Below are 57671 nucleotides of genomic sequence, written 5' to 3'. Positions count from 1 at the left end.
TCTCCATTATACTTTGGGGGTTAAAATAGCGGGGCTTCCGGTAGAAGAATGGCTGTTTTTTTACTGCATTCCTTTCGCCTGTGTTTTTACTTATTATTGCCTGGAAAAATTCTTTACTCTGGAATGGATTAGTGTTTTGAATAATCTCATTGTGTTTACGTCTGTTATTGTTCTTGGTGTCATAGGTCTTCTATATTATGAACGAATATATACTTTACTGACAGTAATTGTAACGATACTTACGCTTTTCTATCTGCATTTTATCGCTCAAAAAGAATGGTTGGGAAAAGCCAGTTTTGTGTATCTTATTTTAATGCCCGGTTTTTTTGCTGTAAATGGAATTCTTACAGGTTCTTTTATTCCTTCGCCGGTTGTTAATTATAATCCTGATGACTTTTTAGGGATTAGAATGGGGACTATCCCTGTTGAAGATGCTGTTTACGGTTACAGCCAATTTTTACTCAATATTTATTTCTTTAAAAAAATAACTAAAAATGAAAAATAGAATAATTTTTACAGTATTGTTAAGCTTTGTATTGTTGAATAGTATAATATCCTGTTCGTCTATGCCGGAAAAAGCGCAGCCTGTCAGCCGGTTTGATGTCAACCGATACTTAGGTACATGGTATGAAATAGCAAGATTCGATTACCGTTTTGAAAAAGATCTTGATAATGCAATGGCACAATACAGTCTTAATCCGGATGAAAGTGTAAATGTAATCAATAGCGGATATAATTTTAAAAAGAACAAATGGGTGTCTGTTAATGGTACCGCTAAATTCGGGGGAGATAAGAATACGGCGGCACTGAAAGTAAGTTTTTTCGGACCTTTCTATGCCGGATATAACGTCGTTGCGCTGGAAGATTATAAGTATGCATTGGTTGCAGGTAAAAACTTAGATTATTTGTGGATTCTGTCCCGCGAAAAGACAGTTCCGGAGCATATAAAACAAAATTTTATCACCAAAGCTCAGGAGATCGGTTATGATACATCAAAACTTATCTGGGTAAAGCAGGATAAAAAAAGCCCGTTCGATAAATAACTATATCAACTTAAAAAGAGAAAAAAATGCTCAAAATACAAGCACAATCAAAAATACCTACAGATTATGGCATATTCACTGTATATGCATTTTCAGAAAGTGAAGAAGACTGGAGTCCTCATTTGGTTTGGGTGGCAGAGAATACAGATTTTACAGCAGCTGTGAATGTACGTTTCCACTCAGAATGTATTACAGGAGAGGTTTTTCATTCCAAAAAATGTGAATGCGGGCAACAGTTGGATGCTGCAATGAAATACATGTATGAAAATGGAGGAGTAATTATCTATCTCCGTCAGGAAGGAAGAAATATCGGGATTATCAACAAGTTGCGGGCTTACGGACTTCAGGAAAAAGGATTGGATACCGTTGAAGCCAATTTGAAGCTTGGGCTCCCGGCGGATGGAAGAAACTTTGATGTAGCCGTGGAGATGCTGAATATTCTAAAGGTAAAAGAGGTTAATTTACTAACTAATAATCCAGACAAAATCAAATCTGTTGAGAACAGTGATATCATTCTCAATAGCAGAATTCCTCTGGAAATAGACTCTAATGAGATGAATCAAAGTTATCTCATTAAGAAAAAGGATTATTTTGGTCATCTTTTAGAGAAGATATAATGTCTTATTCTAAGGCATGATGTTTTTTATGATACATTTAAATTCAGAACCTCATGGAAAAAATTCTGCTTACCGGGGCTACCGGATATATTGGTAAAAGAATGATCAGTGTCATTGCTGCGCAGGGCTATAAAGTGGTATGCTGCTGCAGAGATGTCAAGCGGTTTGAGCCAAGTATGGATATTGATGTTAATCATGTTGAAGTAATTGAAGTTGACTTTCTGAAACCGGAAACATTAAAGAATATTCCTGAAGATATTACAGGAGCGTATTATCTGATGCATTCCATGAGTGCTGCTGAGGATTATGAAGATACAGAAAAGAAATGTGCCTATAATTTTTCTCAATACATAGAAAAGACACAATGTAAACATATCGTGTATCTATCGGGTCTGGTGAATGAAAAACAATTGTCAAAGCATTTGAGCTCTCGGTATCAGGTTGAGAAAATTCTTATGAGCGGTAAAGTTCCTGTTACTGTTCTTCGGGCAGGCATTATTATTGGTTCAGGAAGTGCTTCTTTTGAAATTATAAGAGATCTCGTTGAAAAACTCCCTGTGATGATCGCTCCTAAGTGGTTGTATACAAAATGTCAGCCAATAGGAATCGCAAATGTTCTGGATTTTCTGATTTTTGTTTTGTTTAAAGAACAGGCTTACCATAAAGACTTTGATATAGGATGTGATGATATTCTCACCTACAAGGATATGTTACTGAAGTTTGCGGAGGTAAGAGGTTTAAAAAGGACTATTTTTACCCTACCAGTGATGACTCCAAAGCTTTCTTCCTATTGGCTTTATTTTATTACTTCAACCTCTTATAATCTGGCAAAGGCCCTTGTGGGGAGCATGAAAATAGAAGTGGTGTGCAGGCCTGAAAGTCTGGCTCAGATTAAATCCATTACAAAGATACAGCCGTTTTCTTATGAAACCGCGCTCAAAAGGACGTTGGCAAAAATTCAGTCCAATGAAATCATCTCAAGCTGGAAAGACAGTTTTATCAGCAGCCGGAACGATTCTACATTAAAAGAATATCAGGATGTACCCAAGTATGGATGTTTTACAGATCTCAGAACAGAAGAGTATGATAACAGGGAAGCTTGTGTGAACCGGGTTTTTCAGTTGGGTGGTAAGAATGGATGGTATGGGCAGGAGTTATGGAAAATGAGAGGCTTTATCGATAAATTTTTTGGCGGGCCTGGACTCAGACGGGGAAGAAGGCATCCTTCTGATCTTAAAGAAGGAGATGCTTTGGATTTCTGGAGGGTGCTATATGCTGATCGTAAAGAAGGCAGGCTGATTTTGCTGGCTGAAATGAAACTTCCGGGAGAAGCCTGGCTGATGTTTAAAGTGTATAAAAATAAGATATGGCAGAAAGCTGTATTTCGTCCAAAAGGCCTGTGGGGAAGAATATATTGGTTGATGGTTCTTCCGTTTCATGGAATTATTTTTAAAGGAATGATTAAAAACCTTGCCAAGGATAAATAGACTTTTGTTAATAGTGAGAATAGGATTGAAAGGTATTACTTTGAATATGAGATGAATAGTTTGGTATATAATAAGCGGCTAAATGGTAATTTGATATTTTAAGAAATTTTAACATTGTAAATATTCTTTTAGGCACAAACATTGTTTATTTATATACCAATTACTAAAATATTATATTATGAACAATTCAGATTACAACAAAGCGGAAAATGCAGTAGATCAAACAAAAAATTCTCTAAAAAATGCAGCGGATGAAGCAAAATGGAAGATCAGTGATTTAGCAGATAAGGCTAAAGATTATATCAATGAAAAAAGAGAAAATGATCAGGAAGCTACTCAGGAAGACTGGTTAGACAGAGTGAAGTCGAACGTTTCCGATGCTTGGGAAGATATTAAAGACAAAGCTGATGAAGCATGGGAAAAGACCAAAGATGCCGCTGAAGATGTAAAGGCAGAATGGAGAAAGAAAACCAATTAATGGATTAAGTTAGTTTAACAATAATGACCGGTGCCGGAAGGCATCGGTCATTATTGTTTTTTGTTTTAATAGTTTATTTGTATTCTATTTTTGTTTAGCCACTTAGTCTTCCATAAAATAATAGGAGATAAGTACATTCAATCTTTAATATAAAATTCTTCGGCCTTCCATTTTTATTATTTCCTGATTAACCATCTTTTTAACGGTTCTGATTACCGTTTCAACTCTCAAACCGGTAAGGTCAGCAATTTGCTGGCGGGTAAGTTCTACAGGAAAGCATTGTTGGCAGTCCCCATCATGATAACTTTTTAGATAGTCCAATAGCCCTTTAAGGCGCTGGATGGGATCTGCTGAAGCCATATTGCGCACCATTAAACTGTTATAATATAGCCTTTGTGACAAGCACATATTCATCTCCAGAGAAAGATCAGGATGAGTTTTAAGCATTTCTATGAAATTATTTTTAGGCATCCTCACCAATTCTGTCGCTTGTAAACTTACAGCATTGGTGGGATAAAGTTTTTCGATGAACAGTAATGGATCTCCAAAACTTTGATTTTTGCCCAGGATATTATGAATAAATTCTTTCCCGTTTTCAGTAAACGTGTTTAGCTTAACTTTGCCACTGATAATCTGAAAATAATATTGCGAATGCTCACCTTCTTTGAAAATGAACTCCTTAGGCTTGTGTATCACGGTTTCACCTCCGAATGAATAAAGAATATTTACGTCAATATTCATGCAGCTTATTGTCTTTTTCATAGTTTGTTTTTTTTCTGAAATTAGAGCTTTTTTCTTAAAATATTATAAACAGTTTCAATCCCTGTGCCATTGATTTTTTTTCATGTGAAATGTGGTATGGAATTCTTAAGGATTATCCTTTAAAAATTACTGTTTTTCGAAATATTGTGAGTATTTTTGAAGCTAAAGTATCCGTAACTAATTATTGATTTTAACTTCTATGATTTTAATTGTTGATGACAACCAAAGTAACCTTTATTCACTTCAGAAATTACTTGAATCTAAGGATTTTCAGGTCGAAACGGCCAGCTCAGGTGAAGAGGCTCTTGGTAAAGCGCTGAAAAAAGACTATGCCTTAATTATTTTAGATGTTCAGATGCCGGATATGGACGGCTTTGAAGTGGCCGAAACCCTTTCGGATTACAGCAAAACGAAAGACGTACCTATCATATTTTTATCAGCTGTCAATACAGAAAAAAAATTTATTACACAAGGTTATGCTTCTGGTGCTAAAGATTATGTCACCAAACCTGTAGATCCCGAAATACTTTTGCTTAAAGTAAAAACATTTTATAACCTTCAGGAACAGAATCTTGCCATGAAAAAAACACAGCAGAATCTTGAACTTGAAGTGAAGGGGAGAAGAGAATCCCAGGTTACTATGAAATCCCAGATAGATCACTTTCATCTGATGCTGGAGTCCCTTCCTCAGATTGCATTTACCCTTAATGGGGACGGAATTGTGGATTTTGTGAATGGTAAATGGTATCAATATTCCGAGACAGAACAGAATTTCCCGGAAACACATCCTGATGATCGAGATATAAAAGAAGAATTGGAGAGATGCAGGAAGAAAGGAATAGCACTGGAATTAGAAATCAGGATTAAAAATATTATTTCAGATAAATACCGTTACCATTTACTAAGAATAACGCCTGTATACGATGAAAACCGTATTAAAAACTGGGTAGGAACATTTACTGATATTGACGATCAGAAAAAAGTAGAAAAGGAAAAAGATGAGTTTTTAAGTATTGCGAGCCATGAATTAAAAACCCCATTAACCAGTATTAAAGCATATGTTCAGCTATTGGAAAGAAAGCTGAAATTAGATAAAGAAACTCCTGAAGCAGGATTTGTTACTAAAGTTCAGGGACAGATTGAAAAACTAAATACCCTGATAACAGATCTTCTGGATGTGTCAAAAATTGAAAATGGCAAACTTAAAATTAATAAAAAGCCCGTTAATCTGGAAAGCGTCATCAGTAATGCCGTTGAAACAATATTACAGACCCATGATGAACAACTGGTAAGAATTGAACGCCACGGAACAAAACCTGATATTTTAATCCCATTAGATGAGATTCGTATAGAGCAGGTACTCATTAATTTTCTTACAAATGCTATAAAGTATTCACCTGACAATAACCAGGTAATTGTGACAACATTTGTAGATAAAGAAGCCCAGGAAGTCAGAGTAAATGTGACTGACTTTGGAATTGGAATTCCTGATTTTAAACAGGACGCCGTATTTAAAAAATTCTATCGTGTAGAAGAATCGTCATTGCAGTTCCAGGGAATGGGAATCGGACTGTTTATATGTGCTGAAATTATCAAACAGCATCATGGAAGTGTTGGTGTTTCCAGTATTGTAGATGAAGGGTCTACATTTTATTTTACTCTACCTTTAAATTAATTTTCATGCCGAAAAAAATTATACGAAACCTTCAGTTTGGGATAGGACTTTCTCTTCTGATTTTAATAGCGAGTTCAGTGGCCTCATACTGGAGTATCCAAAATCAGATGAACCACCGTGAAAGTCTTTCCCAAAGCAGACGTTCGGTGACAGCAGTGAAAGATGTTTTGGTGGCTCTGCTGGATGCAGAAACGGGGAACAGAGGCTATCAGCTTACCGGAAGGGAAGATTTTCTGGAGCCCTATAAACGTGGTGTAAGAGAATATTCTAAAGCTTTGGTACAGGCAGAATCATTAGGAGTACAGGATAAAAACCAACAGGAAAGACTGGCTGGATTAAAACTCGCAGTAGATCAGGTGATGAATAATCTGAAAAACCTGGTGGAAAACAGACGAAGAGGAGTTGTGATGACTCAGCAGCAGATTGTAACGGGTAAAGCTTATATGGATGAATGCCGCAAAATTGTAAAAGATTTTGTACAATATGAGGAGAGCCAGGTTGAAATTAAAAATAAAGACTTAACACGTTCCTCAGAAACAACGGTTGTATTTATTGTTTTTTCTGCGCTGGCTGCAGTAGTAGTAACTGCATTTTTCTATTTTAAAATGCGTGCCGATCTTATCAGAAGAGATGAGCTGGAGAAAATGCTTAGAGATAAAGATCAGGAAATGACACGCCGTGTAAGTGCTATTCAGAAAATTGCAAACAGAGTAGCCAATGGTGATTACAGTGAGAAAGCAGTGGATAACGCAGAGGATGATCTTGGAGGCCTTGTAGAATCCTTGAATCATATGACCGAATCCCTGAAAACATCTTTTGATAAAATTAATAAAAGCGACTGGCGTCAGAAAGGCCTTGCTTTACTGAATGAATCCCTGGTGGGTAATAAATCAGTACAGGAAGTCTCCGACAAGGCTTTACATCAGTTGATTGAATATGGAAACTGCATCAACGGTTCATTATATCTTTTTGACGAAGGTATTCTAAAGCTTAATAAAGCATTTGGATTAGAAACCAATATGAAAAGAACTTTTGAACCTGGAGAAGGAATGGTGGGGCAGTCTTTCCTGAATGCTAAAACACAAGTGTATAATAATCTTCATGAAGATGATTTTGTAGTAACCTTTGCCAGCAGTACCATTAAAATCTATGGAATAATTCTGATCCCTATTTTCGCAGATGGACATGCCATTGGAGTACTTGAATTAGGATCCACTTCCAATTTTGAGGAAGATCGAATCAGTTATTTTGAAGAGTGCAGTATAAATATCGGAATAGCCCTGAATGCTGCCAAAGGAAGAGAAAAAGAGCAACAACTCCTTGAAGAAACCCAGGCTCAGTCTGAAGAATTACAGGTACAGCATTCTGAGCTTGAAAATCTCAATACTGAATTGGAAGCTCAGACACAAAAGCTTCAGGCCTCAGAAGAAGAGCTAAAAGTACAGCAGGAAGAATTGATGCAGGCCAATGCAGAACTGGAAGAACGCTCAAGATTATTGGAAGAAAAAAATCATTTAATTGCGGAACGCAATAATGAAATTCAGAAAAAGGTAGAGGAACTGGCACTCAGCACAAAATATAAGTCTGAATTTTTAGCCAATATGTCTCACGAATTGCGGACACCTCTTAATTCAATCCTTCTTTTATCAAGATTAATGGCAGAAAATCCGGATGAAAACCTCAATGAAGATCAGGTAGAATCTGCCAGAGTTATTCAAAGCTCAGGAACCAGTTTGTTAACTTTAATAGATGAAATTCTTGATCTGGCAAAAATAGAATCCGGTAAAATGACTCTGGAATACCAGAAAGTGACAGTTGAAGACATCGTAAAAGATCTGAAAAGCCTTTTCAATCCTGTATTTCAGGAGAAAGCACTTCCATTCAATATTCAGATTGATTCAGACGTACAGAAAGTGATTGAAAGTGACCGTCTTAAAATTGATCAGGTCTTAAGAAACCTGTTGTCTAATGCTTTAAAATTTACAACCAAAGGAAGCATTGATTTACATATCAAAAAACATTCTGAAAAACCTGAATTTATCATATTTTCAGTAAAAGATACCGGAATTGGCATTGCAGCAGATAAGCAGAAAATTATCTTTGAAGCATTCCAGCAGGCTGATGGATCTACAAAAAGAAAATTCGGAGGTACTGGTCTGGGACTTTCAATAAGCCGTGAAATTGCAAGACTGTTAGGTGGTGAACTAGCTCTGGAAAGTGAAGTGGACAAAGGAAGTGAATTTATTTTTATTATTCCTGTACATCCGGCCGCTGAAATCGTTCATTCCGAGACTGATCAGGATCTGGTGGAAATCATTCGCGAAGATGTTGAAGAAATCCAGAATATCCTTGATAATGGAGAGGTAGTTCAGGTAAATACCTTAGAAATACCTGATGATGTGGAGGATGACAGAGAAAATATCCAGGAAGGGGATAAAATCATTCTTATTATTGAAGATGATACCAATTTTGCAAAAGCTTTACTGAAATATGCCCATTTACAGAACTATAAAGGGATTGTGGTGGTAAGAGGTGATTATGCCCTTTCTGCGGCTCAGCAATATCATCCTCATGCAATTCTACTGGATGTTCAGCTTCCTGTAAAAGATGGATGGGAAGTTATGGATGAACTCAAGTCGGACCCTGATGTGAAGCATATTCCTGTCCATATGATGTCTGCCCTTCATGTGAAAAAAGAAAGTCTTATGAAAGGTGCGGTTGATTTTATTAATAAGCCTGTGGCTCTCGATAAAATGACTGACGTATTTAAGAAAATTGAAGAAGCATTACAAAAGGGACCTCAAAAAGTTTTGATTGTTGAGGAAAATGCCAAACATGCCAATGCATTGTCTTATTTTCTGAGTAATTTCAATATTTCCTTATCGGTGGAACACAATGTTGAAGATAGTGTAAAAGCACTTACTTCAAATCTTGTTGATTGTGTTATCCTGGATGTTGGGACCGCAAAAGGAAATGATTATCATATTATTGAATCCATCAAAAGCTATGAGGGGCTGGAGAATCTTCCAATTATTATTTTTACTGAACATCATTTATCAAAAGAAGAAGAACTTAAAATAAAACAATATGCCGATTCTATTGTTGTAAAAACGGCACATTCTTATCAAAGAGTTTTGGATGAAGTAGGGTTATTCTTACATCTTGTGGAAGAAAAAAATGGTTCATCAGAAAATAACAGAGGCAGGATGCTGGGTTCTTTAACGGAAGTGCTGAGTGGAAAAAAGATACTTATTACCGATGATGATGTACGCAATATCTTTTCTTTAACCAAAGCCCTTGAAAAATATAAAGTTGAAGTAATTGTAGCTATGGATGGTAAGCATGCCCTTGAACAGATTAACCAAAATCCTGATGTAGATGTTGTTTTAATGGATATGATGATGCCGGAAATGGACGGTTATGAAACGATTAAGGTAATAAGAAAAATGCCAGCCTTTAAAAAACTGCCTATTATAGCTATTACTGCTAAATCTATGATCGGAGAGCGTGAAAAATGTATTACGGCAGGAGCTTCTGATTATATCTCAAAACCAGTAGATATTGATCAGTTATTATCGCTCCTTCGTGTTTGGATGTATGAAAGTTAAACAGATAAAATTCTGATGGATAAGAAAATCTTAATTGTGGATGATGACCCACGCAATATATTTGCATTGAAATTAACTCTTAAAGCGCGTGGATATGCAGTTGAATCCTGTACAATGGCCCAGGAGGCTCTGGAAATACTGAAATCCGGATCCGCATCTTATATCGTTCTGATGGATATGATGATGCCGGGAATAGACGGTTATGAAGCAGTCAGGATGATAAGGAATACTCCCGAAATCAAACATGTTCCTGTAATTGCGGTAACTGCACAGGCAATGCCAGAAGACCGTGAGAAATGTATGGAAGCAGGAGCAGATGATTACATATCAAAACCGATTGATGTTGATCTTTTAATAGTAGCAATAGAAAAAATTTCATAGATGCTGGAACCAAGTATCGTAAAAGATGAGGAAATAGAATATCTGATCAGAGATGTTTATGAGCTTTATGGCTATGATTTTTCAGGCTATAGCAGAGCTTCATTTAAAAGAAGAGTAAATCGTATATGCCTCTTAGACAGGTTTACAAGTTTTGCAGAGCTTAGATATACCATTATCAATGATATTGAATATTTAAAACGTTTTGTAGAGGAAGTTACGGTGAATGTTACAGAAATGTTCAGAGATCCCTCTTTTTTTAAAGCCTTACGGGAGAAAATATTACCTCAGTTAGGTACCTATCCGCTGATCAGGATATGGATTGCAGGATGCTCCACAGGAGAGGAAGCTTATTCTATAGCAATTCTACTGAAAGAAGCAGGTCTTTATAATAAGTCACTGATTTATGGAACTGATTTGAATCCTGCTGTTCTTGAAACGGCAAGAGCAGGTGTTTTTCCTCTACAACAGATGAAACTTTATTCAGAAAATTATATGCTTTCCGGTGGAGTAAAAGATTTTTCTGATTATTATACGGCCAACTATGACAGCGCAAGATTTGATAAAAGCTTGCAGGAAAAACTGATTTTATCAACTCACAACCTTGTATCAGACAGTTCTTTTAACAGTTTTCAACTGATTATTTGCAGAAATGTACTGATTTATTTTGATAGAGAACTTCAGGAAAGAGTTTTCAGACTTTTTGATAACAGTCTGGAAAATTTGGGCTTTCTTGCGCTGGGAGCAAAAGAAACCTTGCGGTTTTCTACTATAGACAAGAATTATCATCAGGTTGAAGATCAGAAGATCTGGAAAAAAATCGACCATCATTAATATTTGCTGCGATGAAATCACAAAAAAACACGGAATTAATTGTTATCGGAGGATCAGCAGGAAGTCTTCAGGTTATTATTGAAATGATTAAAAATCTGGATGATAAAATTCCTATTCCCATTGTATTGGTGATTCATCGTAAAGCACAATCTGGAGATATTCTCAGGACTTTATTGCAGCAGTTTACAAGAATACCAGTGGTAGAGGTTGAAGATAAAACAGACCTGAAAGAGAATACCATATATCTTGTTCCAGCTGATTATCACTTATTATTTGAGAATAATAAAAATATGTCATTAGACAGCTCTGAAAAAATGAATTATTCGCGTCCTTCCATAGATGTGACATTCAGATCTGCAGCAGAGATCTACGGGGAATATGTAATTGGGGTTCTTTTGTCGGGAGCTAATGCTGATGGAGTAGAAGGGTTAAGTTATATCAAAAAGCATCATGGAAAAGTCTGGATTCAGGATCCTGAAACAGCAGAAGTGGATTATATGCCCAGGCATGCTATAGAAGAAATTGATTATGATTTAATTATCACACCTGGTACTTTAGCAAGTTATATAAAACAATTATAATATTTAAGAATATAAATAATCTAAATAAGATGAGTAAAAAGAAAATTTTAATTTTTGATGATGATGCAGCTATTTTAGAAGTGATCACCATCATATTTGAAGAAAACGGGTATGATGTAAAAATCTCAGAAACATCACACGATATTCTTGAGAAAGTGGCAGATTATCAGCCGGATGTCATTTTGATGGATAACTGGATTCCAAAAATCGGAGGGGTAGAAGCAACAAAACTTCTTAAAAGTACGGAAGCTTTTAAACACATTCCGGTAATTTATGTTACAGCCAATAATGATATTGTTGCTTTAGCATCAGAAGCGCAGGCTGATGATTATGTTTCAAAACCATTTAATCTGGATGATCTTGAAACAATGGTAGCAAAGCACATAAAAGAACAAGTCTGATAGATATCAAACTATTCAACAATAAAATCTCTCAAACAGTTGAGAGATTTTTATTTTTTTTCAAGACATGTTATCAGCTGGTTTTTCGTTAGCGAACGAGTATTGATTTGCTGAATTAAAGAAGATAAAAAAAGATATAATGATGGATTTTCCAGGATTTTATCCGAAAATGTTCGGACAAGTATTAATTTTTTTGAAACAACATTCTGTACAACCACATATTCATTGTTGACATTGATATCAATATTCAACTCCTTTTTAATAACCAAACTGAAGTATTCATCAATTAACTTTTTATCGTTGTTTAACTGCAATGGTTCGGTTTTGATTCGGTCCATGACAACTATTTTATTGTTTATTTTAAACAAGTTTTATGCCGTAGATAACCTATAAGATCAATAAATAAGGTAATTATCTCCTGTAAATTACTTGGAAATTTTTGATTTTTTATGAAATAGGATCATTTCATTTTTTCTTAGTATTGCTATTAAACCCTGGTCAGTGAATTGAAAAGCATATCCAATTTTCACTCTGATAACAATACCCCATTAAGTGAGATCTTGATTCATATAATTTCTAGAACTCGGATTATCTCCAGGAACATTTATACCTGATAAAATCTTGTGTCCTAAATAGAATAGTAAGTGAACTGAGTCTTTTGGAATATGAAGCTGTAAATTGTAGGAATTAATCAATTCATATTTCCACTTATATAATAGGCAATGATTCATCATTTCTTGTAAATCATTATTTAAAAGTGCAAGTGTTACAGTGATTTCGTTATTGCTTAATTCTTGCTGAGGCAGCTCCATTGCTAGTTTTATTTTTTTGATGAATTAACAAGCAGTATGCCATAATATAGGCTGATAATTAAATGTGGTATTTATTTTTTAACAGATTATGACCATTACTATGTACCTTTAATTAAACTAGTTTAAAATATCATTTTGATATTCAACCTCCTAATGCCCTTGGAAGTTTTTTCATACCACAAAAAGAATGATTTCCTTAAACAGTGATCTAATTGGCACGTCCATTGTTAATATATAAAAGAGTTTTGAAGAAGAAAACTTGTTTAACACCACTCGCATAACTTATATTTCGTTTTTGAAATTTTGCCTCCCTATTGACACGGGAGGCTTTTTTAATATGAGTATGGAAGTTTTTTTGTGAATTTTTTATGTGTCAGGTTCTGTCGTATTATGCATGTTTTGTTTATTCCATATCTATATCTGATTTTGTTACATGGAACGTTCAATTATACACATGGAAATCTGATGCGCCAAGAAATAGGACAGGAAGATAAAAAACTCCTAATTTAATTTTGTTTATTTTTCCTAAATTACTGGACTATAAATAATGACATCAGACGATCAATATCATCACTATAGACTGCCTGTTCCAAAAGAATTTGAGACGGTGTTTTCTCATTTCTATTTTGCAGAGAACACTTCGACAAATCCTATAATCAAAACTCTGCTGCCATCCTTTCAGACTATTATGGTGTTCAATTTCGGTAATAAAGCCCGGTTGGTTTCCAGTGCGCAAAATGAAATTGAAGTAGATAAGTGTATCGTACTTGGTCCAATAAAGTCTGCTTTTGAATATACCCTTACCCCCGGATCGCAAATTTTAGTGGCTAATTTCAAAGATGATGCTTTTTATCGCTTTTTTGGCCAAGCATTTCTTTCTGATCATCTGCCAATACATCCTGATGAATCAATGGAAGAAAATTGTTTTACCTATTTGTGGCATCAATTAAATGACATCCCAAACATTTCAGATAAGGTAGATTGTATTCTCGATTTTTGCAGACCTTATCTAAAACTGCAAGACACTACTGCCGCTTTGCTGAGCAATTTTAAAGACGATACCCTAAATCCCATCAAAACTATTGCAGAAGAAACGGGACAGACGGAAAGGAATGTACAATTGATGCACAAAAAGCATTTTGGATATAGTGCCAAAGAAATCAGCCGATACAAGCGTTTTGTAAAAGCAATCAGGCAAATAGAAGACGTTCTTTTGTCATCAAAAAATGTGGATTGGTTTGAAATTGTAAATGAATGCGGATATTATGACCAAAGCCAGCTTATCCATGATTTTAAGCATTTCATCAATCTTTCTCCTAAACATTTTGTAAGATTCCAGCAAGATATTTGTCAGGTTTCAGGTGGGTAGCCTTTTCGTTTTCTTACAATTTTTCCGTTTGCATTCATCCTACTTTTGTTTTGTTCAATTACTTAAAAACAAACAAAATGAAACATCTTATTATTTATGCCCATCCTAATAAGGCAAGTTTAAATCATCTATTTAAACAAACGGTTGAAGAAACATTACAGCAACAAAAGCATGAAGTTATAATCAGGGATTTGTACCAGCTTAATTTTGATCCGGTGTTGTCCCTTGATGATATTAACGGACAACGCAGAGGTATCGTTAATGAATCCATCAAAACTGAGCAGGAATACATTGCCTGGGCGGAAGTGGTAACATTTATTTATCCGATATGGTGGACAGGGATGCCGGGCATTATGAAAGGCTACATTGATCGGGTATTTAGCTATGGATTTGCCTATAGGTACGACAACGGTATACAAAAAGGACTCTTGGCTGGCAAGGCCGCTTATATTATCAATTCGCATGGAAAATCAAAAATGGAATATCAGGAAATAGGAATGGATAACGCCTTAAAGCTAACCTCAGACACTGGTATTTATACATATTGCGGTTTCGATATCAAGCAGCATTTTTTCTTTGGGCGTGCTGACCGTGCGACTTCAGAGATTATAGAAGCATGGAAAGCAGAAATAATTGATGCTTTTACCATTAGTAAACTTGATGATAAAATAGAAGAGGAAATAAAAAAAGAAATACCTCATCAACAAAAAATAGCAGGTGTACAATAATATACAAGCCTTCTTTTCAGAGGGCTTTTTATTATATTGGTGAACATCTAGTTTATAAAAATTCAGTGCAAATTATTATTTAAATCAAGATTCTTCAATCCAAATAGAGAAACTTTATTATCACTATATAAAGTTTCAAGGCTTGAACCTATACTTTTTTCTTGTCTATACAAACAAAGTCTACCCTGATTTTTACACAAGATAGACTTATATATGAGATAAGTAGATTTCTTATTTTGGATATACTGATGCAATAAATTGCTTGTCAGTAGCGGATAAAACAGTATTATTACCAACACTGAATCCATTTGTAGTCAGCGTTGAACTGATGCTGTAATGCATGATTGATAACTTATCATAAGCACTATACTGCGTTTGAGAAGTTGAATATTTTGCAAAAAGGTTATTGTCTACCTGAGCCTGAGACCAGTAGTTTGGAGCTCCCGCATAATAAGCGTATACTTTTGGTTTATCCCATGGAATAGCCGCTAAAGGGTGCTGATGCTCATGGATCATTCCCAGTGCATGCCCGAATTCGTGAATCGTTGTTCTGCTAAATTCTGAATCACTTGTTGAATCATTAAACCAGCCAAAATTCATTGTTTCTTTATTGGAAGCTATACTAAGAGCATCTTTTCCAATATATGAATAAGACCCCGCATTAGCAGTGAAGGTAACACGGATCTGTGCTGTGCCAGTGTTGATAAAGTTAAATTTGATGTTGGCATATTGAGACCATTCATTAGCGTATTGCATCACTTTATTACGAACTTTAGTAGTTCCGCCATTAAGGCTTACCGTGATCACACTGCCATTAGGCCATTTTTTACTGGTAACAACTGCTCCTTTTGAAGCAGCTCCTGGTACATATCCTTCTCCGGGAAGATAAACATCTTTACACATGTGCGTGTTTTCAAAACCTGCAGGGATATCCGCTGGCGAGATTGCTTGCAGCATAGAGATTCCTTGTTCTTGTGTAGTTTTTTCGTCTATGCTATCATTTGTAGTATTACAAGATACCATAACCATTGAAATAAAAGAGCCTAATAAGAGTTTCGTGTGTGGTTTCATAAATATTGTTATTTTTAATTTTGGTTCTTTTTTTTAACGATATGAAAACAAATCATATTGTTGGGAATTAAAACTATAATAAAAATTAACATTTCTTGTTATTTTCTTTTGTAAATTAAAATTTAAATGTGTCTACACACATACTACACTTGTTTCAATATCCTTTCCTTAAAGGAATATGAGCAATAAGAAAAAATTTCATTTTAATTTTGGCCAATTTTCAAATTGACACTTTCTCTTAATTATTAGATAAATTTTAGTCAATAGAGTAATATAAAATTGGGTAAAATATTCCCTTTTTTCTTAAGTATTTCTTAAAAAAATCAAAATAAAGTGATTTAAATATGAAAATATTCTTCACTGGAATTTCAATTTGACAATTTATGCTAATCAATACATTCCTTTTTTTGTAATTCTTTCAGCAAAAAAATACATATATTTCATTTCATTATTTCTCCATAGAAACAGATAAAGATTCATGAATGTTTAAAATTAGTAAAGGAGCTCTGTACAGAACTCCTTTACTAGGCTTTCAATATACTATTGATGATTTGTAAGTTATTGAAACATCTTTCGCCATTTGGTTATTGTATTTCTAGAATATCCATGACAGAAAATATTTTTTCCCAAGAGTTTTTCGCATTCTGCTTTTTTATGAAGGAATTAAAATTGGTGAAGATAGAAGAGATATTCTTTTATAACTCAAGGAAGATAATTAAGAAAAAATTTATGTTTTGTTAAACCAGTATAAAAACAAAATCCCCGAATGACTTCGAGGATAAAAACTAATAACCATGAAAACTCAAATTAAACATGAGAATCGGGTGCAAATTTAATACAAATTATGTTATTAGGCAATTGTAGTTATCAATAAATACCATTGTAAATTTGATTTGCTTTTTAAATTATTAAATAGATGCAGGTAAAAACAAAATTAAGATATGTTAATACTGTTTATTTTTGAATTTAATATTGTATAAATGTCATTATGTAATAAATTTTTTATTTAAGAAAAACAGAAAATTACTTTTTTCTTAAAAGATAAAGTTGAACGTGTGGGGTTGAATGGATAATAAGAATGCTATTCTATGGTATAATCTGCTCCATTTGTTAACTTTAAAAACAATTTTATATCTGTGCTAAAGAACAGATACGCTTTTAATATCTATTTTATTAAATTTAAAAAATGATATGCCCAGTTAAACTCAATTTGCACAATATAGGCAGAAAAAGATTTTTTTTTACTTTTTGTCTGCATATTGTCCGGGCATTATACAGAAGGTCAATCTGTTGGAGATGTGTTGCTCATTGTCAACTATGAAAATGATGCTCTTGACTCCGGATTTACAGGATTAAATGTTACAAATGCTACTGCAGCAGATGCCGCTTATATGGTACAGCCTGGAGCAACTGGTAATTATGCCATTGCCTATAAAGTGGTATATGGTGACCTAGGCTATTACTCTAATGAAAACTGGAGAAGTGAAAGCTCAAGTAACCTTTATAAAGTAGCTAATTTTTATCCCGGTGATGAACGCCGTTATGAATTCAGTATATTACTGAAGGACTGGGTGCTCTGGAAGGCAGGAGATCCAACCAATGAAACCAATATTTTTCAGCTAAAAATATCCGGTGGGGCAGGTGTGCCACTCCAAGTGAGAACACAACGAAATGCTATGCGATTAAGATTCGCAATAGATAATAATGTTCCTCCTGTAGATATCATTCCAGATATAAGACCTTATGTTGATCAATGGCTTCACTTCAGAATTGATGTGAAATGGGCGGATAATGATACTGGATATATGAAGACTTATATGAAGCTGCCCAATCAAAGTAACTATGTTTTGGTAGATGATAAAACAAATTATATAACCTATAACAAAGGTCTATTGGGTGGGCATCACGGATATATTAAATGGGGTGTATATGTAAGACCTCCCGATATTACGCGTATTGTTTATCATGACGATATTAAAATTATTTATCTGGGTGGACCAGTTGTTCCTTCCTTTGAACAAAAACCTGCTGGAATAATATATGCCAGTAAAGCTCACTTACCCCGAAATAAATAATTTCGACTATGATATGGCCTGGAAGTTTCAAAGCTTCCAGGCTTGTATGATTGTTTCAAATGATTTCAGTGGCGAAATTCAATGAAAACTCTACGGTAAAAATTTTTTAAATCATAGGAAAGTATAAGCTATCCAATGATGAAGATAAATTGATAAAAATTGAGCTCAAAAGAGATGGCATCAATTAAGAATCAATTGCAAAAAATTAATTAAGATTATAGTTTGCAATCACCAGGCTCAATATAAAATGTACATAATTCTGATCAGTTTCCTGTCTGTTGATCAGCTTATTTTTATATTCGTAAGAATTTAATGCCTGTGTTAATCTTTGATACGTATCAAAGTTGTCATCTTTAATTTTCACCCTTATATTACCATCTTTCCGATTAATAAGTTGATTGTCTAAAGTTCTTACTTTAAATAAAACATTAGATAGTTTCGGACGGAAATTCATTGCCCCAATATATCTTTCAACAATATTGATTTTGAAGGTATCAAATATGATGTTGTGAAAAACAATTTTAGAGTTAGGCTCCTGAGTATTGAGCTCGAGCTTATAATTCATTATAATTTAAATTTTAGTAAAGATAGGCTTCATTATACCAAATAATATTGCCTTGTTAATAGATCATTCTTATAATCATGATAGTACATTATCCGTCATCGGAATGAATGAGTAAAGATAAAGTTTTTTATTGAAAAAAAAGTATGGGAAGATGAAATATAATGGATAAATACCTACTTGGGAATTAAGGTAAAGCTATCAAATATACTATTGCAAGGGCATTTTAAAATTATTTTTAAAATTTAAATATTTCACTTCCAAGAAAATATTTAAACTGATCGTTCACTGTTTTACTCTCAAAACACTCAAAAACTAATAAAATCTGCATGGCTATACGCCGCAAAAAAATGAAAAGCAGTGATATTCCATTATTTTAAAATGCTGTTTAGAGATAAATGGGTATTTCTATCTTACTGATAGTTACATTTTACTACAGTTTTAGCATCCTGATCTTATGATTTCTTCTTTATCAATCATAGACCATAATTGAAATAAAAAAGCAGAGATCAATTCTCTGCTTTTTCTTTTTTAACCGCTTGATGCATAAAAAGGATCACTCCCAATAGCAGTATTGCAATGATAAAGTATCGCCAGGAAAGGTCTTTTTGTTCTGTTACTGTTCCGCTTACGGAAATTATAAAGCTGGTCACTGACGTGATTACATATACCAGTCCGCCCATCAGTCCACCGGCTGTTCCGGCATTCTTAGGAAAATACAACATACTCGTTGTAAAGAATGAAGTAAATAAAACTCCTGAACAGATATGAATAAAAAAGGCAAAAGGAATCATAATATAAAGACTCTCCGTAAAATAGCTGGTAGTGATTAATCCAGCAATCAGTATCAGTTGAAGGATAATAGGTAATAGAATTCTTGATTTAAATTCCAGTCCCAATCTTCGTTTTCCTATAAAGCCTCCAATCATCCATGAAAACCCTAAAATCAAAGTGCAATATCCAATCACTACAGGAGTAAAGTGGAAGGTATTTTCAATAATGAAAGGACCGGTAATATTGAAGAGCATAACAATGGAATAGCTTAATCCCAGAATGATGATGCCTAACATGAAGATCTTATTTTTAAGCATCATTGAATACAGGTTAATGTTCTCTGAAAGATCCAGCTTTTTCTTCTGTGGAAGGCTTTCACCACTGAAAAACCATTCGAACAAGAATAAAAAACCAGCATAAAAGGCAAGGAAATAAAAGTTAGCATGCCAGTTAAACAACTTTTCAAGATAACCCCCAAGGAAAGGAGCGAGGATAGGGCCGCATGACCAGGCAATCGTAAAATAACTCAAGTAATGCTTTACCCGTTCGGCATCATAAATATCCACAAAAATGGCGCGGGTAGCCACAACCAGTACAGAAACAGCAATCCCTTGAAGAATACGAAGCAGACATATTAATAAAATACTGTTGGTCATGGTGATGAAAATACTACTCAGTATCAAAACCAATAAAGCAACCAACTTAGGACGGTAACGGCCAATGCTGTCGAGGATTCCACCTACAAATAACTGTGAAATTCCATAACTCAACAGATAAGACGTTAAAGTGATCTGTATATCTTTTTCCGACACCATCATTTCCTTGGCCATAGAAGGAAAGGATGGCAGATAAATATCAGTCACAAACCCTGAAAGCGGGATAGACACAAAGGCCATAATGGTTATTAATCTGATGCGTTTCTCAGATGCTTCTCTCAACATATTCATTCATTTTTTACTCTGCAAAAATACTTCAAGAATAGAAAATTAAGTTTTAAAAGACAAAGTAAAAATTACAAAATTCAAATATTTAGAAAGAATTCTTAAATTTCAAAGGAGAAGTCTCGGCATGCTTTTTAAAGAAATTGTTGAAGTGGGAAGGCTGTTCAAAACCAAGCGTATAGCCAACCTGTGCAATATCCCAATTCGTATATTTCAGCAGGTTCTTAGATTCTTCAAATATTTTTTCTTTAATAATCTGCGTGGTAGTAAGACTTGTAACCGATTTTACAGATGAATTTAAATGATTGACATGTACATTCAGGTGGTCTGCAAAATCAGAAGCGGTTTTTAAAGCTAACGGATAGGCTGGCGAATCCAGAGGAAACTGCTTATTCAGGAGTTCATCAAACAGTCTGTACAGGCGGACATTAGCAGGAAGTTCATTAAGACTCACATCCTCAACACGGTTTTCAAGGGCAAGATGCAGTACAGAGGCCAGGTTGCTTTTAATACCGCTGCAACGGAAAGGATAGGTGGAATGATTCAGTTTGTGCATCTGCTCAAAGTACATGGTAGCCAGCTGGATCTGTTCCTCATTCAGAAATATAAATGGATTACTCCATTCTTTAAATAATGAAGTTTTTTTAAACAGATTAAACTCTGAATTGACATTAAAGAATTCCTGATTGAACAAACAGGAAAACCCTTCCTGGAAGTCATCTTCACACTCCCAGGTATAAGGAATATTAGGAGATGGGAAAAAGAGAACTGGGCGGTCAACATACGTTGTGTGAGTTCCGTAATGAGCAGTTCCTTTTCCTATGATAAAACAGATTTTGTAATAATCACGCCTGTTATAAGGACTTTTAAAGCTGCAATATTTCCTCGGAATGATGTTGAAGTGGGTCTTTCCGGTCTCAAGATCAGCATCAGATATTTCAAGAATGTTTCTGCGGGTACGTTTGTAGTAGTCTTTTATGGTTTCCAGTTGATCACTCATTTTTCCAGAATTATAAAAATCAAAGATAGGCAAATCTTTCGTTTTTCAGATTTGCCTTTGATAGTTTTTATAATTGATATTGATATAAGATCCTTACTAATTCTTACTGATCTGCATTTCTATAATATAAGAAGGAAGCTGAAAAGGAATTGTTTTAGCATCTTGTTTAATGACAAAGCCAGAGTCTTTCAAAAATTCCAATAAAGGATCTTCTGCAAGAACATTGGTCCAGATGATATCCGTAAATGAAGCTGCAGCACGACATTTTTTCCAAAGAGAGTTACGGGTTTCAGGGCTGTCATATTCCTTAAGAATAACAAAATGAAGTTCTGTGAACCTTTTCTCCTCCGGTGAACCGGGATAGCCGGAACCGCTTTTTAAAATGCCATATCCTATAGGTTTCTCATCAGCATAGGTGATAATAAGCTGATTAGAAAGATTATTCAATTCATTAATCATTTTTCTGGGATCCCAGTTTTCTATATAATGCTGGATCTCCTCTTCTGAAATAAGTTTTTTATAAGTAGTGTTTACAGCAGATTTAATGATGGTAAAAAGATCATCAACACCTTCGTCGGAACCTATGGTAAATTTTGAAACAATATTCATTCTTTTTTCTTCAAAATTATCAGATTAATGCATTCACAAAGGATACAGATCGTTAAAATGTAACCGGTACAGACTCTAATTTTGTAAATTTGTTCAGTACAGATTAATGAGAGACGATGAAAACTTACAAATACGAAGCTTTTACAGCAATCATAGAAGAGCAGATTAGGAAAGGAATTTTACAAGGTGGAGATAAATTGCCCTCCATCCGGGAAATAAAAGAAAAGTATAATCTTAGTATAAGTTCCGTACAAAGTGGTTTCGAATATCTGATGATTAAAGGGTTAATTGAAAGCCGCCCACGTTCAGGCTATTTTGTAACAGAAAAAAAAGAAGAACATATTCCTGAGACAAGGACGAAGCTTCCTGCAGTAGTTCGGGATGAGGGATTTATGAAAAATCTATTGTTGACTTCCAAAAGAATTTCAGAGTCTAGTTCCTTCAATACGGCTGTGCCCGGTGATCTTTTAATTCCTCAGAAGCTGATTTTAAGGACCATGCAGGAGGTGATTCGGGAAAAAGGAGCTTCTTTACTGAGGTATTATCCTTCCAATGGGCTTGAAGGACTGAGGAAACAGATCGTAAAACAAATGGGAAGCAGGCTCAATCCTGATGAGTTGATCATCACAGATGGTGCTCTGCAGGCTCTAACGATTGCATTATGCTCTGTAACCAAGGCAGGAGATGTGGTAGCAGTGGATAGCCCGTGTGTGTTTTCTATCTTGGAAGTAATTGCTAATCTGGACCTGAAGGTTATTGAGATCCCTGTTCATTATAGAAATGGTTTTGACTCCGAATATTTTCGTAAGGTTTGTTTAGAAAATGATATCCAAGCTCTTATCGTTACTCCGAATTTCCATAACCCAACCGGTATAAGGATGGGTGATGAAACTAAGAAAGAAGTATTGCAAATTGCGGAAGATCACCAGATATGTATTATCGAAAATGATATGTATTCAGATCTTTACTTTGAAGAAAAACGTCCATCCACTATTAAAAGTTTTGATGAAAAAGGATGGGTAATGACCTATTCTTCATTTTCAAAAACGCTGGCTCCCGGGATTCGTCTGGGCTGGCTGTATGCCGGGCAATTTTATGCCCGAGCAGAAAGGGCTAAATTTGCATTGGGCAGGTCTGTATCTCCGCTTTATCAAGAACTTATCCTGAAACTGTTACAGGAGAATAGTTATGAAAGACATCTGCGCTCATTTCGTCAAAAATTAAATCACCAAGCTATTCAGTTGCTTGAAGTGCTGAAGAAATCTTTTCCGGAGGGCTCCTATTTTCATAGACCTCAAGGTGGATACAGTATCTGGGCACAAATGCCGGAGAATATAGATATGAAAAAATTTCATAAGTATTGTGAGAAGCATGAAATTTTATTCACACCTGGAAATACATTTTCTCTTACTGATAAGTATGATCACCATTTTCGGGTTGTATTTTCAGAAAGAATTACTTCCGAAAGCCTTCGTTTATTAGAAGGAGCAGGAACAAAAGTTCATGAATTCATTCTCAATGGAAACTAAAATGAAAGAATAGAAAAAGTCTCATTAGCTACAATGTAAGGAAAGTATATTTGTATCAGATGAAAAATAAAGATTTGACGAGTGGTTAGCTCTCTGCCTTATTCAATCAAATATCTGATATTCTTATCAACTTCCAATAGAGGTATTCCATCAGTCATCTGGAAAGAAAAGCCATTGATCCATTTTTCCCTGGCAAGATCAATATCTTCGCCGTTTATCATATGCTTTTGGAAGAAATAGGAAATATCCTGTTCCAGATATTTTTGAGCAAGTTCAAGAAGAAGCTCATCCGTAAACTTTATTTTTTTCTCTTTACAGGTTTTCAATAGTTCCCGCATCAAATCATCCAAAGACTTTTTGGAATTGGTTTTCAGCATAATTTGATTATCCAGCCAGAAGGCAAAAATAGCCCCGCGCTTGTAGGGAACCTTTTCTACATTTCTGCTTTTCCAGAAGTTATCCTTTATTTTATAATTAGGAATATTTCTTTCCGGATTTTTCCAATGGCTTTTGATGACTTCGCTGTTAAAGAGTTTTTGCCATTCATCCATCGAAATATCTTTTATTCTTAATCTGTTTTTATAAGTATAATAATCTGTAAAACCTTCGCTGAACCAATAATTCAGTTCTTCATGTTTATTTTGAATTGTATTCCCAATCCATTCATGCATGAGTTCGTGATGAAAAAGATATTGGTATGAATTCTTATTGTTGAAAGGATTATTCGTCCCTTGGATTATAAATGCGTTTTTGATGGCAGAACCTGTAGTGCTGTATCCTTTATATAAACTGTCTTTTTGGGAAACAGTGGGAGTCATGGTAACCGTAAAATAATCCTGATCATAGTCCTGCCAGAAATCTCTTTGAGATTGTACAGCTTTTTTAAGATTGGAAAATAAGAACTCATCAGTCAATTCGTTATTCCATTGTTCTCTTAAAGCAAAATAGATGGGTTTATCATGTATTGTAAAAGAATAAAACCTGTAGTCACCACCTATAAAAATAGAATTATAAAAACCTTCCCAAAGAACAGTCTTCATTTTCTGTTTGCTGGTTTGAGAGGCAAAATTATTATGAAGCTTGAATCTTTCCGGGAAATTTATCCATTCAATAGAAAATTCAAATTCCTGTTCATCCGGCATTTTTGTAAAGGAGGCCGGAACTACAAAAAGGTTTTTCCCTAAAACATGGAAGAAAGTATTGTTGATTCTGGGGCGGTTGAAGACCTTATAATTAGGATCTGTAAAATCCTGTTTAATATGATAAATCAGAGAAAATTGGGTTCCTTTGTTCTGATGGATCTTTATGGTATTGCTTTCAGGCTTGATTTCAAAAGTAAGATGAGGATTATCTTCCTTTAGTAGGATCAGATTTTTAAAAAGATCATTTTCTCCCCAGTTTTCATTGGCATAAAAGAAGGATAAGGTATCCGACGCTTTTTTCAACTTATAATCTACCTGAACTTTTAAACCATTCTTTGAAAGATCTGCATCATAATAAACCTTATAATTGATCTTGTTTTGTGAAAAAGTAATGAAAGGTAGTATGAGTGCCAGGAACAATAATTTTCTGATCATGGATTAATTCGTTTTTTCCAAATGTAAGATAAAATCCAAAAACAGAAGAAAGATAATGGAGAAGTGTTATCAATAAAACGAAAATAAAGAAGAATAATGAATGTAAAAATCAATAGTAGAATTTGACTGATTCACGATTACAACGGGTTTTATATCCAAATTGAAGGTCAAAAATCGATAAAAATCGGTTCCATAATAGAAATATGTTAAAATTTCGGTCATTTTGCTTAAACTTTTTTCCTTGCTACTAGGCTGGAATCACCATAAAACCTATATTTGCAGCCTAAATTTTTAAATATAATGAAAGAACTAATTGAAAAAATCAACGCAGAATTTGAGGCGTTCACAACTGAGGCAAACCAACAAGCGGAAAAAGGGAACAAAGCAGCTGGTACAAGAGCTCGTAAATCAGCTTTAGAATTAAGCAAATTGTTCAAGGATTTCAGAAAAGTTTCTGTAGAAGAATCTAAGAAGTAATTCAACCTTTAGCCGGCTTTTGTAGCCGGTTTTTTTTATACCTTTATCGCAATTATATTCTCTTGGTTGCGACGACTTCTGAAAATAGCAAAGACATCCATTTTAAAAGAATTTGAAAAATTGAAATATACTTTTGGGGTTTCAATATTAAATTTTCCCTCATAGAGTGGTTATCATCTGTATAATTTGTATTTTAGGAATATCAATTACACGAAAATATGATGAAGCATTTCTGTTTGCTGTTTATCCTCATTTTTAATTTTTATTCTGCTCAAAAAATTCAGGTGGTAGATGCTGAAAATGGAAAACCGATTCCTAATGCAAGAATTCTTCTGCACAATCAGATTGTTTATACTAATGAAGATGGGTTTGCGCCCGTAGATCAAAGCTCAGTAAACTTTGAAATCTCAGCATCGGGATTTCAAAAGGTATCCATTCAGAAATTGTATTCTCCGGTAAAGCTGAAAAGAGGATACAAAAAAATTGATGAAGTAAAACTGATCAAAGTAGATCTGAAAAAAATACTGGAAGATGTCTCCAGTCATTACAAAAAAAGATATTATAATGAACCTTCCCTTTATGATGTTACTTATAAAGAAAAACGGAGTGATAATAACCAAATCCATTTTTTAGTCATTGCAGAAACAAAGCTATGGAGTAAAACTAATTTTTACAATCCCAATAAATCTTTTGATAATAACCTCCAAATGCAGCTGAATAATGTGAAATCTTTTAAAGACCTAAAATCAGACAGTATTTTTGTAAAGGGAATAAAGAAATTTTCTGACGAATATATGGGAAACTATTTCTTTAATTTTGAGCTGACCAGAACCTTGGCCCATGTCAAAAATAAGGCATCAAAATATTCAGGTTGGATGATTTTTGAACAGGGTGACGAGCAATTAATAACCTTTACTATTAAGTCAGGATTAGGAATCGAAATGGAAGGAGAACTGAAATATAATAAGGCTGATAAGGTAATTACGTATTTTGAGATTCATTATTTGCAGGACCAGTATCCAATGGTTAAAAGAAGGACAGGAGAAGGAGAAGAGTTTGATTATCAGTTGGGAAATGCAATACTTGTTTTTGATTTTTATAAAAACGGGGGAGTGTATGTTCCTGCTATGAGCCGGGTTGAAGGCAATAAATATGTTGCTTATTATAAAGGAATAAAGCATGAAAGAAAAATCAGCAGAGAGCTTATTTATAATACTTTTAAGAAATCAGATGAAAAAGGATTAACTCCCAGAGTCGATTTTGATAAAAATATATGGGATAATACCTCAGTAAAAGAAAATAAAAATAGTACGATTTTACTTACTACAGAGGAACAGGCTTTTATCAATAGAAATTGACCGGATTTGGGATCAAAATAAATAAAGCGCATTATGCTGTTGAATTAATATAATAAGACGACCATTTCAATTTCTTTAAAAATGGATTTAAATACTGATGCCTAAAGACTTTTTTACTTTAATTTCTTTATCATCTCCGCAATTTCCTTTATCTTTAAAGCAATCAATATATATTATGAGGATAAATAGATTTTTTGCAGTACCAGCTGTTATGCTGGCTGCCCAATTTTCATGGGCTCAGGTAAAGGTAGACCCAAAAGAAAACCTTCACCCAATCGTAAAAAGTTTTGTAGATGAAGTTAATAATAATTCCCAGCTTGAAGGGATGGCATATGAGCTTCTGGATGGGATAGGACCACGTCTTGTGGGAACTCCTGAAATGCTTGCCGCTAATGAATGGAGTGCAGAAAAGCTTCGTTCATGGGGAATTGATGCCAATCTTCAGCAATTTGGAACCTGGAAAGGATGGCAGAGAGGAACTACCCATGTTGATATGGTGTTTCCAAGAGTAAAATCTTTGGCTGCTACTCAGCTGGCGTGGAGTCCTGCTACTAAAAAAGCGGTTGAAGCAGAGGTGATCATTCTTCCAAAAGTATCATCTAAAGCAGAATTTGACAAATGGCTTCCGTCTGTAAAGGGAAAGATTGTACTGATGTCTCAGTATCAGAAGATCGGACGTTCTGATGAACAGATCAAAGAATTTGCAACTCCGGAACTGTATGAAAAACTTAAAGCCGAAAAAGAACAGGCTGCCAAAGATTTTACAGCCTATGTAAAGAACTTGGGGTATGATAATAATACGCTTCCTGAAGCATTGGAAAATGCGGGTGCAGCTGGAATTGCCATTTCAAACTGGACAGGAATCATGGGTGCAAACAGGATTTTTGGCGCAAAAACATCCAAAATCCCAATGATAGACATTGATGTGGAAGATTATGGAATGCTTTACAGAATGGCAGAGAAAGGAGCACAACCTAAAATTAAAATTGATGCTCAGTCTAAGGTGCTTCCTGAAGCGAAAAGCTTTAATACAATCGGTATGATTAAAGGGAAAGAAAAACCGGATGAATATGTCATTCTTTCCGCTCACCTTGATTCATGGGATGGTGCCCAGGGTGCTACAGACAACGGAACAGGAACACTGACGATGCTTGAAACCATGAGAATTCTTAAAAAATACTATCCCAATAACAAAAGAACAATTGTGATTGGTCTTTGGGGAAGTGAAGAACAAGGATTGAACGGTTCAAGAGGCTTTGTAGCAGATAATCCTCAGATTATTAAAGGAACACAAGCAGCATTCAACCAGGATAATGGTACCGGACGTGTTGTTAATATCAGTGGTCAAGGATTTGTGAAAGCTTATGATTATATCGGGAAATGGCTTGACGGAGTTCCAAAAACAGTAAGAAGCCACATTAAGACTGACTTCCCGGGAATGCCTGGCGGCGGAGGATCTGACCATGCTTCATTTGTTGCAGCAGGAGTACCTGGATTCTCGCTGGGTTCTTTGAACTGGGGCTATTTTGGGTACACATGGCATACAACAAAAGATACCTACGACAAAATTGTTTTTGATGAGGTGAAGAATAATGTGATCCTAACGGCTGCCTTAGCATATATGGCTTCTGAAGATCCTGAATTCACTAGCAGAGAAAAAAGGGTGATGCCTAAAGACGATAAAGGAAACCTGATACAGTGGCCGGAAGCAAAAGAACCTAAAAGAAGTTCTAAAGATTATAAATAATAAAAATTCTATAGCAAAGTAGAATTTCTGAAGGTTGCCTGAAAAGGTGACCTTTTTTAATTCTTAGTTATTTATATCACTTTAAATTGAAATAATGTTCCTTAGAGGCCAATTTTATACAAATGAAAATTTGTACAAATAAATGGTCTTGTAATGATATTGTATGCAAGTCAGAATGTGCTTTAAGATAAATATTGAATAAAGAATGTGAAGCTTTAATTTGATTTTGAATGTTGGATAAAAGGAATCAAATAATTAATTGATAAGTTTTTTCACAAAATGGATACAACCTTTGGTTGTGTGCTAAATATTGATTTTTGTACATTTTTCCGACAAAAAAAACAATAAAAAAACATGTAAATACAAAAAGAGGTAAGGGGTGGATTTTTAATTTTAAAAATCTTTTAGAACTAAAAACACACATCACATTATGAAAAAAAATATACCGGACGGAAGAGATTCTGTTCATAGAACCAATCTTATAGAAAAACAAATTTTTTATATTGTAAAACCTGGGGAAAGTCTGGAAAGTATTTCCAGGGATCTTAGGCTTGAAAATCCCCAATACCTTCATGAATATCATAATAAACACTGTAGTTTCCTGGATACAATTCCTGAGAATGGAAAATTAAGATTGCTGCAAAAGCTCTGTATTCCTGATACTGAAGAAATACTGAAATTAAATTCCCTAATACAGAAACGGGGAGAAAGTGTATATAAGCAATTTCCAAACGGAAAACTTCCTTTTAATGCAGAGGCGGTTTCCGGAAAATACAGGATCATCCAAACCGAAAGTGATGATGGCACTCAGAAAAGTGAATATGCTTATTCAATACATTTTCATTATATAAAAGAAGAGGAAAACAGGCATTATATTCATTTTTCAATGAGTGATTTTACAAAAGATGGGGAAGAACTGGAACAAAAGATCAATAGTCTGGCTTCTGCGTTTGTAAAAATCATTTATCCGATAACATTAGTGATCGAGAGGTCAGGAAAGTTGGTGGCAGCAGAAACCCATAAAGAAATTCAACACATCATTAATGAAATTGAGGGACTAAAGAACTATCACGAGGGTAGGTATGCATCCATGCATATTGATCATATGAAAGATAAAATGGCTAATCCAAAGGTTATGTATAAGAGTTTGAAAAATATATTACCTATACAGTTGCTTTTTGGCAGCTTTTATCAGGAACATTATAACCCACAAAATAGTACGGATCCTTGTACAGAAGAATTTTCATGGCTAGCTCCGGCTTCTCCAGTTAGGATGGAAGTCATTAATCAAATTATATCAGAAGAAAAATCCAATCGTATAGAAGTGCTGCAGACCGGAAAATCGGTAGATTATCGCACAGTTGAGGAACTTTTTGATACTGATCGGGAATATAATCCATCGGAAACGTTTCATTCAAAATCACTAGCAGCCAATCATTCGGTAATATATACGTTAAATGCTGAAGATTTTTCAGTTCAGAAAGTAAAAGCAGAATTTGATATCCAGATTGCTGATTATGAGAAGTCCATCACTTTTGAATTGGAAAAATTAGTGGGATAATTAAAAAACACTATTGAACGAACCCAACACAAAAATTATGTCAGAAAATTTATCAGCACACGATGGTAAGCATTTTGTCATTCAAAAAGGCAAAGCTAGCTGCAATCAGGGAGATCTGTTCCCGCAGTTTAAGGTTAGCTCCCATCAAAAACATTATTGGAATCATAAAGAGGTTTCAGCAGATTATCTTGCTGTAACGGAGGAGGACATAGAGTTTATTCCTTCTGGACCAAGCTTCGGAAAATGTCGATTAAAACCATCTTCTGGTGGATATTTACCTTGTGTTTATACTCCTGCTGGAACGTGGCAGAAGACTTATGAAAAGGTAAAGGTAATGGGCAAAAACTGTCTTTCCGAAATCTCTGAGCTGATGTGCACTACTGGGGGAATAATTGCTGTGAAAGATCATGGACAAACCTCTACAATGAACCGTCAGAATATAACACTGGCTGATCCTCAAAGTTACCATCTTATTAATCCGTTTATGGATTTGAAAGAATCTCAGGAAGAACTGGAAGAACCCGATCCGATTTATGAATAATATACTTCAAAAGTAACAGACATGGCAAAATTGACTATTACAGGCAGTACCCAACCTGTTGTTGGAAATACAGAGGTATATTCAATTTCGGTGTTTGATAATCTGATTTCTTCCAATCCATTTTCTTTTCCACCACCCAAAATACAGTGGAATATTCATGTACAGGATAAAAAAGGATGGAGAATTGCTCATGGAAATGCCAAAGAAGGTGAACATATTACGTATCAATTCACGCATAAAAGTTTACAATATAAAACTTTGAAAATTGAAGTGAAAAGAGGGAAAGATAAAGGTGAACTTTATATAAAACCAAAGGAGGCTGAAGAACCGAAAATTCTGCGGGTAGATTTATTAGATATTAATTCTCAGCGGTTGCAGAAAGGAAAACTGCTTCATTATACCGATACATTGATCGCCAAAGCTCATTGTGTGGGAATGTTCGGTCATAAAGTATCCTTTACCTTATGGGAAGACGATGCAGTAGGCAAGGGGCATGATCCGGTTATTAATATGATGAACAAAATCAATCTGGTTCCTCTTGTAGGGGAAGTGGATCATGAAGGCATTGCTAAAGTTATTTTCAGATTACCCAGCTATACCATGGCAGTACAGATTGCCAATGCCCAGGTAGCCACAGGAGATAAAAGCGAGGGTAAAACCCATGAATATTACGTGACCGCCGAAATGGCCTCTAAACATATTCTGAAGACCAGTCCCAATGTAAATGTGGCTAATCCCACCCATATTCCTGAACCTCCTGAAAAGCAAAAGCCAAAGGAAAATCATCCTGCTCACAGGAAACCTCCCATGGCTCCTGAAAAAAGGGAAGTAAAGCCTGGTAAACCAAAACCTAAAGAAGATACCCCAAAATTTCCGCAAACTCCAGCTGCAAAGAAACAGGCTGATCCTGAAGGGAAGATTGTAAGTGCAGAGTTTACAGATGGTACAGGAAAGCCTTTGAAAAGTGCTAAAACAGGAGATGCTGTATCCATTAAGATCATTTCCCAAAACATGAAAGGCAAAAATATAAAAGTAAGGATCTGGGAAGAGGATTTATCCCGTTACAGCAATGATCTTATGTATGAAAGTTCAGTAACACTGGCTTACCATACTACCAATTTCATCAATGGGATTATCCTAACAAAAGAGATGTACAACAAAAGCAATGACTGGGGTGAAGGTAGTGAGCGGGAATATTTCATAGAAATAGAACACCTAAATACCTCCGTAACCTCTCAGGTCATTCCGGTAAGTCCTGATGCTGAACCAGTGAAAGTGGATGCTAATGATTCTGCTGCGGTGATTAAGGAGAAGAAACAGGAGAAAAAAGGAAACTGCGTCTGTCAGGAACAATACAAAGATTTAATCTGGGGAGCCAAAGTAAGTTGTGAATTCAGGGAAAAAGTAGTTGAAATATGCAAGGATTTATGGCCTAAAAATTATATGGTAATGGCTAATAATTTAATGGCTTGTATGGCTTGGGAAACAGGAGAAAGCTTCAGCCCTTCTGCTAAAAATCCCAAATCTTCAGCGACAGGGCTAATTCAGTTTATGGCTGATACAGCTAAGGATCTAGGAACAACAACAAGCGCACTTGCAAAGATGACCGCTGTAAAGCAGTTGGATTATGTAAAAAAATATTTTGAGAATATAAGAAATAAAGATTATGAATTTGTGGATTTCTATTTAAGAATTCTATTTCCAGCGTCAATGGGTAAACCTGATGAACATGTTGTGTTTAGTAGAGATGGAGAAGGCCTAAATAAAAGTGATAGAAATTATAAAGAACGAATAAATGCTTATGGAGTTAATTCTGGATTTGATACAAACCCTAAATACGGCAATGATGATGGAATGGTAACGAAAGCGGAAATTAAAAAAGGAATCCAAAAATATATTGATAAAGGGAAATTAAATAAAGTTAAAATCTTTGACTGCCAAAAAGCTAATCCTGTTAGTACTTCACCTCCTGAAAAAGGAACCTGGAATGTGATAATTACTGAGCACTATACAGGAAGTAAATGTAATCATATAGAAAAAACACCAGTTAGGAAAAACTGCAGAAGAGGAAAAATAGAAGTTTTAGATGATAATAGTAAAGTGGTTTTTACAATAGTTGATTGTTTACTGGAAGGTATAAAAGGAGAAGACAGAAGTAAGACTTCAGCAGACGTTCCATATGGAGCATATCAAATCAATGAAACCACTCCATTTTATAGTTCTACTGCCTCAAATAAAATTACATATGGTCCAAATCCAAGATTGGTTTTTGAACCCATAAAAGGAAGTGGGGATGATGCGGATAAAAGTGGAAGATCTGCTATTAGAATACATGGAGGTAGACAGGAAGGGAATCCAGTTAAGACTTTAAAAAGGACAGAAGGTTGTATAAGAATTTATGATGAGGACGCAAAAGACTTCTATAATTGGTGGATTGAATTTAAAAAAAAGAATCCAGGTATTAAACCCGGAAAAGTAATAATAAAAAAATAATTTATGAGAATATTCCTATTGATTACACTTTTCCTTGCTATAGGTTGCCAGAATAATAAAAAAGATAATGACCGTATGGAACAAAAAACAATAGAATTAAATCAGGAAAGTAAACTTATTGATCAAATACAGTTAGACAATAACTTTCTGTTTGATAAGGATAACATTTTGCTCAGGAGATTTCAATATAAGGAAGATTACATCGAAAATATTAAGATAAAAGATCTTTTGAATAAAAATTTCAGAAGTCATTTTATAGAATATTTGGCAGATGCTAAAACAGAAGAAGATGAGTTGAAGTCTTCCCTCATTTGTCAGTTATTATTGTTGAGAATAGTAGAATTATCTGATAGTAATGCCTTTTATATATTATCCGAGATTTCAAAAAATGAAACAGTTTCCTATAACGGGATAGAACTGTATGAAAACCTTTTCATTCAAATGTTTTTAAATGATCCTTATTTCTTTATTCAGCAAAGTGTAAAATATAATGATTCTTCATTGGTAGATTATATTTTTGAAGTTTCACAAGGGTATTTTGTTGATGAAGACTTTTTAGATATGAATTTAGGATACATAAAGACTAAAGAGAAAGATCTATTACTTTTAAAGCCTGAGGCACAAAAAGAAATAAAATATCTTCCACTGGTTAAAAAGATTGATAGGATGCCCAAAATAGAAGTACAGCTTGGACCTTCATTTTATACCAGTTTTGAAACGATAAATAAAAGTTTTATAAATATTAATTCTATTTTTGGAAAGGAGCTGACTCAAAAGATGAATGTTACAGAGATGAATTATTTTAAACAACATATTCTTCCCATGATTAAAAAAAATCAATTAAATTCTGATGAAATGAGTAATAAATAGATGATTCAAACAAATAAAGGAATTTATAAAATAAGCATTGAATTATTGGGCATATTGTTGCTGATACAGATATTTTCATGCACAAAAACAGACAGTCCGGTAAATGAAAAACATAAGAATTCTACATTGCTAAAAAATCAAAATGATAATAAAAAAGAAAATAAAGATACACTAAGTTTAGAATACGAACTGAAAGGAGAAGATGAGTTTATATCTGAAAAATTATTTCAAAAGTGGAAAGGCTTATATATTATGGAAAATAATGATGTAATTGATGGTTGGGGGAGGGAATCTATTTCTTATGCAGAGCTAAACATGGTAAATCCAGATAGTTGTATATTTAAAAGTTGGTTGGCAGATAATAAAGGTAAAAGGTATGATAAGGATGATAACTATCAGGAATATTTTGGAGGAATTTTCGCTACAACTAATAAAGATTCTATAGAGTTTTTTACCAAAAGAATAATAGAAGGAGGAAATGAAAATCTCCCACCTCTATTAACATTAATTAAAAGGAAGAATGAGTATTTTATATCTAGTTTTTTGACCTCTCCACCTCATAACGGAATTATTGAAATGCCAATACAAAAGGTCACATCAAAATAAAACCGACTCACAAAACGTAAGTCGGTTTTTATTTAAATATAATTTTTTAAATCAGAGAAACCTGAAATCTGGGCTTCATGTGGGCTGGAGAGCTTTCCAAAACCATATTCACAGAAAATAAAAGCGAGTTCGTTGGAAGCCGCAGAATCGTAATCAGTTTGAGTATCACCAACATATACAGAATCTTCAACAGATAATCCATTTCTTTCCATGAGAAGCTGTATGTTTTCTGACTTCGTTTTTTGAGTGCGCCCATGAGATTCAAAATCTACGAAGAGATTATTGAATTGGTAATATTCTAAAAACGATTCAATATAGCCGTCCTGACAATTGCTTACAATGAAAAGGTTGTTTGTATTGGCAAGGCTTTTCAAGGTCTCTTCAACACTGGGATAAAGAATACCACCCTGTATTCCCAATACTTTATTTTCTTCGGTTACCACTTCAGAAAGAAGTTCCTGAATCTGCAGGTCTGAAATTCCGGGAAGCATATCCTTCAGAATATCATGTGCCAGTAAGCCCATATACTGATTCATATCATCAGGTTTCAGTTCCTTTTGGATCAATTGATGCTTACCTAAAACATCATTCCATATTTTGATAATCGTAGCTCTGGAATCCCATAATGTTCCATCCAGATCGAAAATTAGATTTTTATAACTCAAAGTCTTTTTATTTAATGGTTAAAATAATAAATAAAGCATTTATAGAATCATACTCAACTGCACTCTTTTCCTTGCCTCATCCACTTCAGTTATCTTTACTCTCACATGTTGATGCAGTTTCACAACCTCATTTACATCAGAAACAAATCCGCCCTTAAGCTGTGAAATGTGGACCAGCCCGCTTTCTTTAATTCCAAGGTCTACAAAACATCCGAAAGCGGTAATATTGTTAACAATTCCCGGTAGAATCATACCTATTTTCAGGTCTTTAATGCTTTTTACGCTAGGATCAAATTCAAATACCTTGGCTGCTTTTCTTGGATCTAAGCCTGGTTTTTCAAGCTCCTTTAAAATATCCTTAATTCCCAGGATCCCAATGTCTCCTGTAATATAATTTTCAGGTTTTACCAATGCAATTTTTTCCTTGTTGGCAATCAGTTCATCAGCTTTAATACCAAGATCCTTAGCCATTTTTTCTACAATGCCATACGCTTCAGGGTGTACAGCAGAATTATCCAGCGGATTTTTTGAATTGCTGATTCGTACAAACGCTGCCGCCTGCTGGAAAGCCTTTTCTCCAAGTCTCGGAACCTTTTTAAGTTGCTTTCTGTCTTCAAAAGCACCGTTTTCAGCTCGGTAATTCACAATGTTTTCAGCCATTTTCTCTCCAATTCCGGAAACGTAGCTTAATAGAGATTTACTAGCTGTATTTAAATTGATTCCAACAGAATTCACACATTTCATCACAGTAGAATCCAGTTCATTCTTTAATTGAGTTGGGTCTACATCATGTTGATATTGTCCAACTCCAATGGATTTCGGATCAATTTTTACCAGTTCAGCCAACGGATCAGAAAGTCTCCTTCCGATAGAAACGGCACCACGAACGGTTACATCATAGCTTGGAAACTCATCTCTGGCAATTTTGCTCGCAGAATATACCGAGGCTCCTGCCTCAGAAACCACAAAAACCTGTAAAGGCTTATCAAAAGCAATTTTCTTGATAAAAAATTCCGTTTCACGGCTTGCTGTTCCATTTCCGATAGATATCGCTTCAATATTATAAGCATTCACCATAGAACGAATCTTTTTCATGGCCATCCCGGATTCATTCTGCGGAGCGTGAGGGTAGAGGGTTTCATTATGAAGAAGATCACCTTTTTCATCCAGACAAACCACTTTACAGCCGCTTCTGTAACCTGGATCAATCGCCAGAATTCTTTTTTCTCCCAATGGCGGAGCTAAAAGCAGTTGACTCAGATTCTCAGAGAAGATTTCAATCGCTTTTTTATCGGCTTTCTCTTTAGCTTCCTGTAAAGCTTCATTGGAAATAGCAGGTTCTAACAGTCTTTTATAGCTATCTTTAATGGCTAAAGCAATCTGTTCAGAGCTTTCATTATTAGATTTGATAATCGCTTTTTCAATAAAATCGATGGCTTCTTCTTTGTCAATTCCCACATTGGTTTTCACAAAACCTTCCGATTCTGCTCTCAGCATCGCCAAAAGCCTGTGAGAAGGTGTTCTGCTGAGGTTTTCTTCCCATTCGAAATACTGGGAGAACTTCTGGGCATCTTCTTCATCCTTTTTAGCCTTCACCACTTTAGAGGTGACAACAGCTTTACGCTGGAACAAACGGCGCAGGTTTTTACGGACATACATATTTTCATTGATCCATTCGGCCATGATGTCTCTTGCTCCCTGAAGCGCTTCTTCCTCAGAAGAAACTTCATTGTTCAGGTATTTGGCAGCCAGTAACAGGATATCATTATTTTTCTGGCTCATAATGATTTTCGCTAAAGGTTCTAATCCTTTTTCCTTAGCAGCATCAGCCTTCGTTTTCTTACGCTTCTTAAAAGGAAGATATAAGTCTTCCAGTTCCTGAATATCAAAACTTTCTTCAATTCTTTGTCTCAGTTCAGGAGTTAAAGCATCCTGCTCTTCTATCGATTTTAAAATAGATTCCTTTCTTTTGACAATCTCTTCAAACTGTTTGCTGATCTTGGCGATCTGCTCAATCTGTATTTCATCCAGGTTTCCGGTTTTATCTTTTCTGTAACGGGAAATAAAAGGAATGGTACAGTCTTCTGCTAATAATTGTAACGTATTGTTGATGCTCTTCTCAGAAATATTGAGCTGCTTCTGTATAAATTCTACGGTCGTCATTGTTCTGTTTTCGGATAGCTAAAATAGGATTTTAAAACGAAAAAAGGCGGGTTGCCCCACCTTGAATAGTTTTTACTTTAAATTTGATTCTAAGAATTAATGGACAATTGCTATTGCCATTCCATCATATTCTTTTGCTCCTACGGTTTGCATAATCGTAGCGGTAACTTTTGGATTGTTAGCCAGCATTTGATTAAAACGCTGTACGCCTTTCACTTTCTCATCATGGGTGTTTTCATCCAAAACCTGACCTTCCCGGATGACATTATCACAAATAATGATGGTTCCCGGATGAGATAATTGTAATGCCAGTTCAAAATATTCGGTATAAGGCGGTTTATCGGCATCAATAAAAATAAAGTCGAAAGCTTCTTCACCTTTAGCAATAAGTTCATGCAATACATCCATTGCTTTACCGATCCGTAAATCAATCTGATCAGAAAGGCCTGCTTTTGTAATGTTTTGAGTGGCAATATCAGCGTGATGAGGATCAAATTCTACGGTAATCACTTTACCATCTTTAGGAAGCGCTCTGGCCATCCAAATGGTACTGTAAGCCCCAAGAGTACCCAATTCTAATACACGTTTAGCTTTACAGGAGAGAAGCATCAGTTGAAGAAACTTCCCTTGTACCGGGGTTACACTGATTTGTGGCATGGCAGCTGCATCCAGAGATTGGATGGTTTCCTGAAGTACAATATCTTCAGGAGCTATCAGATTACTGATATAGTCATCTACTTTTTCAAATAATTGCGGATTCATATTTTTGATTTGATTGAAACGAAGGTAGTGAATTTTGAAATCTCTGTATAAAGCAAAACAGATCCCTCTGGGAGAGGGATCTGTTTTATACAATCGGAATGCATCTGCAAGAGCAAGGGACACCTAGCATTGGGTCACATACGCTTATGTCTTCGCAAACATACATATAACCAGCTTTACAAAAATCAATTCCACCTTTAATTGATTTTAGATTTTCTTTCGTGATTTTTTTTAAATTTTTCATGGTATAATTTTAGTTTGTGAGACTAAATATATAAATTATTCTTGGTTTAGGGATTTAACATAAAAATATTTTTTAGAATATCAGGGATATGTTAAAAAAAACAGTGATTTTGTTGAACAATATAAAATTCAAAATAGAATAATGAAATAAATATTTCAGTTTTCGTTTATTTCTCACCATATTACAATTCCTAACGTTGGTAGCGAAATTTACATTTCTTGATGTATGATAAGAGAAGACCCATAAGGTTTGTCTATTTTTGTACCCGAAAACAATAAACTTTTTTAAACAGTTCAATAATATGAAAAAAATTAGCGTAATTGCATTAGTAGCAGTAGGATTGATGGCTGCATCATGTACGAATAAAGAAAAAACAGATACATCAGTAGCTACCGAACAAGCCGTTGCTGAGAGCAAAGGTGAAGTATTAGCAGTAGATACTACAGCTTCTGTAGTCAACTGGAAAGCTTTCCACAAAGGAGGTTTTGCTCCACGTTGGGGAACTCTTAATGTAAAATCAGGAGATTTAAGCATTGAAGGTGGACAAGTAGTAGCTGGAAACTTCAATATTGATATGACTTCTATTAAAGTAGATCCTGCTTCAGTAACTGAAAAAGATAAAAAACCAGCAGATCTTGAAGCTCACCTTAAGAACCCAGATTTCTTTGATGTAGCGAAAAATCCAGCTTCAGACTTTAAAATTACAAGTGTAGCAGACCTAAAAGAAGCACCAAAGGATGCTGTAGCAGGAGCTAACAAAACTGTAAGCGGAAACCTGACATTAATGGGTAAAACAATGAATGTTACTTTCCCGGCTAAAGTAGATGTAGTAGATAATACAGCAGCTATTCAGGCTAAATTCACAGTAAACAGAACAGACTGGGGAATCAAATTTGGAACTACTGAAACTGATCCTGCAGAATGGATGATCAGCAAAGACATAGAAATTGCTATCGATGTAAAAGCAAAAAAATAAGGTAATATAATACTTTATATAAATCAAGAGCTGTCCTTCTAAGGCAGCTCTTTGTATTTGTGTATATTTTTAACCTTTTTTAGTAATTTATAACACCCAGACGGCATTATTTTTTCTTTTCATTAAAGATAACACCCAAAATTTTAATATCATGTCAAAAAAAATTGCAATTCTGGCGACAAACGGCTTTGAAGAAAGCGAACTTCAATCACCCAAAGAATATTTGGAGCAGCAGGGATGGGCAGCTCATATTGTAAGTCCTGAAGCAGGAACCATCAGATCATGGGCTGAAAAAGATTGGGGAAAAGATTATCATGTTGACAAAACATTGGATCAAGTGAAGGCTGCTGATTATGATGCTTTGGTCCTGCCCGGCGGAGTGATCAATCCTGATCAGTTAAGAACGAATGGGCAAGCACTGGCATTTGTAAGAGATTTTTTTATACAGAATAAACCAGTAGCAGCTATTTGCCACGGGCCACAGGTTTTAATCAACGCAAAGGTAGTCAATGGCAGACATATGACTTCCGTAAAATCAATCAGTAAAGATCTTATCAATGCCGGAGCCCATTGGGAAGATAAGGAAGTGGTGGTAGATAATGGGCTGGTAACAAGCAGAACCCCAAAAGATCTTCCCGCTTTTAATGCTAAAATGGTGGAAGAATTTAAGGAAGGAAAACATGCGGGCCAAATATTATAGCCTTTATCAAAAACTTTATAAAGCCTGGAATTATAAAATTCCGGGCTTTTTATAGAAATCATAGAAATCTTTTGAGATTGTACGAAATAGTATTGATCATGAAAAAACAGATTAATTGAAAATCCATGAATTCTGAATACGTACACAATATTCACTTCCTAAATATAAAGGATTTCCATGCTTTTCAGACCAAAAACCATCCAATATATCTTTACTTAAACAACGGTATACCGCAACTCCTTTATAAATGTTATGATCATCACCTTCATAATTAAAATTAAGGACTAAGATACTGTCTTTGTAAAATCCGGTACCGTTTTGGATATGATCACCAATAGTCCACTGGGCAATCATCCTGGCATTTTCATCAACAGATAAAATTAAGGTACCCTGATAAGAAAACTGGTCAGATAGTTCCTGATTACTTCCTTTGATAGAATAAGTTCCTGCTAAATCATATACTGTCATCGATTCATTTTTATAGGAGGCAAATTTATAAAATCTTATTTGATCAACGTTGCAGCCATGGTAGAGAGTAATAAACGTTAGCCTTAGAACTTTCCCAGATATAAATTAAACTTTATTTTTGCAACAAATTAATTGTAGAATGATTCCTTTTCTGTTGATCACTAACCTTATTACCTTCGGTGTTTTTGGATTTGATAAACTCCAAGCCAAAAGACAACAATGGCGGATTTCTGAGAATACTCTTTTAGGTCTTTCATTGATTGGAATTATTGGTGCAGCTTCAGGGATGGTCATTTTTAATCATAAAGTATCTAAAAAGTCTTTTCTGGTAAAATTTTTCATCGTAGTTTTAATTGATGTTGTACTGTTATACCGTTTGATAAGACATTGATATAGAATACCTCATTCAAAAAAATATTTTTTGAATCCGGTTTTTTCTTACATTTATCATTCAACAATCAAAAACTTTATAACTATGAAAAATGTAAGAAAAATGACAAGAGACGAAATGAAAACTCTGACAGGAGGAATTGCAAAAGGAATGGTGAGATGTAAGGATCCCGATACTTGTACACTGAGATGGGGATGGCCTACAGGAGATTCCAGTAATTGTGGTGATTTTGCTATTATATGTGGCGATGCACCGGCAGTTGATCCATGTGATTCGTCTTTATGTGCATAACCGTTTAAGAGTGTTTTTTAACACTCTTTTTTTTATGCCTCTGTAAACGTGTATTTTAAACAGAATGTTAATTATTTATCCAATAAAATTGTTTTTCATTAAAAATCACTATTTTTGCACTCGTAAAAATCCTATATGCAAAACATTAGAAATATTGCGATTATCGCACACGTTGACCACGGGAAGACGACTTTGGTTGACAAAATCATCCACGCAACCAACATTTTCAGAGAAAATCAGGAGAGTGGAGAATTAATTATGGATAATAATGATCTTGAAAGAGAAAGAGGGATCACCATCTTATCCAAGAATATTTCTGTTACTTATAAAGACACTAAAATTAACGTAATTGATACTCCTGGTCACGCGGATTTCGGTGGAGAAGTAGAGAGAGTATTGAAAATGGCTGACGGAGTTATCCTGTTGGTGGATGCGTTCGAAGGACCAATGCCACAAACAAGATTCGTACTTCAGAAAGCTTTAGAATTAGGATTGAGACCATTAGTGGTTATCAATAAAGTAGATAAACCAAACTGCCGTCCGGACGAAGTTCACGATCAGGTATTTGATTTATTCTTCAACCTTGAAGCTACTGAAGAGCAATTAGACTTCCCAACATTCTACGGGTCTTCTAAGCAAGGTTGGTTCAACACTTCATTAGAACAGACTGAAGATATTTTACCATTATTAGATGGTATCTTAGAACATGTACCAGCTCCAAAAGTAACTGAAGGTAACCTTCAAATGCAGATTACTTCTCTTGATTTCTCTTCTTTCTTAGGAAGAATTGCCATCGGAAAAGTAACAAGAGGAGAGATCAAAGAATCTCAATGGATTGGTCTTGCTCAGGCAGATGGAAAAGTGTTGAAAGGTAAAGTAAAAGAACTTTACGTTTTCGAAGGATTAGGAAAGAAAAAAGTAACTGAAGTTCAAGCTGGAGATATCTGTGCTGTAGTAGGTTTCGATGCATTCCAGATCGGTGATTCTTTCGTAGATCTTGAAAATCCTGAACCATTGGAAAGAACGGCTATTGATGAGCCTACATTGAACATGACGTTCTCTATCAACAATTCACCTTTCTTCGGTAAAGACGGTAAATATGTTACTTCTAACCACCTGAAAGAAAGATTAACAAAAGAATTAGAGAAAAACTTAGCATTAAGAGTTCAGCAAACTGATGATGCGAACACATTCTTAGTATTCGGTAGAGGTATTCTTCACTTATCAGTTTTAATTGAAACAATGAGAAGAGAAGGATATGAAATGACGATCGGTCAGCCACAGGTTATCCTAAGAGAAATTGACGGAGTTAGCTGTGAGCCTTACGAATCTTTAGTAGTGGACGTTCCTGAAGAATATGCATCAAGAGTTATCGACTTGGCAACTCAGAGAAAAGGTGACCTTCACATTATGGAAACTAAAGGAGAAATGCAGCACATGGAATTCGAAATTCCTTCAAGAGGTTTGATCGGATTACGTTCTCAAATGCTGACTGCTACTGCTGGAGAAGCTATCATGGCTCACCGTTTCACAGAATATAAGCCTTTCAAAGGAGCTATTCCGGGAAGAAACAATGGGGTGTTGATCAGCAAAACTACAGGTCCTGCTACGGAATATTCTATTGCTAAATTACAAGACAGAGGTAAATTCTTCGTTGATCCGGGTGAGGAAATCTACACAGGGATGATCATTGGAGAACAAAACAAACCTGGAGATCTTGTAGTAAACATCGTAGAAGCAAAACAGTTGAACAACATGAGAGCTTCTGGAAAAGATAAAGATACAGGTGTTGCACCAAAAATCTTATTCTCTCTTGAAGAATGTATGGAATATATCCAGGCTGACGAAGCCATCGAGGTAACTCCAAACTTCATCAGAATGAGAAAGAAAATCCTTTCTGAAGAAGAAAGAAAAAGAGTTGAAAGATCAGCGAAAGCGTAATCATTTCGATTTACAATCATATCATATAGAAAAGCCTCGAATTTTTCGAGGCTTTTTTTCTAAAGAAGAGGAAAAAATGTTTATTTTTTCACAACAATATCCAAAGTATTAAAATTTAATTTAAAGTAGTTTTGCGGCTATGAAAATGAGTAAACTAAAACTTATCGTTTTAATGGGAGTTCTAGCGTCTTACAGCACCTCATGTTCTACTCAGAACAATGTAACAAAGACTCCGCCTGTTAGAAATACAACAAAACCTAATACCACTACCACCACCCAGCCAAAACCTCCTGTAGCAGTAAAACCTACAACAGGAACATCAACGGAAGAAACATTCAGAACCAACCTTCCGGAGATCAAAAGAGAATTCCGCGGTGCATGGATTGCCAGTGTAGCAAATATCAACTGGCCGTCAAAAAACAACCTGACCGTAGAACAGCAGAAAGCAGAAGCCATTAGTATGCTGGATATGCTGAAAGATAATAATTTCAATGCAGCTATTTTTCAGATCAGACCTTCTGCAGATGCGCTGTATACAAGTAATATCGAACCTTGGTCTTACTTTTTAACAGGAGAAACAGGAACGGCTCCTTATCCCAGCTATGATCCGTTATTATTCTGGATTGAAGAAGCCCACAAAAGAGGATTGGAATTACACGTTTGGTTAAATCCTTACCGTGCCCACCACACCAATGGAGGTAACGTCAATAAAATGTCAATGGCCAACAGAATGTCTGACATTGTGGTAAGATTAAAAAATGGGATGTATTGGTTTGATCCAGCGAACCCAAAAACACAGGATCACGTATCCAATGTAGTAAAGGATATCGTAAAAAGATACGATATTGATGCCATTCACTTTGATGATTACTTCTATCCGTACGCTACTTACAACAAAGGAGCAGATTTTCCGGATTATGCGACCTGGAGTGCTTATCAAAACAGTGGCGGAACTCTGTCAAGAGCAGATTGGAGAAGAGATAACGTAAATAAATTTGTAGAACGTATCTATAAAGAAATTCATGCAGAAAAAAATAATGTAAGATTTGGAATCAGTCCATTCGGGATCTGGAAACCTGGATATCCTGCAGGAATTGTAGGATCATCTCAGTTTGATGAGCTGTATGCTGATGCTAAATTATGGTTAAACAAAGGCTGGGTAGATTACTTTTCTCCACAATTATACTGGCCAATTGATTCTAAAGGTCAGGGATTTGAGGCATTACTAAACTGGTGGCAGTCAGAAAATACCATGAAACGTCACTTATGGCCAGGCTTGAATACTGTTGAAATTAAAACGTATGACCGTCCAACAGAAATCAAGAATCAGATTGATATCTCCAGAAAGATTCTGAAGAATGATGCAGGAGAGATTCACTGGAGTATTGCAGGATTAACTAAAAATCCAGGAATGCTTCCAGCGCTGAAAAACGGCCCTTACAGCGAGAAGGCATTAGTTCCGAAATCTCCATGGATCAAAACCGTTCCATTACAAACCCCGACCTTATTTATTACAGATAACGGAAGCTTTGCTCAGACAAGGTGGAGTACAAAAAATGCTTCAGAAGTTTTCCAATGGGTATTATTCACTCAATATGACGGAGTTTGGCAAACAGAAATCCTACCATTGGATACCCTTTTCAAAGATATTCCAAAATTCAAAAATGGGAAAAAATTGAACGGAGTAGCCATCAAAGCCATTGATAGATTAGGAAACGAAAGTGATTATATGGCCAAAAAAATCAAATAAAGAAAAACTTATCATGGTATTGTAAAAGCCATTAAGTTTTAATCAATATAAAAGGGTTTAACATACAGTTGAACCCTTTTTTGTGGTATTTTGTAACCTTAATTCCGCGATATTCTCTGCTAAGTATTAATGCCGCTGCGAACGTATAGAGCCATTTATTCATTAAACCTTTGCATTAAATTAAATTCCAACAATATTATCCTCTTAGGTTTTGAGCTTAATCCCTTAGTGACTATAAGCCTTTTATTTTAGAATAACTATAAATTATCATTTTAAAATAATGAAAATCAAAATGTTGTAAACTGATAGGCTTATTTTTAAGTAAAATAGAAACCTTCGCGGAATCATTTTTGCATGATCAGTTCCATAATCACCAAAATATAACATTTATGAATACTAAAAGACTTTCCGCAAAAGTGGAAAAAGCACTTAGTGATCAGATGAATAAGGAAATTCATGCATCACACGTTTTTCTATCGTATGGAATTTGGGCCGATGATAAAGGGTATCAGGGAATTGCTAATTTTCTCTATCGTCATGCACAGGAAGAAAGAAACCATTCGATTAAATTTATGGAATATATTTTAAACAGAGGAGGAAAGCCTAAAGTAGATTCCATTCCGGCACCTCCAGCTGATCCTGAAAGTCTTACAGCCTGCTTTGATGGTGTTTTCAAACATGAAGTAGACAATACAACAGCTATTTATAAAATTGTAGACCTTTCTATGGCTGAAAAAGATTGGGCTACATGGAATTTTATGCAATGGTTTGTTCAGGAACAGATTGAAGAAGAAACATTAGCTCAGAACCTGATTGATAAATTGAAAATTGCAGGCGGTGACAGAGCTACAGATGAGTCTTTATTTACTTTAGATAAAACTTTACAGGAAGCTCCGAATGATGTACCACTGGCTCAGAGTGCCACAGGAGATAATCCATAAAAATCATTCATAAAGCGAAACTGTTTGAAAATCTGCCAGAATGCTGGCAGATTTTTTTATTATGAAACTCTCTTAAAATTCACTATCTTTGCACGCTGAAAGTTTAGGAATCGGAAATCAGAATGAAAAATTTTGAATCTTAATCCGCAAACTTTCAAACCTAAACCTTAAACTTTGAATTTTACAATATGAAATGTGGAATTGTAGGCCTGCCGAATGTAGGTAAATCAACACTTTTTAACTGTCTGAGCAACGCAAAAGCTCAATCAGCAAACTATCCTTTCTGTACTATTGAACCGAACCTGGGAACCGTTTCAGTGCCGGATCAGAGATTATTTGAATTGGAGAAAATCGTAAAGCCTGAGAGAGTTTTGCCAGCTGTAGTTGAGATCGTTGATATTGCAGGTCTTGTAAAAGGTGCCAGCAAAGGAGAAGGATTGGGGAACCAGTTCCTGGCAAATATTCGTGAGTGTGAAGCGATCATTCATGTTTTAAGATGTTTTGATAATGGAAATATCGTTCACGTAGAAGGTTCAGTAGATCCGTTAAGAGATAAAGAAATTATTGATATTGAGCTTCAACTGAAGGACCTTGAAACAGTAGGAAAAGCAGTTGAAAAAGCTAAAAAATTCATCAAATCCGGTAAGAAAGAAGATATCCTGACTTACGAAACGCTTCAAAATTTACAAAAATTCCTTGAAGATGGGAAAAATGCAAGAGAATTTGCAGTGGATGACTTTACGAAGTCTATCATTGGCGAAGTTCAGCTTTTAACCAATAAACCGGTGCTTTATGTTTGCAACGTGGATGAAAATTCTATCAAAAACGGAAACGAATGGATTGCTAAGATCGAAGAGATGGCTAAAAATGAAGGAGCAGAAGTTGTTGTATTAGCTGCCCAGATTGAAGCTGACATCAATGAACTTGAAACTTTCGAAGAAAGAGAAATTTTCCTTGATGAACTAGGACTTACAGAGCCGGGAGTAAACCGTTTGATCAGAAAAGCTTATGATCTTTTAAAACTTCAAACATATTTCACAGCTGGAGTAAAAGAAGTTAGAGCATGGACTATCGGACAGGGATGGACAGCCCCTCAGGCTGCTGGAGTAATCCACACCGACTTTGAAAAAGGATTCATCCGTGCAGAGGTAATCAAGTATAATGATTATATGACATACGGTTCAGAAGTAAAAGTAAAAGAAGCCGGAAAACTTTCCGTAGAAGGTAAAGAATATATCGTTCAGGATGGTGACATCATGCACTTTAGATTCAACGTATAAGAAAAAATATTAAAGTTAGTTTATAAAAAAACGCTTCCATAATTGTTTGGGAGCGTTTTTTGCTTTCATGAGAAAAACTGTACGATGAAAATCATTTACTTTACGATTATGGTCTTATTCTTTTCATGTTCGAAGCCTATTGAAGATAATTGTTTCGTAGATAAGATAAATACTGAAGATGTTGTCATTCTAAAAGATGAACCCCAAACTTATACACTAAAACAAATTCTTAAGGAAAAGCCTGGTTATCTTGAAATTATTGATCTGACGAAATATAGAGACTTTAAAACTGATAGAACAGAATTTCCTCTTCAGAAGCAGTATACTAGAGAAAAAGAAGGGACAACGGAGAATAGCTTGGCAATATGGGATAAACATTTTTCTGATCAACTCCTATGCTTTGCTAAACAAAAATCAGGAAATATATTGTACGGACTGGGACTTAATAGACTAGGATACTGGCTTCTTAAAGTAGAGAACAATAAACCCTTTGCGTATTTTTTAGGACTAAGCCCTAACCAATATTATTTCAATAAACTTCAGCAGCGGCCATTCATTCAAGGGGATTTTCTTCACATCGAAGGAAGTTTGGTAAAAGCTTTACAATCAGATGAGCGTATTGCTTATAAAGATTATTCAGTATTAGGCGATGGTAAATTGTTCAAAATTAAATTAAAAGATCTGATGCAGGATTCTGATCACGATGGTTATAACGATATTTTCGAGAATAGTTTTGGGCTAAACCCTCATAAGAAAGATACAGACGGTGATGGAATCAATGATTTTGAGGATAAAAACCCTATGTTTAAATCATCAGAGAACAAATTCACCCGGCTTTATGATCAACTGCTGTCTGACACTTTTGTAGGGGCTGCAAATTTGGATTATGAATTTCAGGTGTATAAAACTGATTGTGAATATTTTCATCAGGTTAATCCTGCTCAAAAGGTATTATTTATATCTGAAGACAAAAAGAAGCAGACTTATTATACCAGAGTAGCAGATATTATTGAAGAGACTATTTCTCCAATACAAAAAAATGAGAAGAATCCAAACAGTTTTTATATTTACAAAGTAGGAAGTTTCTATAAAAATGATTATTCTGCGGATTATGAAAATGGGAAGTGGGTGCTTAAAGTGGTTGGCGGATATGTTATTTAAAATAATCTGTAATTTCACCTATAAAAAACAAAAGCACTTCCAAATTCATGGAAGTGCTCAAATTATAAAAAATAACATGAGGTTCCTGTTTAATCCAATGGTGGATGGATAATGATTTGACACCTTCTTTCGAAGCATTTTGGGCCAATAGTTGTACAGAAACCTGTGGCCGGATCAATACACTGCAGTAATCCGCCTTTGATTGATCGTAATTCTTTTTTGTTCAGCTTTTTGCCGTTATTTAGGTTTTGATTTTTCATAATTTCTCTATTTTAAAAATGGGCGTACCATTGTTATTTGAGCGGAGTATAGGTAAATAGAAACAGGTTCTTTCATTACCTGTTGCCTATGGTTCTAGAACAGGTCTGCACTGTAATTCAGCACATCCCAACCCAAAAGCTCTGCATTGGCCGGTCATAGGATCTATACACTGTCTTAATCCACCAGTAATGCTTTTTAATTCTCTATTATTGAGTTTTTTTCCGTTGTTTAAGTTTTGATTTTTCATAATTTCGATTTTTTATAGTTTAGAGATTATCTTTTAAAATGGAAATGGAGGTTCAAGTACATATTTGCACTCTCTTTCTGCACATCTTATTCCCGTATCTATGCAGCGTCCCGTTTCACGATCAAGACACATCTGTAATCCTCCTTTGATGGACTTTAGCTCTTTACTGTTTAGTTTTTTTGCATTTTTCATAGTAATAATTTTAAGAAGTTTGATGATTATTCTATAGTGATAGGTGCAGGTCTGCATTCTTTTTGTCCGCAGACAGGAGAAATGATAGTACAGCCATTAGGATATGGAGATTCACATGGTTCATATGGAGTTGGACAAAGTACTGGCTCCATACAGTTAAGGAGTCCTCCTCTAATAGTAGTAAGTTCTTTTTTATTAAGTTTTTTACCGAATTGTGAAATTTGATTTTTCATAGTTCTGATTTTTAGTAGGTTAGTCCACACGAATGTAATAAAAATAATTCAATATATATCACGTTTTGTGGAAAAAATAACAATCATTTTGATAAAACATGATTAAATCGGTAATTGAGGCTTAATTAAGTTTTTTCAATAGGGTGAACTTTTCAACATATAAAAATGGACTTTTCAACAAATTCTATCTATATTTTAATAAAGAAATTTGCTTTATAAATACGTAAAGAAAATGGAAAAAAAAGAAACCGTTTTGGTAACCGGAGGTTCAGGATTTATTGCCTGCTATTGTATGATTACTTTGCTTAATAATGGGTATAAAGTTAAAGCCGCACTTCGCTCCCTTAAAAAAGCAGAATTGGTAAAAGAAATGCTTAAAGAGGGAGGAATAATTTCCTTAGAAGATGTATCCTTTACTGAAGCCGATTTACAAAATGAATTGAGCTGGGATAATGCAGCTGAGGGTTGCCAGTATGTTATCCACACGGCATCACCTACCCCGAATACAGATGCGAAAACAGAAGATGATTTTGTAATCCCTGCTAAAAACGGAGTACTCTTTGTACTGCGTGCTGCTAAGAAAGCTGGAGTGAAAAGAGTAGTATTAACCTCTGCTTTCGGAGCGGTAAGTTATGGTACCTTAAAGGATACCCCTTATACAGAAGAAGATTGGACAATAATTAATGATACAGTAGCTCCTTATCAGCGTTCTAAAACCATTTCTGAAAGAGCCGCATGGGATTTTATACAAAATGAAGGGGATGGAATGGAGTTATCAGTAGTAAATCCAACAACAGTGCTAGGTCCCATTCTGTCTAATGATTATGCCCATTCTATTCAAATTATAAAGCAGATGCTCAACGGAGAAATGAAAGGTTGTCCCAAGCTCATTACAGGATATGTGGATGTGCGGAATGTTGCAGATCTTCATTTTAGAGCTTTAACAATGCCTGAAGCGAATGGACAACGTTTTCTTGCCGTATCAGGAGAAGCGCTCTCTATGCTGGAAGTGGCTGAAATTCTCAGAAAGAATTTAGGCGATGCAGCAACGAAGGTTCCAAGAAAAGAATTACCTAACTGGATGATACGATTGATTGCCATTTTTAATCCCAAAATTAGAATGATTGTTCCTCATCTAGGTCTGGTAAAAAAAGCAAGCAGTGAAAAAGCAAAAAAAATATTAGGATGGCAGCCAGGAAGTGCAGAAGATGCTATATTGGCAACAGCAAAAAGCTTAATTAAATTTAATCAGATTTAAAATGAAAATAGTCATCACAGGAGCTACGGGATTGGTAGGTGAAGGCGTTCTGCTGGTCTGTCTGAGAAATCCGGCTGTAGAGGAAGTTCTGGTAATCGCTAGAAAACCACTGATTCATAAGCACGAGAAGTTGAAAGAATTGATTGTCAAAGATTTTTCTGAAATAGAAAATTATCCCACCGAGCTTAAAGGGTATGATGCCTGCTTTTTCTGTGCAGGAGCAAGCTCTGTTGGAGAAACTGAAGAAAGCTTTACAAAGAAAACATACGATTTTGTGATTCCATTTGCGGAAACATTATCTCAAATCGATACGAAATTGACTTTTATCTACATCTCAGGTAACCGTACTGACAGCACAGAAAAAGGAAAAGTAATGTGGGCAAGAGTAAAAGGAAAGACTGAAAATGCTTTGCTCAGGCTTCCCTTTCATGCAGTATATAATTTTCGGCCAGGCTTTATGAAGCCTGTAAAAGGACAAAAAAATGTTCGCTTTATTTATCGTATTTTTGATAGTCTGTCACCTTTATGGTATCTGTTTTTTCCAGGCTGGATTTGCAAAATGGAGGAAGTGGCTCTGGCAATGATTCACTGTACTTCAAAAGGATACAGTAAGTCGATTCTGGAAGTAGCAGACATTAAAACAGCAGCCCGATGAAGAAATTTTTTAAAATATTGAAAAGAGCAGCCATTGCTTTATTGTGTCTGTTTGCCATGATTATTTTCATTGTTTTTTTATATATGAAAAAACCACAGTTCGGAGCATTGCCTGAAGGTGAAAGATTGGAACTGATGAAAAAATCCTATCATTATAAAGATGGTAAATTCAGAAATCTTGAAGAAAAACCAACCATCACTGAAGGTTATAGTTTTCTTGGAGAAATATGGAGATCATTGATGAAAGAATACCCGGACACAGAGCCTTTAAAACTTTTACCATCAATAAAAACCGATCTGAAAGCTATTAATACAGCTAAAGATGTGATCGTTTGGTTTGGACATTCATCTTTCTTTTTGCAGCTGGATGGAGTGAAAATTTTAGTAGACCCGGTCTTTAGTGGAAAAGCATCTCCGCTGCCCTGGGGAGTAGAAGCATATAAAGGGAGTGATATTTATACAGTAGATGATATGCCTGAGATTGATTATATGTTGCTTTCTCATGATCATTATGACCATTTGGATTATGAAACGGTAAAAGCTCTTCAGTCAAAGGTTAAATATGTAATATGTGGATTGGGAGCAGGTGCTCATTATGAAAGATGGGGATATACCAGGCAGCAGATTATTGAAAAAGACTGGGGAGATAAGCTGGAAGTAAAACCAGGATTTGTAATCTATGCAGAAAGTACCCATCATGATGGAGGAAGAGGTTTTAAAAGTTCACAGGCTTTATGGCTGTCATTTTTTATTCAATCACCAGCCATGAATATTTACTATAGCGGAGACGGTGGTTATAGCGAACGTTTTAAAAAAATTGCTGAAAAATATCCAACTATAGATTGGGCAATTATGGAATGTGGACAATACAATAAAGCATGGCAGTCAGTACATGAACTTCCAGAAGAAGTCGCATTAGCTGCTACGGAACTGAAAGCAAGGAATATGCTCCCTGTACACCATTCCAAATTTACATTGGCCAGACATCCCTGGTATGAGCCATTAGAACGCATTTCAGAACTGTCCAGATCAAAACCCTATCGTTTGGCTACTCCTATGATTGGCGAAATGATTATTTTGAATGATGAGAAACAGCCATTTCAACAATGGTGGAAAAACATAAAATAAGCACAATGAAAATAACGGAAATCAAATCCTGTTTTATCGGTCCGGTCATTTCTCCGGAACAATTTATTGCGGAGCATTTCTTTTTGTTTCTGGCCAAAGGAACCATGAATGGTTATGATGGAAATAAACACTACACACTGAACCCCGGAGATAGCTGTATAGTACGAAAAAACCGTTTAGCACGATACAATAAGCAAAAAGACAATAATGAATTCGAAAAGGTGATTCTTATTTTTGATGAACAGTTTTTACAGAATTTTCAAAAAAAATACAGCCTGTCTTTTCAAAACCACCCATCAAAAGATGCGTTTGTTCCAATTAAAAAGGATCCACTAATCGATAGTTTTTTGCTATCATTAGAACCTTATTACTCTGATTCCGGAGAAATAAGCATTTCATTTTCAGATTTGAAAAGAGAAGAATTATTGCTTATTTTATTGCAGCTGCATCCGGAATTATCAGATATATTATTTGATTTTGGTATTCCTGGGCGCATGGATCTTGAAGAATTTATGCAGAGAAATTATAAGTTTAATGTGCATTTAGAAAGGTTTGCTTACCTTACAGGACGTAGTTTATCAGCTTTTAAAAGGGATTTCAAAAAAATATTCAACGAAACACCCAATCGATGGCTTATCAAAAGAAGATTACAGGAAGCCCGGTTTTTGATTGAAGAAAAGAAGCAGCGGCCCACAGATATTTATATTGATCTAGGCTTTGAAGATTTTTCACACTTTTCTTTTGCTTTTAAAAAAGAATTCGGAGTATCTGCAAGCAGTTTATAATTATTTAATATCTCACTGTTTCATAACTTTGTATATTTGAATTTTACAACTGATTGATTATGGAGAAAATAGCTCATGCCTCATTAGAAGATTTTTATAGAGAAATGACCGTTAAGCTGGGAAAAAGCCTTGAGGATATATTCCCCAAAGGACTCCATAAAGATATTGGACACTTTAATGTATTCGATATTGCTCAAACCCTTGAAAGAGTAAGGAGTACTTCCGAAATGCCCTATAACAGACGAAAATATTACAAGATTAGCTTGATTAGAGGGAAAAACAGAGCAGAATATGCCGATAAGACCATTACCATTGAAAAAAATGCATTGCTGTTTGCCACTCCCAAAGTTCCTTACCATTGGATTCCAGAGGATACTCGGCAATCAGGGAGTTTTTGTGTATTTACAGAGGACTTCTTTATGAAGGAAACGTCTTATAATACCTTAGAAAATCTGCCTATTTTTCAGCCGGGAGCGGTTCCTATATTTGAAATTGATCATGAATTGGCAGATGAAATAGAGGTCCTTTTTAAAAAAATAAAAAAGGAAATAGATTCAGATTATCTATTTAAGTATGATTTGATCAGGAATTATGTATGGGAGCTTATTCATTATGGACAAAAGCTGCAGCCTGCCACAAAAATTTCGGTTTCAAAAGATGCTTCTATGAGGGTGGTGTCTTTATTTATAGAATTGCTGGAAAGACAGTTTCCTATCGAATCAAGAGTGCAGCGATTGCAATTGAAAGCAGCCAATGATTATGCTGAAAGATTATCTGTGCATGTCAACTATCTCAATAAAAGATTAAAAGAAAATACCGGGAAAACCACGACTGAATTTATTGGTGATCGTATCATTCAGGAAGCAAAAATTCTTTTGAAGCAAACCCAATGGAATGTATCTGAAATTTCTTATGCTCTTGGTTTTGAAGAAATTGCCCATTTTTCAAACTTTTTTAAAAGAAAAACCACATTTACCCCTTTAGAATTTCGCTCCTGATTTGAATTTTGCAAATTTCGGATTGATTTAGGTAAACTCTTTCTGCTGTAAATGCCCCAACTTTGTATCACTAAAACAACCAAAAATATGGAAGCAAAAACAAAAATAGTATTGGTAACCGGAGGAAGCCGCGGATTAGGTAAAAACTCAGCCCTTAAAATTGCCCAAAAAGGACTGGATGTTATCATTACGTATAGAAGCAATAAAGAAGAAGCAGAAGCTGTAGTGGAAGAAATAAAAGCGATGGGCAGAAAAGGAACAGCTTTTCAGTTAGATACTAAAGATCGTAAAAGTTTTGATGCATTTGTGAAAAACGTTACTGATTACGTAAAAGAGACTACTGGAAATGCTGCTATTGATTACCTTGTCAATAATGCAGGAACCGCTTTATATGCTCCAATTACAGAAGTAACGGAAGAGCAGATGGATGATATGCTGGATATTCATTTCAAAGGAGTCTTTTTCTTAACTCAAAAACTATTGCCTTTCATTAACGACGGTGGAGGAATTATCAATATTTCTTCAGGATTGGCCAGATTTGCAACACCTGGTTCATCTGTATATGGCTCTATAAAAGCGGGCGTGGAAATGCTGACTAAATATATGGCCAAAGAATTGGGTTCCAGAAAAATAAAGGCCAATGTAATAGCGCCGGGTGCTATTGAAACCGATTTCGGAGGCGGGAGAGTAAGAGACAATAAAGAAATCAATGATATGGTAGCTGGTTCAACGGCTCTAGGAAGAGTAGGGCTTCCCGACGATATTGGTGGAGTGGTGGCATTTCTATGTACTGATGATGCAGGATGGATTAATGGGCAAAGGATTGAAGCTTCGGGAGGAATGTTTCTATAATGAAATTATATTTTGATTTTCAAGTTTTTGAAAAATAAAATAAGAAGAACCGGTAAAGTATGCCGGTTCTTTTTGTTTTATATAATTTTAATTGGATCATCGATTGGATCCACAGGGATGGGAGGTTGACATTCTTTTTCTCTGCATCCCGGCCCATAATAATGACAGCGGTCTCCGGAAATTTTACATCTTACGTCTCCTCCTCCTGTAATCATTTTTAGCTCTTTTTTGGCTAATCTCTTTCCTTTGTTTAAATTTTGATTGTTCATGTTCTCGCTTTTTAATGGTTATGAGTGAGACTTATGGTCTGCAAACTTCCTGAGCACAACGTGGAGAGAATTTGGTGCAGTAATCTCTCGGGTCGTTTGGTGTGCTAATTGGCGGACAATCCGGACCTGAACATGGAGTTCCCGGTTCCATACAATTGAGCATCCCTCCGGCAATGGTTTTTAATTCTCTTTTACTAAGTTGCTTTCCTTTTGATAAAATTTTTTTGTTCATAGTTCAAATTGTAATAAATAGGTTATTATTAAGGTCTGCATATTTTTTGTCCACAATAAGGAGAAATCATAGCACAGCCATTCTCATCCACATTTGAGTGACATGGCTCCATATGAGGCAGGCAAATTTCCTGAGCAGGCATACAATCTATAAGACCTCCTGCTATTGTTTTTAGTTCTTTTTTACTAAGCTTCTTGGCCTTTAGAGAAGTTTGTTTTTTCATAATAGTGATGTTATGGTTATTGTTGTGAAATTAGTTCCAAGGTTCTCGTGGTTGGTCCGGCTTACATTGATCTTCTGCACACTTCGGATGATATTGTCTGCATCTTAATGAAGGATCAAGACACATTAAAAGTCCTCCATTGATCGTTCGGAGCTGTTTTTTATCCAGTTTTTTTCCTTTTGATAATGATTTTCTTTTCATGATTCTGATTTTTAATAAGTTACGAATATATGAAAAGTTTTAATAGTAAATCACTGTTTTGAGAGAAAAATTAAATATGTTTTCTTCTTTATTCTTTAAAATGAAGCTATTATTGAGAATAAACTAAAAAATGTTTCTGTAATCTTATTGTTATATCTTTGAAAGATTCTCTAAAGCTCTTTCCAATGTTTCCTGTTTCTTGGCAAAACACAATCTGATCACATTTTCATTCAGTTTGTTTTTGTAAAATGAAGAAAACGGAACACTGGCTACCTTATGATTGATTGTCAGTTCACTGGCAAAATCGAAATCATTTTTATCTGAAATCTTAGCATATTTTACAGCCTGAAAGTAAGTTCCCTCGCAATCTAATAATTCAAAAGAAGTTCCGGAAAGTCCATTCCTCAGGAAATCTCTTTTCTCCTGAAAGAACTGGTTAAGATAGGTATAATGCTCGTCGTTTTTCATATACTCAGCCAAAGCAAGCTGGATAGGAGTATTCACACAAAAAACATTGAACTGATGTACCTTTCTGAATTCATCCATTAAAGCTTTGGGAGCAGCACAATATCCTACTTTCCAGCCCGTAACATGGAAAAGTTTTCCAAATGAAGCCACAAGAAGACTTCTTTCTTTAAGTTCAGGATATTTACAGATGCTTAAATGCTGCTTACCGTCAAAAACAATATTTTCATACACTTCATCACTTAAAATAAGAATCGAAGTGCCTTTTACCAATTGAATCAATTCATTAATATCTTCCTCTTTTAAAATCTTTCCAGATGGATTGTTCGGATTGTTAAGAATAATCATTTTGGTTTGATCACTGATCAGGCTTTTTACAGCAGTCCAGTCGATTTGATAATCTGGAGCTTTCATTTCAAATCGTTTTACAATACCTCCGAAAAGTTCTACCGTAGGCTCATAACAGTCATATGCAGGTTCAAAAATAATTACTTCATCATCCTTTTTGATAAAAGTGGCAATAGCAGTAAAAATGGCTTGGGTTCCGCCCGCAGTAACCGTAATTTCTGAATCAGGATGATAAGAACTCTGGTGGCTGTTCTCAATTTTTCTTGCAATTTCTTCCTTTAAGCCAATCATTCCTCCCAAAGGTGCATATTGATTAAAACCTTTTTTCACAAAGAGATCCACATTGTTTAATAACTCGGAATCCGGCATGAAATCAGGAAATCCCTGAGAAAGGTTAATCGCTTCATTTTCATTGGCAAGCTGCGTCATTTGGCTGAAAATAGTAGTTCCCACATTGGAAAGTTTCGATAAAGGAAGTTGTATCATAAAAAACAGATTTTGTTGATACCGAATTTAATGAATTATTTAGAACGTGACTCATTTAAATATTTTTTATGGATTCATTTTTAGGTTGGAGAACGAAAAGGTGCCAGGAGCTATCAGACAAACTGTTTGTAAGGTAGAAGAAAACCAAAGATTCTTTATCAAGGATAATATATAAAATCCTCTCATTACAATATTCTATGTGCCTATTGTGGTAAAAAAAATCTAACCACAATAGATTTCTATGTTAATAAGCAAGTATTATAAGTTTTTTTTATTGATAAAAATTCTTCTTTTGGAAAAAATGGCTGTTTTCGTTTGATTACGGCCATTATTCGATGTACTAATTTGTTTCTTATAGCATTAAGAACACTCATTTTATTTTTACCCTCTTCTACTTTTCTCAGAAAATAGGTTTTTAATTCCTTGTCTGCTCGTATACTTGCCATGGCAGATAAATGAAGCAGCTTTTTGAGTTTTTGATTCGCCATTTTCGATACACGTTCTTTTTTTACGATGGTTCCTGATTGATTTTTGAACGGAAC

The 57671-nt window shown here is 35.1% G+C and carries 61 protein-coding genes (1 of these 61 running past the window's edge); 38 read left to right on the top strand and 23 right to left on the bottom strand.

Annotated elements, in window-relative coordinates; translation table 11 throughout:
- The 5 genes from AC3HD6_RS18835 to AC3HD6_RS18815 all read left to right on the top strand — a co-directional run.
- Positions 1-505: the 3' portion of a lycopene cyclase domain-containing protein gene (locus AC3HD6_RS18835; protein ID WP_488897733.1), read on the top strand. The gene continues 185 nt to the left of window position 1, outside the view; only the last 505 of its 690 coding nucleotides appear in the window; the start codon falls outside the window, past its left edge; it ends in the stop codon at positions 503-505.
- A complete protein-coding gene (locus tag AC3HD6_RS18830; RefSeq protein WP_488897732.1) occupies positions 495-1043 on the top strand; it encodes a lipocalin family protein in 549 nt (182 codons plus the stop codon). The genes AC3HD6_RS18835 and AC3HD6_RS18830 overlap by 11 nt, the downstream gene beginning before the upstream one ends.
- A gap of 26 nt (positions 1044-1069) precedes the next feature.
- On the top strand, positions 1070-1660 hold the full coding sequence (gene ribA / locus AC3HD6_RS18825) for a GTP cyclohydrolase II (RefSeq protein ID WP_488897731.1): 591 nt from the start codon (positions 1070-1072) through the stop codon (positions 1658-1660).
- Positions 1661-1713: 53 nt separating this feature from the next.
- Positions 1714-3147, top strand: coding sequence for an SDR family oxidoreductase (locus AC3HD6_RS18820; protein ID WP_488897730.1), 1434 nt, complete (start codon positions 1714-1716; stop codon positions 3145-3147).
- Between the two features lie 178 nt (positions 3148-3325).
- Complete coding sequence (locus tag AC3HD6_RS18815; RefSeq protein ID WP_488897729.1) at positions 3326-3625, top strand: hypothetical protein; 300 nt, start codon at positions 3326-3328, stop codon at positions 3623-3625.
- Positions 3626-3769: 144 nt separating this feature from the next.
- On the opposite strand, the gene AC3HD6_RS18810 is transcribed toward AC3HD6_RS18815, so the two are convergent.
- The gene (locus AC3HD6_RS18810; RefSeq protein WP_488897728.1) at positions 3770-4387 is read right to left on the bottom strand and encodes a Crp/Fnr family transcriptional regulator; all 618 of its coding nucleotides are present in this window, start codon (positions 4385-4387) and stop codon (positions 3770-3772) included.
- A gap of 199 nt (positions 4388-4586) precedes the next feature.
- Between AC3HD6_RS18810 and AC3HD6_RS18805 the strand changes: the two genes are divergently transcribed.
- From AC3HD6_RS18805 to AC3HD6_RS18780, 6 genes are read left to right on the top strand one after another with little or no spacing between them, the layout of a single operon-like run.
- Positions 4587-6062 (top strand): hybrid sensor histidine kinase/response regulator, encoded by a 1476-nt coding sequence (locus AC3HD6_RS18805; RefSeq protein WP_488897727.1) that lies wholly within the window; start codon positions 4587-4589, stop codon positions 6060-6062.
- A 5-nt stretch (positions 6063-6067) separates the two neighbouring features.
- Positions 6068-9670, top strand: a complete 3603-nt coding sequence (locus AC3HD6_RS18800) for a response regulator (RefSeq protein ID WP_488897726.1) — start codon at positions 6068-6070, stop codon at positions 9668-9670.
- Between the two features lie 15 nt (positions 9671-9685).
- Positions 9686-10051 (top strand): response regulator, encoded by a 366-nt coding sequence (locus AC3HD6_RS18795; RefSeq protein WP_488897725.1) that lies wholly within the window; start codon positions 9686-9688, stop codon positions 10049-10051.
- Positions 10052-10882: a CheR family methyltransferase gene (locus AC3HD6_RS18790; protein ID WP_488897724.1), complete on the top strand. Its 831-nt coding sequence runs from the start codon at positions 10052-10054 to the stop codon at positions 10880-10882.
- 11 nt (positions 10883-10893) lie between these two features.
- Positions 10894-11463 carry a chemotaxis protein CheB gene (locus tag AC3HD6_RS18785; protein WP_488897723.1) on the top strand — a complete coding sequence of 190 codons (570 nt, stop codon included), beginning with the start codon at positions 10894-10896 and terminating at the stop codon, positions 11461-11463.
- Positions 11464-11492: 29 nt separating this feature from the next.
- On the top strand, positions 11493-11864 hold the full coding sequence (locus tag AC3HD6_RS18780) for a response regulator (protein WP_488897722.1): 372 nt from the start codon (positions 11493-11495) through the stop codon (positions 11862-11864).
- A gap of 50 nt (positions 11865-11914) precedes the next feature.
- Here the strand turns inward: AC3HD6_RS18780 and AC3HD6_RS18775 are convergent, their stop codons facing one another.
- On the bottom strand, positions 11915-12202 hold the full coding sequence (locus AC3HD6_RS18775) for a hypothetical protein (RefSeq protein ID WP_488897721.1): 288 nt from the start codon (positions 12200-12202) through the stop codon (positions 11915-11917).
- A gap of 1021 nt (positions 12203-13223) precedes the next feature.
- Here AC3HD6_RS18775 and AC3HD6_RS18770 point away from each other — a divergent pair.
- Together AC3HD6_RS18770 and AC3HD6_RS18765 are read left to right on the top strand one after the other, a co-directional pair.
- Positions 13224-14045, top strand: a complete 822-nt coding sequence (locus AC3HD6_RS18770) for an AraC family transcriptional regulator (protein WP_488897720.1) — start codon at positions 13224-13226, stop codon at positions 14043-14045.
- Between the two features lie 77 nt (positions 14046-14122).
- Positions 14123-14773, top strand: coding sequence for an NAD(P)H-dependent oxidoreductase (locus AC3HD6_RS18765; RefSeq protein WP_488897719.1), 651 nt, complete (start codon positions 14123-14125; stop codon positions 14771-14773).
- 231 nt (positions 14774-15004) lie between these two features.
- Here AC3HD6_RS18765 and AC3HD6_RS18760 read toward each other — a convergent pair whose 3' ends face one another.
- The gene (locus AC3HD6_RS18760) at positions 15005-15844 is read right to left on the bottom strand and encodes a M12 family metallopeptidase (RefSeq protein WP_488897718.1); all 840 of its coding nucleotides are present in this window, start codon (positions 15842-15844) and stop codon (positions 15005-15007) included.
- 1259 nt (positions 15845-17103) lie between these two features.
- Here AC3HD6_RS18760 and AC3HD6_RS18755 point away from each other — a divergent pair.
- Entirely contained in the window at positions 17104-17919 is an 816-nt protein-coding gene (locus AC3HD6_RS18755) for a heparin lyase I family protein (protein WP_488897717.1), read from the top strand.
- A gap of 205 nt (positions 17920-18124) precedes the next feature.
- Here the strand turns inward: AC3HD6_RS18755 and AC3HD6_RS18750 are convergent, their stop codons facing one another.
- From AC3HD6_RS18750 to AC3HD6_RS18735, 4 genes are all read right to left on the bottom strand, one after another.
- Entirely contained in the window at positions 18125-18484 is a 360-nt protein-coding gene (locus tag AC3HD6_RS18750) for a prevent-host-death protein (protein WP_068943669.1), read from the bottom strand.
- Positions 18485-18990: 506 nt separating this feature from the next.
- Positions 18991-20196, bottom strand: a complete 1206-nt coding sequence (locus tag AC3HD6_RS18745; protein WP_488897716.1) for an MFS transporter — start codon at positions 20194-20196, stop codon at positions 18991-18993.
- An 88-nt stretch (positions 20197-20284) separates the two neighbouring features.
- A complete protein-coding gene (locus AC3HD6_RS18740) occupies positions 20285-21196 on the bottom strand; it encodes a helix-turn-helix domain-containing protein (RefSeq protein ID WP_488897715.1) in 912 nt (303 codons plus the stop codon).
- A 96-nt stretch (positions 21197-21292) separates the two neighbouring features.
- The gene (locus AC3HD6_RS18735; protein WP_488897714.1) at positions 21293-21805 is read right to left on the bottom strand and encodes a hypothetical protein; all 513 of its coding nucleotides are present in this window, start codon (positions 21803-21805) and stop codon (positions 21293-21295) included.
- A 116-nt stretch (positions 21806-21921) separates the two neighbouring features.
- On the opposite strand from AC3HD6_RS18735, the gene AC3HD6_RS18730 reads away from it, so the two are divergent.
- On the top strand, positions 21922-23334 hold the full coding sequence (locus AC3HD6_RS18730; protein WP_488897713.1) for an aminotransferase-like domain-containing protein: 1413 nt from the start codon (positions 21922-21924) through the stop codon (positions 23332-23334).
- A 98-nt stretch (positions 23335-23432) separates the two neighbouring features.
- On the opposite strand, the gene AC3HD6_RS18725 is transcribed toward AC3HD6_RS18730, so the two are convergent.
- Positions 23433-24911 (bottom strand): M1 family aminopeptidase, encoded by a 1479-nt coding sequence (locus AC3HD6_RS18725; RefSeq protein WP_488897712.1) that lies wholly within the window; start codon positions 24909-24911, stop codon positions 23433-23435.
- Between the two features lie 300 nt (positions 24912-25211).
- Here AC3HD6_RS18725 and AC3HD6_RS18720 point away from each other — a divergent pair, with 300 nt between their 5' ends.
- The 8 genes from AC3HD6_RS18720 to AC3HD6_RS18685 all read left to right on the top strand — a co-directional run bounded on the left by AC3HD6_RS18720 (position 25212) and on the right by AC3HD6_RS18685 (position 34564).
- On the top strand, positions 25212-25388 hold the full coding sequence (locus AC3HD6_RS18720; protein ID WP_034684091.1) for a histone H1: 177 nt from the start codon (positions 25212-25214) through the stop codon (positions 25386-25388).
- A 218-nt stretch (positions 25389-25606) separates the two neighbouring features.
- Complete coding sequence (locus AC3HD6_RS18715; RefSeq protein WP_488897711.1) at positions 25607-26746, top strand: carboxypeptidase-like regulatory domain-containing protein; 1140 nt, start codon at positions 25607-25609, stop codon at positions 26744-26746.
- A 175-nt stretch (positions 26747-26921) separates the two neighbouring features.
- Positions 26922-28493, top strand: coding sequence for a M28 family peptidase (locus AC3HD6_RS18710; RefSeq protein ID WP_488897710.1), 1572 nt, complete (start codon positions 26922-26924; stop codon positions 28491-28493).
- A gap of 430 nt (positions 28494-28923) precedes the next feature.
- Complete coding sequence (locus tag AC3HD6_RS18705) at positions 28924-30054, top strand: hypothetical protein (RefSeq protein ID WP_488897709.1); 1131 nt, start codon at positions 28924-28926, stop codon at positions 30052-30054.
- Between the two features lie 37 nt (positions 30055-30091).
- Complete coding sequence (locus AC3HD6_RS18700; protein ID WP_488897708.1) at positions 30092-30595, top strand: DUF4280 domain-containing protein; 504 nt, start codon at positions 30092-30094, stop codon at positions 30593-30595.
- Positions 30596-30616: 21 nt separating this feature from the next.
- Positions 30617-33088 (top strand): L,D-transpeptidase family protein, encoded by a 2472-nt coding sequence (locus tag AC3HD6_RS18695; protein WP_488897707.1) that lies wholly within the window; start codon positions 30617-30619, stop codon positions 33086-33088.
- A gap of 3 nt (positions 33089-33091) precedes the next feature.
- The gene (locus AC3HD6_RS18690; protein ID WP_488897706.1) at positions 33092-33958 is read left to right on the top strand and encodes a hypothetical protein; all 867 of its coding nucleotides are present in this window, start codon (positions 33092-33094) and stop codon (positions 33956-33958) included.
- Positions 33959-34564: a hypothetical protein gene (locus tag AC3HD6_RS18685; protein ID WP_488897705.1), complete on the top strand. Its 606-nt coding sequence runs from the start codon at positions 33959-33961 to the stop codon at positions 34562-34564.
- A 32-nt stretch (positions 34565-34596) separates the two neighbouring features.
- Here the strand turns inward: AC3HD6_RS18685 and AC3HD6_RS18680 are convergent, their stop codons facing one another.
- The 4 genes from AC3HD6_RS18680 to AC3HD6_RS18665 all read right to left on the bottom strand — a co-directional run bounded on the left by AC3HD6_RS18680 (position 34597) and on the right by AC3HD6_RS18665 (position 38398).
- Positions 34597-35229 carry an HAD family hydrolase gene (locus AC3HD6_RS18680; RefSeq protein WP_488897704.1) on the bottom strand — a complete coding sequence of 211 codons (633 nt, stop codon included), beginning with the start codon at positions 35227-35229 and terminating at the stop codon, positions 34597-34599.
- Positions 35230-35268: 39 nt separating this feature from the next.
- Positions 35269-37392, bottom strand: a complete 2124-nt coding sequence (locus AC3HD6_RS18675) for a Tex family protein (RefSeq protein ID WP_488897703.1) — start codon at positions 37390-37392, stop codon at positions 35269-35271.
- A gap of 96 nt (positions 37393-37488) precedes the next feature.
- Positions 37489-38154 carry an O-methyltransferase gene (locus AC3HD6_RS18670; RefSeq protein ID WP_488897702.1) on the bottom strand — a complete coding sequence of 222 codons (666 nt, stop codon included), beginning with the start codon at positions 38152-38154 and terminating at the stop codon, positions 37489-37491.
- 85 nt (positions 38155-38239) lie between these two features.
- A complete protein-coding gene (locus AC3HD6_RS18665; RefSeq protein ID WP_419716450.1) occupies positions 38240-38398 on the bottom strand; it encodes a bacteriocin-like protein in 159 nt (52 codons plus the stop codon).
- A gap of 301 nt (positions 38399-38699) precedes the next feature.
- Between AC3HD6_RS18665 and AC3HD6_RS18660 the strand changes: the two genes are divergently transcribed.
- Both AC3HD6_RS18660 and AC3HD6_RS18655 read left to right on the top strand, forming a co-directional pair.
- Complete coding sequence (locus tag AC3HD6_RS18660) at positions 38700-39374, top strand: YceI family protein (protein WP_488897701.1); 675 nt, start codon at positions 38700-38702, stop codon at positions 39372-39374.
- 151 nt (positions 39375-39525) lie between these two features.
- On the top strand, positions 39526-40074 hold the full coding sequence (locus AC3HD6_RS18655) for a type 1 glutamine amidotransferase domain-containing protein (protein ID WP_488897700.1): 549 nt from the start codon (positions 39526-39528) through the stop codon (positions 40072-40074).
- Positions 40075-40185: 111 nt separating this feature from the next.
- On the opposite strand, the gene AC3HD6_RS18650 is transcribed toward AC3HD6_RS18655, so the two are convergent.
- Positions 40186-40542, bottom strand: coding sequence for a hypothetical protein (locus AC3HD6_RS18650; RefSeq protein WP_488897699.1), 357 nt, complete (start codon positions 40540-40542; stop codon positions 40186-40188).
- 139 nt (positions 40543-40681) lie between these two features.
- On the opposite strand from AC3HD6_RS18650, the gene AC3HD6_RS18645 reads away from it, so the two are divergent.
- The 7 genes from AC3HD6_RS18645 (at position 40682) to AC3HD6_RS18615 (ending at position 48297) form a co-directional block, all read left to right on the top strand.
- A complete protein-coding gene (locus AC3HD6_RS18645; protein ID WP_488897698.1) occupies positions 40682-40933 on the top strand; it encodes a DUF1294 domain-containing protein in 252 nt (83 codons plus the stop codon).
- A gap of 84 nt (positions 40934-41017) precedes the next feature.
- Positions 41018-41224 carry a bacteriocin-like protein gene (locus AC3HD6_RS18640; protein WP_488897697.1) on the top strand — a complete coding sequence of 69 codons (207 nt, stop codon included), beginning with the start codon at positions 41018-41020 and terminating at the stop codon, positions 41222-41224.
- A gap of 135 nt (positions 41225-41359) precedes the next feature.
- Positions 41360-43165, top strand: a complete 1806-nt coding sequence (gene typA / locus AC3HD6_RS18635) for a translational GTPase TypA (RefSeq protein WP_068943644.1) — start codon at positions 41360-41362, stop codon at positions 43163-43165.
- Positions 43166-43304: 139 nt separating this feature from the next.
- Complete coding sequence (locus AC3HD6_RS18630; protein ID WP_488897696.1) at positions 43305-44915, top strand: glycoside hydrolase family 10-like protein; 1611 nt, start codon at positions 43305-43307, stop codon at positions 44913-44915.
- A gap of 389 nt (positions 44916-45304) precedes the next feature.
- Positions 45305-45856 (top strand): ferritin, encoded by a 552-nt coding sequence (locus AC3HD6_RS18625; RefSeq protein ID WP_488897695.1) that lies wholly within the window; start codon positions 45305-45307, stop codon positions 45854-45856.
- Between the two features lie 188 nt (positions 45857-46044).
- The gene (gene ychF / locus AC3HD6_RS18620) at positions 46045-47136 is read left to right on the top strand and encodes a redox-regulated ATPase YchF (protein WP_488897694.1); all 1092 of its coding nucleotides are present in this window, start codon (positions 46045-46047) and stop codon (positions 47134-47136) included.
- Between the two features lie 84 nt (positions 47137-47220).
- Positions 47221-48297: a hypothetical protein gene (locus tag AC3HD6_RS18615; protein WP_488897693.1), complete on the top strand. Its 1077-nt coding sequence runs from the start codon at positions 47221-47223 to the stop codon at positions 48295-48297.
- 89 nt (positions 48298-48386) lie between these two features.
- On the opposite strand, the gene AC3HD6_RS18610 is transcribed toward AC3HD6_RS18615, so the two are convergent.
- The 4 genes from AC3HD6_RS18610 to AC3HD6_RS18595 all read right to left on the bottom strand — a co-directional run bounded on the left by AC3HD6_RS18610 (position 48387) and on the right by AC3HD6_RS18595 (position 49230).
- Positions 48387-48557, bottom strand: coding sequence for a hypothetical protein (locus AC3HD6_RS18610; protein ID WP_347218292.1), 171 nt, complete (start codon positions 48555-48557; stop codon positions 48387-48389).
- A gap of 86 nt (positions 48558-48643) precedes the next feature.
- Positions 48644-48805, bottom strand: coding sequence for a ComC/BlpC family leader-containing pheromone/bacteriocin (locus AC3HD6_RS18605; RefSeq protein WP_488897692.1), 162 nt, complete (start codon positions 48803-48805; stop codon positions 48644-48646).
- Between the two features lie 33 nt (positions 48806-48838).
- Positions 48839-49054: a hypothetical protein gene (locus tag AC3HD6_RS18600; protein ID WP_488897691.1), complete on the bottom strand. Its 216-nt coding sequence runs from the start codon at positions 49052-49054 to the stop codon at positions 48839-48841.
- The gene (locus AC3HD6_RS18595; RefSeq protein ID WP_488897690.1) at positions 49024-49230 is read right to left on the bottom strand and encodes a hypothetical protein; all 207 of its coding nucleotides are present in this window, start codon (positions 49228-49230) and stop codon (positions 49024-49026) included. Before AC3HD6_RS18595 ends, AC3HD6_RS18600 begins: the two co-directional genes overlap by 31 nt.
- Positions 49231-49462: 232 nt before the next feature.
- Here AC3HD6_RS18595 and AC3HD6_RS18590 point away from each other — a divergent pair, with 232 nt between their 5' ends.
- The 6 genes from AC3HD6_RS18590 (at position 49463) to AC3HD6_RS18565 (ending at position 54905) form a co-directional block, all read left to right on the top strand.
- A complete protein-coding gene (locus AC3HD6_RS18590) occupies positions 49463-50488 on the top strand; it encodes an SDR family oxidoreductase (protein ID WP_488897689.1) in 1026 nt (341 codons plus the stop codon).
- A 1-nt stretch (position 50489) separates the two neighbouring features.
- Entirely contained in the window at positions 50490-51143 is a 654-nt protein-coding gene (locus AC3HD6_RS18585) for an NAD-dependent epimerase/dehydratase family protein (protein ID WP_488897688.1), read from the top strand.
- Positions 51140-52270, top strand: a complete 1131-nt coding sequence (locus tag AC3HD6_RS18580) for an MBL fold metallo-hydrolase (RefSeq protein WP_488897687.1) — start codon at positions 51140-51142, stop codon at positions 52268-52270. Before AC3HD6_RS18585 ends, AC3HD6_RS18580 begins: the two co-directional genes overlap by 4 nt.
- 5 nt (positions 52271-52275) lie before the next feature.
- Positions 52276-53055, top strand: coding sequence for a helix-turn-helix domain-containing protein (locus AC3HD6_RS18575; protein ID WP_488897686.1), 780 nt, complete (start codon positions 52276-52278; stop codon positions 53053-53055).
- Between the two features lie 59 nt (positions 53056-53114).
- Positions 53115-54053, top strand: a complete 939-nt coding sequence (locus AC3HD6_RS18570) for a helix-turn-helix domain-containing protein (RefSeq protein ID WP_488897685.1) — start codon at positions 53115-53117, stop codon at positions 54051-54053.
- An 87-nt stretch (positions 54054-54140) separates the two neighbouring features.
- Positions 54141-54905, top strand: a complete 765-nt coding sequence (locus tag AC3HD6_RS18565; protein ID WP_488897684.1) for an SDR family NAD(P)-dependent oxidoreductase — start codon at positions 54141-54143, stop codon at positions 54903-54905.
- A gap of 77 nt (positions 54906-54982) precedes the next feature.
- Here AC3HD6_RS18565 and AC3HD6_RS18560 read toward each other — a convergent pair whose 3' ends face one another.
- The 6 genes from AC3HD6_RS18560 to AC3HD6_RS18535 form a co-directional block, all read right to left on the bottom strand.
- Positions 54983-55174 carry a hypothetical protein gene (locus AC3HD6_RS18560; protein ID WP_488897683.1) on the bottom strand — a complete coding sequence of 64 codons (192 nt, stop codon included), beginning with the start codon at positions 55172-55174 and terminating at the stop codon, positions 54983-54985.
- Between the two features lie 31 nt (positions 55175-55205).
- The gene (locus tag AC3HD6_RS18555; RefSeq protein WP_488897682.1) at positions 55206-55406 is read right to left on the bottom strand and encodes a hypothetical protein; all 201 of its coding nucleotides are present in this window, start codon (positions 55404-55406) and stop codon (positions 55206-55208) included.
- 28 nt (positions 55407-55434) lie between these two features.
- Positions 55435-55629, bottom strand: coding sequence for a bacteriocin (locus AC3HD6_RS18550; protein ID WP_488897681.1), 195 nt, complete (start codon positions 55627-55629; stop codon positions 55435-55437).
- 30 nt (positions 55630-55659) lie between these two features.
- On the bottom strand, positions 55660-55830 hold the full coding sequence (locus tag AC3HD6_RS18545) for a hypothetical protein (protein ID WP_488897680.1): 171 nt from the start codon (positions 55828-55830) through the stop codon (positions 55660-55662).
- 150 nt (positions 55831-55980) lie between these two features.
- Positions 55981-57129, bottom strand: a complete 1149-nt coding sequence (locus tag AC3HD6_RS18540; protein WP_488897679.1) for a methionine aminotransferase — start codon at positions 57127-57129, stop codon at positions 55981-55983.
- Between the two features lie 239 nt (positions 57130-57368).
- Positions 57369-57671 (bottom strand): transposase (locus tag AC3HD6_RS18535; RefSeq protein WP_488897678.1); only part of this gene is annotated, 303 nt, incomplete at its 5' end.

Source organism: Chryseobacterium sp. II3a, from assembly GCF_057815135.1.
This window is presented reverse-complemented; position numbering and strand designations above follow the sequence as displayed.

Bases quoted from the DNA above. Each gene is read 5' to 3' on its own strand.
- AC3HD6_RS18830 (WP_488897732.1), top strand. From the start codon at position 495: ATGAAAAATAGAATAATTTTTACAGTATTGTTAAGCTTTGTATTGTTG.
- ribA (WP_488897731.1), top strand. From the start codon at position 1,070: ATGCTCAAAATACAAGCACAATCAAAAATACCTACAGATTATGGCATA.
- AC3HD6_RS18820 (WP_488897730.1), top strand. From the start codon at position 1,714: ATGGAAAAAATTCTGCTTACCGGGGCTACCGGATATATTGGTAAAAGA.
- AC3HD6_RS18815 (WP_488897729.1), top strand. From the start codon at position 3,326: ATGAACAATTCAGATTACAACAAAGCGGAAAATGCAGTAGATCAAACA.
- AC3HD6_RS18810 (WP_488897728.1), bottom strand. From the start codon at position 4,387: ATGAAAAAGACAATAAGCTGCATGAATATTGACGTAAATATTCTTTAT.
- AC3HD6_RS18805 (WP_488897727.1), top strand. From the start codon at position 4,587: ATGATTTTAATTGTTGATGACAACCAAAGTAACCTTTATTCACTTCAG.
- AC3HD6_RS18800 (WP_488897726.1), top strand. From the start codon at position 6,068: ATGCCGAAAAAAATTATACGAAACCTTCAGTTTGGGATAGGACTTTCT.
- AC3HD6_RS18795 (WP_488897725.1), top strand. From the start codon at position 9,686: ATGGATAAGAAAATCTTAATTGTGGATGATGACCCACGCAATATATTT.
- AC3HD6_RS18790 (WP_488897724.1), top strand. From the start codon at position 10,052: ATGCTGGAACCAAGTATCGTAAAAGATGAGGAAATAGAATATCTGATC.
- AC3HD6_RS18785 (WP_488897723.1), top strand. From the start codon at position 10,894: ATGAAATCACAAAAAAACACGGAATTAATTGTTATCGGAGGATCAGCA.
- AC3HD6_RS18780 (WP_488897722.1), top strand. From the start codon at position 11,493: ATGAGTAAAAAGAAAATTTTAATTTTTGATGATGATGCAGCTATTTTA.
- AC3HD6_RS18775 (WP_488897721.1), bottom strand. From the start codon at position 12,202: ATGGACCGAATCAAAACCGAACCATTGCAGTTAAACAACGATAAAAAG.
- AC3HD6_RS18770 (WP_488897720.1), top strand. From the start codon at position 13,224: ATGACATCAGACGATCAATATCATCACTATAGACTGCCTGTTCCAAAA.
- AC3HD6_RS18765 (WP_488897719.1), top strand. From the start codon at position 14,123: ATGAAACATCTTATTATTTATGCCCATCCTAATAAGGCAAGTTTAAAT.
- AC3HD6_RS18760 (WP_488897718.1), bottom strand. From the start codon at position 15,844: ATGAAACCACACACGAAACTCTTATTAGGCTCTTTTATTTCAATGGTT.
- AC3HD6_RS18750 (WP_068943669.1), bottom strand. From the start codon at position 18,484: ATGAATTATAAGCTCGAGCTCAATACTCAGGAGCCTAACTCTAAAATT.
- AC3HD6_RS18745 (WP_488897716.1), bottom strand. From the start codon at position 20,196: ATGTTGAGAGAAGCATCTGAGAAACGCATCAGATTAATAACCATTATG.
- AC3HD6_RS18740 (WP_488897715.1), bottom strand. From the start codon at position 21,196: ATGAGTGATCAACTGGAAACCATAAAAGACTACTACAAACGTACCCGC.
- AC3HD6_RS18735 (WP_488897714.1), bottom strand. From the start codon at position 21,805: ATGAATATTGTTTCAAAATTTACCATAGGTTCCGACGAAGGTGTTGAT.
- AC3HD6_RS18730 (WP_488897713.1), top strand. From the start codon at position 21,922: ATGAAAACTTACAAATACGAAGCTTTTACAGCAATCATAGAAGAGCAG.
- AC3HD6_RS18725 (WP_488897712.1), bottom strand. From the start codon at position 24,911: ATGATCAGAAAATTATTGTTCCTGGCACTCATACTACCTTTCATTACT.
- AC3HD6_RS18720 (WP_034684091.1), top strand. From the start codon at position 25,212: ATGAAAGAACTAATTGAAAAAATCAACGCAGAATTTGAGGCGTTCACA.
- AC3HD6_RS18715 (WP_488897711.1), top strand. From the start codon at position 25,607: ATGATGAAGCATTTCTGTTTGCTGTTTATCCTCATTTTTAATTTTTAT.
- AC3HD6_RS18710 (WP_488897710.1), top strand. From the start codon at position 26,922: ATGAGGATAAATAGATTTTTTGCAGTACCAGCTGTTATGCTGGCTGCC.
- AC3HD6_RS18705 (WP_488897709.1), top strand. From the start codon at position 28,924: ATGAAAAAAAATATACCGGACGGAAGAGATTCTGTTCATAGAACCAAT.
- AC3HD6_RS18700 (WP_488897708.1), top strand. From the start codon at position 30,092: ATGTCAGAAAATTTATCAGCACACGATGGTAAGCATTTTGTCATTCAA.
- AC3HD6_RS18695 (WP_488897707.1), top strand. From the start codon at position 30,617: ATGGCAAAATTGACTATTACAGGCAGTACCCAACCTGTTGTTGGAAAT.
- AC3HD6_RS18690 (WP_488897706.1), top strand. From the start codon at position 33,092: ATGAGAATATTCCTATTGATTACACTTTTCCTTGCTATAGGTTGCCAG.
- AC3HD6_RS18685 (WP_488897705.1), top strand. From the start codon at position 33,959: ATGATTCAAACAAATAAAGGAATTTATAAAATAAGCATTGAATTATTG.
- AC3HD6_RS18675 (WP_488897703.1), bottom strand. From the start codon at position 37,392: ATGACGACCGTAGAATTTATACAGAAGCAGCTCAATATTTCTGAGAAG.
- AC3HD6_RS18670 (WP_488897702.1), bottom strand. From the start codon at position 38,154: ATGAATCCGCAATTATTTGAAAAAGTAGATGACTATATCAGTAATCTG.
- AC3HD6_RS18665 (WP_419716450.1), bottom strand. From the start codon at position 38,398: ATGAAAAATTTAAAAAAAATCACGAAAGAAAATCTAAAATCAATTAAA.
- AC3HD6_RS18660 (WP_488897701.1), top strand. From the start codon at position 38,700: ATGAAAAAAATTAGCGTAATTGCATTAGTAGCAGTAGGATTGATGGCT.
- AC3HD6_RS18655 (WP_488897700.1), top strand. From the start codon at position 39,526: ATGTCAAAAAAAATTGCAATTCTGGCGACAAACGGCTTTGAAGAAAGC.
- AC3HD6_RS18650 (WP_488897699.1), bottom strand. From the start codon at position 40,542: ATGACAGTATATGATTTAGCAGGAACTTATTCTATCAAAGGAAGTAAT.
- AC3HD6_RS18645 (WP_488897698.1), top strand. From the start codon at position 40,682: ATGATTCCTTTTCTGTTGATCACTAACCTTATTACCTTCGGTGTTTTT.
- AC3HD6_RS18640 (WP_488897697.1), top strand. From the start codon at position 41,018: ATGAAAAATGTAAGAAAAATGACAAGAGACGAAATGAAAACTCTGACA.
- typA (WP_068943644.1), top strand. From the start codon at position 41,360: ATGCAAAACATTAGAAATATTGCGATTATCGCACACGTTGACCACGGG.
- AC3HD6_RS18630 (WP_488897696.1), top strand. From the start codon at position 43,305: ATGAAAATGAGTAAACTAAAACTTATCGTTTTAATGGGAGTTCTAGCG.
- AC3HD6_RS18625 (WP_488897695.1), top strand. From the start codon at position 45,305: ATGAATACTAAAAGACTTTCCGCAAAAGTGGAAAAAGCACTTAGTGAT.
- ychF (WP_488897694.1), top strand. From the start codon at position 46,045: ATGAAATGTGGAATTGTAGGCCTGCCGAATGTAGGTAAATCAACACTT.
- AC3HD6_RS18615 (WP_488897693.1), top strand. From the start codon at position 47,221: ATGAAAATCATTTACTTTACGATTATGGTCTTATTCTTTTCATGTTCG.
- AC3HD6_RS18610 (WP_347218292.1), bottom strand. From the start codon at position 48,557: ATGAAAAATCAAAACCTAAATAACGGCAAAAAGCTGAACAAAAAAGAA.
- AC3HD6_RS18605 (WP_488897692.1), bottom strand. From the start codon at position 48,805: ATGAAAAATCAAAACTTAAACAACGGAAAAAAACTCAATAATAGAGAA.
- AC3HD6_RS18600 (WP_488897691.1), bottom strand. From the start codon at position 49,054: ATGCAGACCTGCACCTATCACTATAGAATAATCATCAAACTTCTTAAA.
- AC3HD6_RS18595 (WP_488897690.1), bottom strand. From the start codon at position 49,230: ATGAAAAATCAAATTTCACAATTCGGTAAAAAACTTAATAAAAAAGAA.
- AC3HD6_RS18590 (WP_488897689.1), top strand. From the start codon at position 49,463: ATGGAAAAAAAAGAAACCGTTTTGGTAACCGGAGGTTCAGGATTTATT.
- AC3HD6_RS18585 (WP_488897688.1), top strand. From the start codon at position 50,490: ATGAAAATAGTCATCACAGGAGCTACGGGATTGGTAGGTGAAGGCGTT.
- AC3HD6_RS18580 (WP_488897687.1), top strand. From the start codon at position 51,140: ATGAAGAAATTTTTTAAAATATTGAAAAGAGCAGCCATTGCTTTATTG.
- AC3HD6_RS18575 (WP_488897686.1), top strand. From the start codon at position 52,276: ATGAAAATAACGGAAATCAAATCCTGTTTTATCGGTCCGGTCATTTCT.
- AC3HD6_RS18570 (WP_488897685.1), top strand. From the start codon at position 53,115: ATGGAGAAAATAGCTCATGCCTCATTAGAAGATTTTTATAGAGAAATG.
- AC3HD6_RS18565 (WP_488897684.1), top strand. From the start codon at position 54,141: ATGGAAGCAAAAACAAAAATAGTATTGGTAACCGGAGGAAGCCGCGGA.
- AC3HD6_RS18560 (WP_488897683.1), bottom strand. From the start codon at position 55,174: ATGAACAATCAAAATTTAAACAAAGGAAAGAGATTAGCCAAAAAAGAG.
- AC3HD6_RS18555 (WP_488897682.1), bottom strand. From the start codon at position 55,406: ATGAACAAAAAAATTTTATCAAAAGGAAAGCAACTTAGTAAAAGAGAA.
- AC3HD6_RS18550 (WP_488897681.1), bottom strand. From the start codon at position 55,629: ATGAAAAAACAAACTTCTCTAAAGGCCAAGAAGCTTAGTAAAAAAGAA.
- AC3HD6_RS18545 (WP_488897680.1), bottom strand. From the start codon at position 55,830: ATGAAAAGAAAATCATTATCAAAAGGAAAAAAACTGGATAAAAAACAG.
- AC3HD6_RS18540 (WP_488897679.1), bottom strand. From the start codon at position 57,129: ATGATACAACTTCCTTTATCGAAACTTTCCAATGTGGGAACTACTATT.